Source organism: Pseudomonas sp. 9AZ (assembly GCF_902506525.1).
GTDB classification, from domain to species: domain Bacteria; phylum Pseudomonadota; class Gammaproteobacteria; order Pseudomonadales; family Pseudomonadaceae; genus Aquipseudomonas; species Aquipseudomonas peli.
In genome coordinates this window covers 3,052,749-3,108,837 of the sequence record NZ_LR733840.1, presented here as the reverse complement: position 1 = coordinate 3,108,837, position 56,089 = coordinate 3,052,749, and the positions used below count along the sequence as shown (strand labels likewise).

At 60.7% G+C, this 56,089-nt stretch carries 51 protein-coding genes, 2 tRNA genes and 2 riboswitches (2 of these 55 only partly in view); of the genes, 33 read left to right on the top strand and 20 right to left on the bottom strand.

Annotated elements, in window-relative coordinates; genetic code table 11:
- From phnD to ALTER154_RS14510, 13 genes are all read left to right on the top strand, one after another.
- A protein-coding gene (phnD, locus tag ALTER154_RS14570; protein ID WP_090251828.1) for a phosphonate ABC transporter substrate-binding protein crosses the window boundary here: on the top strand, nt 1-824 show its 3' portion. 181 nt of this gene lie to the left of the window's left edge; 824 of the gene's 1,005 nt are visible here — the last part of the coding sequence; its start codon lies beyond the left edge, outside the window; the stop codon is at nt 822-824.
- A 66-nt stretch (nt 825-890) separates the two neighbouring features.
- Entirely contained in the window at nt 891-1,685 is a 795-nt protein-coding gene (phnE, locus tag ALTER154_RS14565) for a phosphonate ABC transporter, permease protein PhnE (RefSeq protein WP_090251830.1), read from the top strand.
- 36 nt (nt 1,686-1,721) lie between these two features.
- The gene (phnF, locus tag ALTER154_RS14560) at nt 1,722-2,426 is read left to right on the top strand and encodes a phosphonate metabolism transcriptional regulator PhnF (protein WP_090251834.1); all 705 of its coding nucleotides are present in this window, start codon (nt 1,722-1,724) and stop codon (nt 2,424-2,426) included.
- Between the two features lie 13 nt (nt 2,427-2,439).
- On the top strand, nt 2,440-2,916 hold the full coding sequence (gene phnG, locus ALTER154_RS14555; protein ID WP_090251837.1) for a phosphonate C-P lyase system protein PhnG: 477 nt from the start codon (nt 2,440-2,442) through the stop codon (nt 2,914-2,916).
- On the top strand, nt 2,916-3,527 hold the full coding sequence (gene phnH / locus ALTER154_RS14550; protein WP_160088097.1) for a phosphonate C-P lyase system protein PhnH: 612 nt from the start codon (nt 2,916-2,918) through the stop codon (nt 3,525-3,527). Before phnG ends, phnH begins: the two co-directional genes overlap by 1 nt.
- Nucleotides 3,527-4,618, top strand: a complete 1,092-nt coding sequence (locus tag ALTER154_RS14545; RefSeq protein WP_160088095.1) for a carbon-phosphorus lyase complex subunit PhnI — start codon at nt 3,527-3,529, stop codon at nt 4,616-4,618. The genes phnH and ALTER154_RS14545 overlap by 1 nt, the downstream gene beginning before the upstream one ends.
- On the top strand, nt 4,615-5,493 hold the full coding sequence (locus ALTER154_RS14540) for an alpha-D-ribose 1-methylphosphonate 5-phosphate C-P-lyase PhnJ (RefSeq protein WP_160088093.1): 879 nt from the start codon (nt 4,615-4,617) through the stop codon (nt 5,491-5,493). The genes ALTER154_RS14545 and ALTER154_RS14540 overlap by 4 nt, the downstream gene beginning before the upstream one ends.
- Nucleotides 5,490-6,299 carry a phosphonate C-P lyase system protein PhnK gene (gene phnK, locus ALTER154_RS14535; protein WP_160088091.1) on the top strand — a complete coding sequence of 270 codons (810 nt, stop codon included), beginning with the start codon at nt 5,490-5,492 and terminating at the stop codon, nt 6,297-6,299. Before ALTER154_RS14540 ends, phnK begins: the two co-directional genes overlap by 4 nt.
- Nucleotides 6,300-6,351: 52 nt before the next feature.
- Entirely contained in the window at nt 6,352-7,077 is a 726-nt protein-coding gene (gene phnL / locus ALTER154_RS14530) for a phosphonate C-P lyase system protein PhnL (RefSeq protein ID WP_160088089.1), read from the top strand.
- The gene (locus tag ALTER154_RS14525; protein ID WP_160088087.1) at nt 7,067-8,212 is read left to right on the top strand and encodes an alpha-D-ribose 1-methylphosphonate 5-triphosphate diphosphatase; all 1,146 of its coding nucleotides are present in this window, start codon (nt 7,067-7,069) and stop codon (nt 8,210-8,212) included. Before phnL ends, ALTER154_RS14525 begins: the two co-directional genes overlap by 11 nt.
- A complete protein-coding gene (phnN, locus tag ALTER154_RS14520; RefSeq protein WP_160088085.1) occupies nt 8,212-8,775 on the top strand; it encodes a phosphonate metabolism protein/1,5-bisphosphokinase (PRPP-forming) PhnN in 564 nt (187 codons plus the stop codon). Before ALTER154_RS14525 ends, phnN begins: the two co-directional genes overlap by 1 nt.
- Nucleotides 8,766-9,530 (top strand): phosphonate metabolism protein PhnP, encoded by a 765-nt coding sequence (gene phnP / locus ALTER154_RS14515; RefSeq protein ID WP_160088083.1) that lies wholly within the window; start codon nt 8,766-8,768, stop codon nt 9,528-9,530. Before phnN ends, phnP begins: the two co-directional genes overlap by 10 nt.
- Nucleotides 9,527-10,750: a nitrate/nitrite transporter gene (locus tag ALTER154_RS14510; protein WP_160088081.1), complete on the top strand. Its 1,224-nt coding sequence runs from the start codon at nt 9,527-9,529 to the stop codon at nt 10,748-10,750. Before phnP ends, ALTER154_RS14510 begins: the two co-directional genes overlap by 4 nt.
- An 18-nt stretch (nt 10,751-10,768) precedes the next feature.
- Here ALTER154_RS14510 and ALTER154_RS14505 read toward each other — a convergent pair whose 3' ends face one another.
- The gene (locus ALTER154_RS14505; RefSeq protein WP_160088079.1) at nt 10,769-11,236 is read right to left on the bottom strand and encodes an Lrp/AsnC family transcriptional regulator; all 468 of its coding nucleotides are present in this window, start codon (nt 11,234-11,236) and stop codon (nt 10,769-10,771) included.
- Between the two features lie 201 nt (nt 11,237-11,437).
- Between ALTER154_RS14505 and ALTER154_RS14500 the strand changes: the two genes are divergently transcribed.
- Entirely contained in the window at nt 11,438-14,905 is a 3,468-nt protein-coding gene (locus ALTER154_RS14500) for an indolepyruvate ferredoxin oxidoreductase family protein (RefSeq protein ID WP_160088076.1), read from the top strand.
- Nucleotides 14,906-14,986: 81 nt separating this feature from the next.
- Nucleotides 14,987-16,039, top strand: a complete 1,053-nt coding sequence (locus ALTER154_RS14495; RefSeq protein WP_160090150.1) for a Glu/Leu/Phe/Val dehydrogenase dimerization domain-containing protein — start codon at nt 14,987-14,989, stop codon at nt 16,037-16,039.
- Nucleotides 16,040-16,181: 142 nt separating this feature from the next.
- Here the strand turns inward: ALTER154_RS14495 and ALTER154_RS14490 are convergent, their stop codons facing one another.
- Nucleotides 16,182-16,661 carry a GNAT family N-acetyltransferase gene (locus ALTER154_RS14490; RefSeq protein WP_160088074.1) on the bottom strand — a complete coding sequence of 160 codons (480 nt, stop codon included), beginning with the start codon at nt 16,659-16,661 and terminating at the stop codon, nt 16,182-16,184.
- 134 nt (nt 16,662-16,795) lie between these two features.
- On the opposite strand from ALTER154_RS14490, the gene ALTER154_RS14485 reads away from it, so the two are divergent.
- Nucleotides 16,796-16,870 (top strand) — tRNA-Arg (locus ALTER154_RS14485).
- A 135-nt stretch (nt 16,871-17,005) separates the two neighbouring features.
- Here ALTER154_RS14485 and uraH read toward each other — a convergent pair.
- Together uraH and ALTER154_RS14475 are read right to left on the bottom strand one after the other, a co-directional pair.
- The gene (gene uraH / locus ALTER154_RS14480; RefSeq protein ID WP_160088072.1) at nt 17,006-17,416 is read right to left on the bottom strand and encodes a hydroxyisourate hydrolase; all 411 of its coding nucleotides are present in this window, start codon (nt 17,414-17,416) and stop codon (nt 17,006-17,008) included.
- A 14-nt stretch (nt 17,417-17,430) separates the two neighbouring features.
- A complete protein-coding gene (locus ALTER154_RS14475; protein WP_160088070.1) occupies nt 17,431-17,931 on the bottom strand; it encodes a heme-binding protein in 501 nt (166 codons plus the stop codon).
- A gap of 147 nt (nt 17,932-18,078) precedes the next feature.
- Here ALTER154_RS14475 and ALTER154_RS14470 point away from each other — a divergent pair, with 147 nt between their 5' ends.
- Together ALTER154_RS14470 and ALTER154_RS14465 are read left to right on the top strand one after the other, a co-directional pair.
- On the top strand, nt 18,079-18,750 hold the full coding sequence (locus ALTER154_RS14470; RefSeq protein WP_090251882.1) for a heavy metal response regulator transcription factor: 672 nt from the start codon (nt 18,079-18,081) through the stop codon (nt 18,748-18,750).
- Nucleotides 18,747-20,117: a heavy metal sensor histidine kinase gene (locus ALTER154_RS14465; protein ID WP_160088068.1), complete on the top strand. Its 1,371-nt coding sequence runs from the start codon at nt 18,747-18,749 to the stop codon at nt 20,115-20,117. Before ALTER154_RS14470 ends, ALTER154_RS14465 begins: the two co-directional genes overlap by 4 nt.
- Before the next feature lie 84 nt (nt 20,118-20,201).
- On the opposite strand, the gene ALTER154_RS14460 is transcribed toward ALTER154_RS14465, so the two are convergent.
- Complete coding sequence (locus ALTER154_RS14460; protein WP_160088066.1) at nt 20,202-20,405, bottom strand: hypothetical protein; 204 nt, start codon at nt 20,403-20,405, stop codon at nt 20,202-20,204.
- 558 nt (nt 20,406-20,963) lie between these two features.
- On the opposite strand from ALTER154_RS14460, the gene ALTER154_RS14455 reads away from it, so the two are divergent.
- Nucleotides 20,964-21,413, top strand: a complete 450-nt coding sequence (locus tag ALTER154_RS14455; RefSeq protein ID WP_256665639.1) for a tyrosine-type recombinase/integrase — start codon at nt 20,964-20,966, stop codon at nt 21,411-21,413.
- A 58-nt stretch (nt 21,414-21,471) separates the two neighbouring features.
- Here the strand turns inward: ALTER154_RS14455 and ALTER154_RS14450 are convergent.
- The 6 genes from ALTER154_RS14450 to ALTER154_RS14425 all read right to left on the bottom strand — a co-directional run bounded on the left by ALTER154_RS14450 (nt 21,472) and on the right by ALTER154_RS14425 (nt 25,590).
- A tRNA-Gly gene (locus tag ALTER154_RS14450) sits at nt 21,472-21,545 on the bottom strand.
- 95 nt (nt 21,546-21,640) lie between these two features.
- A complete protein-coding gene (locus ALTER154_RS14445) occupies nt 21,641-22,525 on the bottom strand; it encodes an alpha/beta fold hydrolase (protein ID WP_160088064.1) in 885 nt (294 codons plus the stop codon).
- Nucleotides 22,526-22,926: 401 nt separating this feature from the next.
- Entirely contained in the window at nt 22,927-23,619 is a 693-nt protein-coding gene (locus tag ALTER154_RS14440) for a pseudouridine synthase (protein ID WP_160088062.1), read from the bottom strand.
- A gap of 2 nt (nt 23,620-23,621) precedes the next feature.
- On the bottom strand, nt 23,622-23,837 hold the full coding sequence (locus ALTER154_RS14435; protein ID WP_160088060.1) for a cysteine-rich CWC family protein: 216 nt from the start codon (nt 23,835-23,837) through the stop codon (nt 23,622-23,624).
- The gene (locus tag ALTER154_RS14430; RefSeq protein ID WP_160088058.1) at nt 23,834-25,306 is read right to left on the bottom strand and encodes a sensor domain-containing diguanylate cyclase; all 1,473 of its coding nucleotides are present in this window, start codon (nt 25,304-25,306) and stop codon (nt 23,834-23,836) included. Before ALTER154_RS14430 ends, ALTER154_RS14435 begins: the two co-directional genes overlap by 4 nt.
- Nucleotides 25,285-25,590 carry a hypothetical protein gene (locus tag ALTER154_RS14425; protein ID WP_160088056.1) on the bottom strand — a complete coding sequence of 102 codons (306 nt, stop codon included), beginning with the start codon at nt 25,588-25,590 and terminating at the stop codon, nt 25,285-25,287. Before ALTER154_RS14425 ends, ALTER154_RS14430 begins: the two co-directional genes overlap by 22 nt.
- An 86-nt stretch (nt 25,591-25,676) precedes the next feature.
- On the opposite strand from ALTER154_RS14425, the gene ALTER154_RS14420 reads away from it, so the two are divergent.
- On the top strand, nt 25,677-26,339 hold the full coding sequence (locus ALTER154_RS14420) for a methyltransferase (protein WP_160088054.1): 663 nt from the start codon (nt 25,677-25,679) through the stop codon (nt 26,337-26,339).
- A 3-nt stretch (nt 26,340-26,342) separates the two neighbouring features.
- Here the strand turns inward: ALTER154_RS14420 and uca are convergent, their stop codons facing one another.
- The 7 genes from uca to ALTER154_RS14385 all read right to left on the bottom strand — a co-directional run bounded on the left by uca (nt 26,343) and on the right by ALTER154_RS14385 (nt 35,640).
- A complete protein-coding gene (gene uca, locus ALTER154_RS14415; protein WP_160088052.1) occupies nt 26,343-29,966 on the bottom strand; it encodes an urea carboxylase in 3,624 nt (1,207 codons plus the stop codon).
- 110 nt (nt 29,967-30,076) lie between these two features.
- Nucleotides 30,077-30,712 carry an urea amidolyase associated protein UAAP2 gene (locus ALTER154_RS14410; protein WP_160088050.1) on the bottom strand — a complete coding sequence of 212 codons (636 nt, stop codon included), beginning with the start codon at nt 30,710-30,712 and terminating at the stop codon, nt 30,077-30,079.
- Nucleotides 30,713-30,723: 11 nt separating this feature from the next.
- Complete coding sequence (locus ALTER154_RS14405) at nt 30,724-31,452, bottom strand: urea amidolyase associated protein UAAP1 (RefSeq protein WP_160088048.1); 729 nt, start codon at nt 31,450-31,452, stop codon at nt 30,724-30,726.
- A gap of 9 nt (nt 31,453-31,461) precedes the next feature.
- Nucleotides 31,462-32,256 carry an ABC transporter ATP-binding protein gene (locus ALTER154_RS14400; RefSeq protein ID WP_160088046.1) on the bottom strand — a complete coding sequence of 265 codons (795 nt, stop codon included), beginning with the start codon at nt 32,254-32,256 and terminating at the stop codon, nt 31,462-31,464.
- Complete coding sequence (locus ALTER154_RS14395; RefSeq protein WP_160088044.1) at nt 32,253-33,068, bottom strand: ABC transporter permease; 816 nt, start codon at nt 33,066-33,068, stop codon at nt 32,253-32,255. The genes ALTER154_RS14400 and ALTER154_RS14395 overlap by 4 nt, the downstream gene beginning before the upstream one ends.
- A 72-nt stretch (nt 33,069-33,140) precedes the next feature.
- Nucleotides 33,141-34,208, bottom strand: coding sequence for a putative urea ABC transporter substrate-binding protein (locus tag ALTER154_RS14390; RefSeq protein WP_160088042.1), 1,068 nt, complete (start codon nt 34,206-34,208; stop codon nt 33,141-33,143).
- Nucleotides 34,209-34,275: 67 nt separating this feature from the next.
- A riboswitch (guanidine-I (ykkC/yxkD leader) is annotated at nt 34,276-34,384 on the bottom strand.
- Nucleotides 34,385-34,563: 179 nt separating this feature from the next.
- Nucleotides 34,564-35,640: a putative urea ABC transporter substrate-binding protein gene (locus ALTER154_RS14385; RefSeq protein ID WP_160088040.1), complete on the bottom strand. Its 1,077-nt coding sequence runs from the start codon at nt 35,638-35,640 to the stop codon at nt 34,564-34,566.
- Nucleotides 35,641-35,694: 54 nt separating this feature from the next.
- Nucleotides 35,695-35,818, bottom strand: a riboswitch (guanidine-I (ykkC/yxkD leader).
- A gap of 248 nt (nt 35,819-36,066) precedes the next feature.
- Between ALTER154_RS14385 and ALTER154_RS14380 the strand changes: the two genes are divergently transcribed.
- Nucleotides 36,067-36,507, top strand: a complete 441-nt coding sequence (locus tag ALTER154_RS14380) for a hypothetical protein (protein ID WP_160088038.1) — start codon at nt 36,067-36,069, stop codon at nt 36,505-36,507.
- Between the two features lie 18 nt (nt 36,508-36,525).
- On the opposite strand, the gene ALTER154_RS14375 is transcribed toward ALTER154_RS14380, so the two are convergent.
- Complete coding sequence (locus tag ALTER154_RS14375; protein WP_160088036.1) at nt 36,526-37,452, bottom strand: LysR family transcriptional regulator; 927 nt, start codon at nt 37,450-37,452, stop codon at nt 36,526-36,528.
- A 96-nt stretch (nt 37,453-37,548) separates the two neighbouring features.
- Between ALTER154_RS14375 and ALTER154_RS14370 the strand changes: the two genes are divergently transcribed.
- From ALTER154_RS14370 to ALTER154_RS14315, 12 genes are all read left to right on the top strand, one after another.
- A complete protein-coding gene (locus ALTER154_RS14370; RefSeq protein ID WP_160088034.1) occupies nt 37,549-39,336 on the top strand; it encodes an alkyl/aryl-sulfatase in 1,788 nt (595 codons plus the stop codon).
- Between the two features lie 94 nt (nt 39,337-39,430).
- On the top strand, nt 39,431-39,682 hold the full coding sequence (locus ALTER154_RS14365) for a DUF1145 domain-containing protein (RefSeq protein WP_160088032.1): 252 nt from the start codon (nt 39,431-39,433) through the stop codon (nt 39,680-39,682).
- 616 nt (nt 39,683-40,298) lie between these two features.
- Nucleotides 40,299-41,513 (top strand): cellulose biosynthesis protein BcsQ, encoded by a 1,215-nt coding sequence (gene bcsQ, locus ALTER154_RS14360; RefSeq protein WP_218585083.1) that lies wholly within the window; start codon nt 40,299-40,301, stop codon nt 41,511-41,513.
- Between the two features lie 11 nt (nt 41,514-41,524).
- Complete coding sequence (bcsA, locus tag ALTER154_RS14355) at nt 41,525-43,693, top strand: UDP-forming cellulose synthase catalytic subunit (RefSeq protein ID WP_372239957.1); 2,169 nt, start codon at nt 41,525-41,527, stop codon at nt 43,691-43,693.
- Nucleotides 43,690-45,981: a cellulose biosynthesis cyclic di-GMP-binding regulatory protein BcsB gene (gene bcsB, locus ALTER154_RS14350; RefSeq protein ID WP_256665638.1), complete on the top strand. Its 2,292-nt coding sequence runs from the start codon at nt 43,690-43,692 to the stop codon at nt 45,979-45,981. Before bcsA ends, bcsB begins: the two co-directional genes overlap by 4 nt.
- An 8-nt stretch (nt 45,982-45,989) precedes the next feature.
- Nucleotides 45,990-47,162, top strand: a complete 1,173-nt coding sequence (bcsZ, locus tag ALTER154_RS14345) for a cellulose synthase complex periplasmic endoglucanase BcsZ (protein WP_160088028.1) — start codon at nt 45,990-45,992, stop codon at nt 47,160-47,162.
- Nucleotides 47,141-51,115 (top strand): cellulose biosynthesis protein BcsC, encoded by a 3,975-nt coding sequence (locus ALTER154_RS14340; RefSeq protein WP_160088026.1) that lies wholly within the window; start codon nt 47,141-47,143, stop codon nt 51,113-51,115. Before bcsZ ends, ALTER154_RS14340 begins: the two co-directional genes overlap by 22 nt.
- Nucleotides 51,116-51,125: 10 nt before the next feature.
- Nucleotides 51,126-51,782 (top strand): SGNH/GDSL hydrolase family protein, encoded by a 657-nt coding sequence (locus ALTER154_RS14335; RefSeq protein ID WP_160088024.1) that lies wholly within the window; start codon nt 51,126-51,128, stop codon nt 51,780-51,782.
- 46 nt (nt 51,783-51,828) lie between these two features.
- Nucleotides 51,829-52,488 (top strand): SGNH/GDSL hydrolase family protein, encoded by a 660-nt coding sequence (locus ALTER154_RS14330; RefSeq protein WP_160088022.1) that lies wholly within the window; start codon nt 51,829-51,831, stop codon nt 52,486-52,488.
- On the top strand, nt 52,488-53,144 hold the full coding sequence (locus ALTER154_RS14325) for an alginate O-acetyltransferase AlgF (RefSeq protein ID WP_160088020.1): 657 nt from the start codon (nt 52,488-52,490) through the stop codon (nt 53,142-53,144). The genes ALTER154_RS14330 and ALTER154_RS14325 overlap by 1 nt, the downstream gene beginning before the upstream one ends.
- A 10-nt stretch (nt 53,145-53,154) precedes the next feature.
- Nucleotides 53,155-54,570 carry an MBOAT family protein gene (locus ALTER154_RS14320; protein WP_160088018.1) on the top strand — a complete coding sequence of 472 codons (1,416 nt, stop codon included), beginning with the start codon at nt 53,155-53,157 and terminating at the stop codon, nt 54,568-54,570.
- A 74-nt stretch (nt 54,571-54,644) separates the two neighbouring features.
- Nucleotides 54,645-55,733: a cell division protein FtsQ gene (locus ALTER154_RS14315; protein WP_160090144.1), complete on the top strand. Its 1,089-nt coding sequence runs from the start codon at nt 54,645-54,647 to the stop codon at nt 55,731-55,733.
- Nucleotides 55,734-55,806: 73 nt separating this feature from the next.
- Here ALTER154_RS14315 and ALTER154_RS14310 read toward each other — a convergent pair whose 3' ends face one another.
- Nucleotides 55,807-56,089 carry the 3' portion of a tryptophan synthase subunit beta gene (locus ALTER154_RS14310; RefSeq protein ID WP_090251940.1) on the bottom strand. 56 nt of this gene lie beyond the right edge of the window, so the window shows 283 of its 339 coding nt (coding positions 57-339); its start codon lies beyond the right edge, outside the window; it ends in the stop codon at nt 55,807-55,809.

Genomic DNA, 56,089 nt, shown 5'->3' with positions numbered 1-56,089 from the left:
AGATCAAAGCCTTCTTCGCCCCTGACTACGCCGGGATCATCCAGGGCATGCGTTTCGACAAAGTCGACATGGCCTGGTACGGCAACAAGGCCGCGATGGAAGCGGTGGACCGTGCCAACGGACAGATCTTCGCCCAGACCGTCGCGGCCAACGGCACTCAGGGCTATTACAGCCTGATGGTGGCGCACAAGGACAGCCCGATCAATTCGATCGAAGACATGCTGAAAAACGCCAAGACCCTGACCTTCGCCAACGGCGACCCGAACTCCACCTCGGGCTATCTGGTACCGGGCTACTACGTGTTCGCGCAGAACAATGCCGACGCCAACAAAATCTTCAAGCGCGCGCTCAACGGCAGCCATGAAGTCAACGCCCTGTCGGTGGCCAACAAGCAGGTCGATGTCGGCACCTTCAACAGCGAAGGCATGGAACGTCTGCAAGTGACTGCGCCTGACAAGGCCGCTCAGTTGAAAGTGATCTGGACCTCGCCGCTGATCCCGTCCGACCCGATGGTATGGCGCAAGAATCTGGACGACGCCACCAAGAACAAGCTGCGTGACTTCTTTATGACCTATGGCGACGAGCCGGCCGAGCAGAAAGTCCTGGCTGGTCTGCAGTGGGCCAAGTTCAAGGCGTCCGATGACGATCAGCTGCTGCCGATCCGCCAGCTGGAACTGTTCAAGAAGCGCACCGAAGTGGCCAACAGCGACAAGCTCAACGCTGATGACAAGCAGGCGCAGCTCAAGGAGCTGGATGCCGAGCTGGCCAAGCTGGAAAAGCGCATGGCTGAAATCGCCAAGCAAAGCCCTGCCAGCGCTGGTTAATCGCAGTGCTCGACCCGCCGCCCACGGCGGGTCGTTTTCTTCTGCCGCTTGATTCGAGATGTTGTTATGACCACTTTGACCACCGCACCTACGCCCGACCTGATTGCCAAGCGTTCCTGGCTGCAGCTGATCGGCTGGGGGCTGTTCTTCGTTGTGTTGGCCTGGTCCTGGCAGGGCGCGGAAATGAATCCGCTGGCGCTGATCCGTGACTCCAGCAACATGGCGACCTTTGCCGCGGACTTCTTTCCGCCCGATTTCAGCGACTGGGAGCTGTACCTCAAGGAAATGATCGTCACCGTGCAGATCGCCCTGTGGGGCACGGTGCTGGCGATTGTTCTGGCTATTCCGCTGGGCATTCTCTGCTCGGAAAACATCGTGCCGTGGTGGGTCTACCAGCCGATCCGTCGAGTGATGGACGCCTGCCGTTCGATCAATGAAATGGTCTTCGCCATGCTCTTCGTGGTGGCGGTTGGCCTGGGGCCGTTCGCCGGGGTGTTGGCGCTGTTTATCGGCACCACCGGGGTGCTGGCCAAACTCTTTGCCGAGGCGGTTGAGGCCATCGATCCAGGCCCGGTTGAAGGCGTACGCGCCACCGGCGCCAGCGCGCTGCAGGAAGTTATCTACGGGGTGATTCCGCAGGTTTTGCCGCTGTGGATTTCCTACTCGCTGTACCGCTTCGAATCCAACGTGCGCTCGGCAACCGTGGTCGGCATGGTCGGCGCCGGCGGCATTGGGGTGATTCTCTGGGAAGCGATTCGCGGCTTCCAGTTCGCCCAGACCTGCGCCCTGCTGATCGTGATCATCCTGGTGGTCAGTCTGCTGGACATCATTTCGCAGCGCCTGCGTAAACAATTTATCTGACGGAGAGCGGGCATCTGCGGATGCCCTTTATTAGCCATGCACTTGTCTAGACAACCTGAGCCACTGTACCGCGAACTGGCTGCCGTGCTGCGTGATGAGCTGCAGCGCATGAGCCCTGGCGATTACCTGCCGGCCGAGGTGCAGTTGGCCGCGCGTTTTGCCGTCAACCGCCACACCCTGCGCCGCGCGGTGGATGAGCTGGTACTCGAAGGCCGCCTGCTGCGCCAGCAGGGCAAGGGTACGCGGGTGTTGGCCAAGCCGCTGATTTATCCGATGCAGGCTGGCAGTGCCTACAGCGCTTCGCTTTCGGCGCTTGGTCACAAAGTCGAAGCGCAGCTTCTGGAAAGTCGCCTGCGCCCGGCCGGTTGCGAGGAGCGTGAGTACCTGCAACTGCCCAGTGGTGCGCAACTGCTGGAGCTGAGCACCCTGCGCCTGATTGAAGGCCAGCCGGTCAGCCTGATTCGACATGCCTTCAGCACCGAATACGCCGAGCTGCTGGCCGACTACCAGGGCGGCTCGCTGCGCCAGTACCTCAGCCTGCGCGGACTGCCATTGACCCGCACCTTCAGCCTGATCGGCGCGCGCCTGCCCAGCCGTGATGAGGCCGCGCGGCTGTTGATGCCCAAGCATGCACCGCTGCTTAGCGTGCAAACCCTTTCCCGCAATCTGGCCGGACGGCCGGTGGAGCTGTCGTTATCGACCAGCCGCGCCGACCGCTTCCAGTACCAGCTCGCCCTTTGATGGAGGCTCGTTGATGAACCGCGCACGACCGCAAAGCAACCTGCTGCACAGCGATCCGCAGATCGCCATTCGCCAGCGCTGGATGGGCGTACTCGCCCGTGCCGGTGGCCAACTGGCGACCTACGAGTCGGCGTTGAAGGAAGCTGACTATCGCCTTATCCGCGCCCCGGAAATTGGCATGACCCTGGTACGCGGGCGCATGGGCGGCACCGGCAGCCCGTTCAACCTCGGCGAGATGAGCGTGACCCGTTGCGTGGTGCGCCTGGCCGATGGCCGCACCGGTTACAGCTACGTGGCCGGGCGCGACAAGCAGCATGCCGAACTGGCGGCTCTGGCCGACGCGCATTTGCAGGGCAGTGAACAGCCGCACTGGCTGAGCCGACTGATCGAACCCCTGGCAGCTGCACAGCACGCCCAACAGGCGGCCAAGGCTGCCGAAACCGCCACCACTCAGGTGGAATTTTTTACCTTGGTCAGAGGAGAAGACTGATGAACGCGGCGAATAGCTCGCAATGGCTGCAACCGGCCTTCAATGACCCGGTGCTGGATGCGCAGACCAGCTTTCGCAGCGCCCTCAAGGCGCTGGCTGAGCCAGGCCTGATACAACCGCTTAACCGCGCCCTGGCCCTGGAAAACCTGCAACCGGCTACTTACGCCCTGTGCCTGGCGTTTCTCGATGGAGACACGCCGCTGTGGCTGGCGCCGTGTTTCGACACCCCGGCGATCCGCGCCAACCTGGCCTTTCACTGCGGCTGCCCGATTGTCGCTGAGCGCGAACTGGCGCTGTTTGCCCTGCTCGATGAAAGCGAGCTGACGGACCTGTCGGATTTCGACAATGGTAGCGAACGCTACCCGGACCAGTCCTGCACCCTGCTGATCCAGCTCGACGCCCTCAGTAATGGCGCAGCCCTTCGCTGGCGTGGGCCGGGCATCAAGGACGTACGCAGCGTCGAGTTGCCGCTGCCGGCGGTGTTCTGGCAGCAGCGCCAGGCACGCAGTGCGTTTCCCCGTGGCCTGGATGCCTTCTTCGCCGCTGGTGAGCAGGTCATCGGCCTGCCGCGCAGCACCCGTGTGCTGCTCAATGCCGAGGAGGCTGCCTGATGTACGTCGCCGTCAAAGGTGGTGAACGCGCCATCGACAATGCCCATTTACTGCTGGCGAAAAAGCGCCGTGGTGATACGTCCATACCTGAACTCAGTGTCGAACAGGTGCGCGAGCAGATGCCCCTGGCCGTAGCGCGAGTGATGAGCGAAGGCTCGCTGTACGACCCACAACTGGCAGCACTGGCGATCAAGCAGGCGGCCGGCGACCTGATGGAAGCGATCTTCCTGCTGCGCGCCTACCGCACCACGCTGCCGCGCTTCGGTGCCAGCGCCGCGCTGGACACCACGCAGATGCAGCTGAGCCGGCGCATCTCGGCCACCTTCAAGGACCTGCCCGGCGGCCAACTGCTCGGCCCGACCTTCGACTACAGCCACCGCCTGCTGGATTTTGCCCTGCTGGCCGAGGGCGAACAGCCTGGGCCGCAAGTTGATCCGCAGGCTGAACTGTCGCCGTGCCCACGGGTGCTGGATTTTCTCGCCGACGAAGGCTTGATGGCCCGCGAGGCGGATGACGGCGCCGCTGTGCCGGATATCACCCGCGAGCCGCTGGACTTTCCTGCCAGCCGGGCCCAGCGCCTGCAAGCCCTGGCCCGTGGTGATGAAGGCTTTTTGCTGGCGCTGGGTTATTCCACCCAGCGCGGCTACGGCCGTAATCACCCCTTTGCCGGGGAGATCCGCATTGGCGAGGTCGAGGTCTGGCTGGAGCCGGAAGAACTCGGTTTTGCCGTACCGCTGGGCGATATCGAAGTGACCGAGTGCGAGATGGTCAACCAGTTCGTTGGTGAGAGTGCCGAGCAGGCGCAGTTCACCCGTGGTTACGGCCTGGCCTTTGGCTATGCCGAGCGCAAGGCCATGGGCATGGCCCTGGTCGACCGTTCGCTGCGTGCGGGGGAGTACAACGAGGAGGTCGAAGGCCCGGCGCAGCAGGAAGAGTTTGTGCTGATGCACTGCGACAACGTTGAGGCCGCCGGCTTCGTCTCGCACCTGAAATTGCCGCACTACGTCGACTTCCAATCCGAGCTGGAGCTGATCCGCAAACTGCGCAAGCAGGCCAGCGAACAGCCCGCCGCCGAGGAGCAACGCGCATGAATGCCCAGGCCCAAACACAGTACGCAACTGAGGTCGGCTACAACTTTGCCTACCTCGATGAGCAAACCAAACGCATGATCCGCCGTGGCCTGCTCAAGGCCGTGGCGATTCCTGGTTATCAGGTGCCCTTCGGTGGCCGCGAGATGCCGCTGCCCTATGGCTGGGGCACCGGCGGTATGCAGCTGACCGCGGCGATTCTTGGCGCTGACGATGTGCTCAAGGTGATCGACCAAGGCGCGGATGACACCACCAACGCGGTGTCGATCCGGCGGTTCTTCGCCCGCACCGCCGGGGTCAAAACCACCACCCGTACCCCCGAAGCGACGGTGATCCAGACCCGCCACCGCATTCCGGAAACTGCGCTGAGTGGCGATCAGATCATGGTCTATCAGGTGCCGATCCCTGAGCCGCTGCGCTTTATCGAACCCTCGGAAACCGAGACCCGCACCATGCACGCGCTGGAAGACTACGGCGTGATGCACGTGAAGCTGTACGAGGACATCGCCACCTTCGGCCATATCGCCACCAGCTACGCCTACCCGGTGACGGTGGATGAGCGCTACGTGATGGACCCATCGCCGATCCCCAAATTCGACAACCCCAAGCTGCACATGAGTCCGGCGCTGATGCTGTTCGGCGCTGGCCGCGAGAAGCGCCTGTATGCCGTGCCGCCGTTTACTCGGGTGGTGAGTCTGGACTTCGAAGATCACCCATTCGAGATCCAGCGTTGGGACGAATGCTGCGCCTTCTGTGGCAGCCAGGATTCCTACCTCGACGAGCTGATTGTCGACGACGCCGGGACCAAGCGCTTCGTCTGCTCTGACACCGATTACTGCATGCAACGCCGTGACCTTGAAGAGGAGGGCGAGCAATGAGTGCTGCCGAGAAAATGCACCTGCACACCGACACGGCGCAGCCGCTGTTCAGCGTGCGCGATCTGACCCGCTTGTACGGCCTGGAGAAAGGCTGCCAGGGCGTGTCGTTCGATCTGTATCCGGGCGAAGTGCTGGGCATTGTCGGCGAGTCTGGCTCGGGCAAGTCGACCCTGCTTAGCCTGCTTTCCGGGCGCTGCCCGCCGGATCGCGGTTCAGTCAGTTATCGCGATACGGCCGGCAACTGGGTCGATCTATACAGCGCCAGCGAGGCGCAGCGGCGCACGCTGCTGCGTACCGAGTGGGGCTTTGTCGAGCAGAACCCGCGTGACGGGCTGCGCATGGGCGTGTCGGCCGGGTCCAATATCGGCGAGCGGCTGATGGCCCAGGGTGTGCGCCATTACGGCGAACTGCGCGCGGCTGGCATCGACTGGCTGAAACAGGTGGAGATCGACCCGCTGCGCATCGACGACCTGCCGCGCACCTTCTCCGGTGGCATGCAGCAGCGCTTGCAGATCGCCCGAAACCTGGTTTCCAGCCCACGGCTGATCTTTATGGACGAGCCCACCGGCGGCCTCGATGTATCGGTGCAGGCGCGTCTGCTCGACCTGTTGCGCGGCCTGGTGCGCGAGCTGGACCTGGCGGTGGTGATCGTCACCCACGACCTGGCGGTGGCGCGTCTGCTGGCGGACCGGCTGATGGTGATGCGCCGCTCCCATGTGGTCGAGGCCGGTCTCACTGACCAGATTCTCGATGACCCGCAGCATCCCTATTCGCAGCTGCTGGTGTCGTCTGTCCTACAGCCCTGACGTGTGCGTAGCCCGGATTGCATGCGGGCTGCCGGTCAATATGAGGTCAATCATGAATACGCTTATCGAGGTCTCCAGCCTCAGCAAGACCTTCACCCTGCATCAGCAGCACGGCGTGGTGCTGAACGTGTTGAGCGGGCTGCATTTCAGCGTGCGCGCCGGCGAGTGCCTGGTGCTGCATGGCCAATCCGGTGCCGGCAAGTCGACCTTGCTGCGCACCCTATACGGCAACTATCTGGCCGCTGGCGGCAGCATTCGCGTGTTGCACAACGGCGAATGGGTCGAACTGGTCGGTGCCGAGCCGCGCCAGGTGCTGGCGGTACGCCGGCAGACTCTGGGCTATGTCAGCCAGTTTCTGCGGGTGATTCCCCGGGTCGCCACTCTGGATGTGGTGATGGAACCGGCCCTGGCCCGTGGCTGGAGCAAGGCTGACGCCGAAGCGCGGGCGAAAAGCCTGCTCAGCCGCCTGAATATCCCCCAGGCCTTGTGGCAGCTGGCCCCTGGCACCTTCTCGGGCGGCGAGCAGCAGCGGGTGAATATCGCCCGCGGCTTTATGGTCGCCTGGCCGTTGATGCTGCTGGACGAACCCACCGCCTCCCTGGACGACGCCAACCGCCAGGTGGTGCTGGAACTGATCGATGAAGCCAAGGCCGCCGGTAGCGCGCTGATCGGCATCTTCCACGACCGCGCCGCCCGTGAGGCGGTGGCCGATCGTTACCTTGATATGAGCCAGGACATGAGCGCTGCGGCGCAGCAGGAGTACGTATATGCCGGTTGAACAGATTCTTACCAATGCGCGGATCGTCACCGCCGAGCAGGAGTTTGTCGGCACCCTGGTGCTGCGCGACGGGCTGATTGCTCAAGTAGAAGAGGGCGTTAGCGGTTTGCCCCAGGCGCAGAACTTGAACGGTGATTATCTGCTGCCCGGACTGGTCGAGCTGCACACCGACAACCTGGAAAAATACATGAGCCCACGGCCGGGGGTGGATTGGCCATCGGCTTCGGCAGTGCTGACCCACGATGCGCAGATCGCCTCGGCGGGCATCACCACGGTGTTCGATGCCCTGGCAATTGGCGACGTAAACCCACGCGGCAAACGCATGCAGCAGCTGCCGGCGATGCTCGAAGCGATTGCTTCAGCAGCAGCGGCCGGGCATATGCGCGCCGATCACCGCCTGCACCTGCGCTGCGAGGTCTGCCATCCGGAGACCCTCGCGGTGTTTCGCGATCTGGTCGAGCACCCGCTGGTACAACTGGTCTCGGTGATGGACCACGCGCCGGGCCAGCGCCAGTTCGCCAAGGAAGACAAATACCGCGAGTACTACATGGGCAAGTACCACCTCAGCGAAGCGGAGATGGATGCCTTTATCGTCGAGCAGGTGGGTAACTCGCGGCAGTACAGCGACCGTCAGCGCCGCAGTATCGTTACCGACTGCCAGGCCCGTGGTATTTCCGTGGCCAGCCACGATGACGCGACCCTTGCCCATGTGCAGGAGTCGGCTGGTTTCGGCATGTCCATCGCCGAATTTCCCACCACCCTGGAAGCCGCCAAGGCCAGCCACGAGCTGGGTCTGAAGGTGCTGATGGGCGCGCCGAATATCGTGCGCGGCGGTTCACACTCGGGCAATATCGCCGCCGCTGAACTGGCTCAGCAGGGTGTGCTGGATATCCTCTCCAGCGACTACTACCCGGCCAGCCTGCTGCAGGCTGCTTTGCTGCTGGCCGGGCAGGACAACGGCTATGATCTGCCGCGTGCGATTGCCACCGTCAGCCGCGTGCCGGCACAGGCGGCGGGGCTGCATGATCGCGGCGAAATCCGCGTCGGCCTGCGTGCCGACCTGGTGCAGGCGCAGGTGCATGCGGGTCAGGCGGTGATCCAGCAAGTCTGGCGACAAGCGAAAAGGGTGTTCTGATGACAGGCCGGTTGATCTATCTGATGGGGCCTTCGGGCTCGGGCAAGGACAGCCTGCTGAATGCCGCGCGTGAGCGCCTGGCCGAACGGGGTTGTGTGATCGCCCGACGGATCATCACCCGCTCGGCGGAAGCGGTGGGTGAGGACGCCATCGGCGTGTCGCCGGCCGAGTTCGACCAGCAGGAAGCCGCCGGCGCCTTTGCCCTGAGCTGGCACGCCAACGGCCTGGCCTATGGCATTCCCCGGCAGATCGACGACTGGCTGGCGGCGGGGCAGGACGTGCTGGTCAACGGTTCGCGGGCGCACTTGCCATACGCTTTGCAGCGTTACCCCGATCTGATCGGCGTGTTGCTCTCGGTCGAGCCTGAGGTGTTGCGTGAACGCTTGCTCAGGCGCGGCCGCGAGAACATTGAGCAGATTGAGCAGCGACTGGCGCGTAATGCTCAGTTCGATGCCGCCAGCGCCGAGTGTGATGGCCTGCATCTGCTGGATAACTCCGCATCGATTGAGCGCGCCGGGGACAACCTGCTGGCACTCATCGGAGCCAGCCGCGCATGCGCCTGACCCTGCTCGGCACCGGCGATGCCCGTCAGGTGCCGGTGTACAACTGCAGCTGCGCGGCCTGCAACAGCGCACGGGTTTACCCCGCGCGGCGCCGTGGCCCCTGTTGCGCGCTGATCGAATGTGGCGCGCAGCGCTGGCTGATCGACTCGGGGCTGACCGATTTGTGCGAGCGCTTTCCGCCCCATAGCCTGAGCGGCATTCTGCAAACCCATTACCACGCTGATCACGCACAGGGCTTGCTGCACCTGCGCTGGGGGCAGGGGCTGATTATTCCGGTGCATGGCCCGGATGATCCAGAAGGCTTGGCCGACTTGTACAAGCACCCCGGCATTCTCGATTTCAGCCAGCCGTTTGCCGCCTTCGAGCGGCGGCAACTGGGTGAGCTCAGCGTCACGGCGCTGTCGCTTAATCACTCCAAACTGACCTTTGGTTATCTACTGGAAGGCTTAACGGCGAGTGGCGAACAGCGGCGTATCGCCTATCTGACCGACACCCTCGGCGTGCCGGAAGCCAGCGCCGAGGTGCTGCGCCAGCAGCCGCTGGATCTGCTGGTGCTGGATTGCTCCACCGCACCGCAACCCATCGCCCCGCGCAACCACAACGACCTGACCCGCGCGCTGGAGGTGGTCGAGCAGCTGCAACCCAGGCAAACCGTGCTGACCCATATCGGCCATAGCTTCGACGCCTGGTTGCTGGATAACCCCAGCGCCTTGCCAGCTGGCGTAAGCCTGGCTTTTGACGGGCGAGTGTTATGAATAACGCCCGCCGCATCACCCTGCTGCTGTGCGGCGCGGAAACCTTGGGCATGGCGGGCTTTGCCTTGTTCGCCGCCTTGCTGCCCGACTTTCAAGCGTTGTGGGGGCTGAACAACACGCAGGCGGGCTGGATCGGTGGCGGCTTCTTTCTCGGTTACATGGTGGCAGTGCCGATCCTGACTGGGCTGACCGATAAATACGATGCGCGGCTGATCTACCTCGCCGCGATGTTGCTGACTGCCGTGGCCAATGCCGGCTTTGTCTTTGCCGATGGCTTTTGGTCCGCACTGGCCTGGCGTGTGCTGGCGGGCGTTGGCCTGGCCGGCACCTATATGCCGGGGCTCAAGGCGCTGTCCGAACGGATCGAAGGGCCGGCGCAGTCGCGCGCGGTGGCGTTCTATACCGCGAGCTTCGGCTTGGGCACGGCGCTGTCGTTTATCCTCGCCGGCGAGCTGGCCAAATTCGGCGGCTGGCAGCTGCCGACGCTGCTCAGCGGTGTTTGCGCCTTGCTGGCCTGGGCCATGGTCTATTGGGGCTTGCAGCCAAAAGCGCTGGTGCAGCATGCGCCGCGCAAGCTGCTGGATCTGGCCCCGCTGAAAAACCGTGCGGTGGCGGCTTACTGCCTGGCGTATGCGGTGCATAACCTTGAGCTGTTTGCCCTGCGCGCCTGGGTGGTGGCCTTTGTGGTGTTCTCCGGGCACTTGCAGGGCAGCGATCCCTGGCTGTCGGGCACCTGGGTGGCGATGCTGGTGACCCTGATCGGCATGCCCGCGAGCATCTTCGGCAACGAGCTGGCGCTGCGTTTCGGTCGGCAGCGTTGGCTGATCGCGGTGATGCTCAGCTCGACGGTGCTGGCGCTGTTTATCGGCCTGAGTGCGGCCTTGCCGTTCTGGCTGATGCTGGTGCTGGTGTTGCTCTACAGCATCACTGTCACCGCCGACTCGTCATCCTTGACGGCTGGTCTGATCGCCGTAGCCCCAGCCAGCCACCGCGGCACGGCCATGGCACTGTATTCCTGCACCGGCTTTAGTGGTGCCTTTCTCGGGCCGCTGCTGTTTGGCATCAGCCTGGATGTGCTGGGTGACAAGAGTCTGATCGGCTGGTGGGCGGCCTTTGCCCTGATGGGCCTGCTATTGCTGCTCGGCCCGCTGGCATTGTGGTGGGCGGGCAAAGCGCAGTCGGAACGCACCCTGCGCCAGCCGCGTGCGGAGGCGGCATAGGCAAGGCGATCCCGCGCCTTAATCCAGCGGCAACTCGGTGGTGCGTTTGACCTCGCTCATGGCGATATGCGAGTGCGCTTCGTGCACATGGGGGCGTTGCAGCAGGTGGTCGCGCAGAAAGCGTTCGTAGCTGGCGATGTCCTTGGCCACCACCTTGAGCAGGTAATCCGAGCCGCCGGCCATGGTGAAGCACTCCAGCACCTCGGGGTAACCGACCACGGCGCGCTCGAATTCTTCCAGGTTGCTGCGCCCGTGCGCCGACAGCTTGATATCGACAAATACGGTGATGCTGAAGCCCAGCTGCTTGTGGCTGAGCAGGGCCACCTTGCGCTCGATAATGCCGTCTTCCTGCATACGATGAATCCGCCGCCAGCAGGGCGATTGTGACAATTCCACCTTTTCGGCGATCTCGGCGGCGGAGAGGTCGGCGTTGTGTTGCAGCAGACGGAGAATTTTCCGATCAATGGGGCTGAGCAAGTCCTGCATGATTGTTCCTGAATTCTTGTATTTATTGGAAAGGTCATGCGCAGTATTGGCTTTTCATCCCGAAAATAGAAAGAAAATCTCCGTACTGCTCAGTCATATTCTTGGCCATGCGCCTTGTGGGGTGATCCCGCACTAGGCTTAACAAGGGTGGCATTCACCGTTGCCAACCCAGCTCTCGATAAAAATAACAGGAGCACCACCATGTCTCTGGCCGAGATCCGCCTGGATGACAAGTACCGCCTTGCTACCGGTCACCTCTACCTGACCGGCACCCAGGCGCTGACCCGCCTGCCCATGCTGCAGAAGCAACGCGACGCAGCTCATGGCCTGAATACCGCGTGCTTTATTTCCGGCTACCGTGGCTCGCCTTTGGGCAACCTCGACAAGAGCCTGTGGGACGCCAAGCAGTACCTCAAAGACAATCACATCCACTTCCAGCCAGGCGTCAACGAAGAGTTGGCCGCCACCTCGGTGTGGGGCAGCCAGCAGACCAGCCTGTTCCCCGGTGCGCGCTACGACGGCGTATTCGCCATGTGGTACGGCAAGGGCCCGGGCGTGGACCGCTGCGGCGATGTGTTTAAGCACGGCAACTCGGCCGGCGTTTCCGAGCATGGCGGCGTGCTGCTGCTGGCCGGCGACGACCATGGCTGTAAGTCATCCAGCATCGCCAACCAGAGCGAGCATGCGTTTATCGCTGCCTCGATTCCGGTGCTCAACCCGGCCAACGTTCAGGAAATTCTCGATTACGGCATCATCGGCTGGGAGCTTTCGCGCTACAGCGGTTGCTGGGTAGCGCTGAAAACCATCGCCGAAAACGTCGATTCTTCCGCCGTGGTGGATGTCGATCCGCTGCGCATGCAGGTGAAGATTCCGGAGGACTTCCAGCTGCCGGAAGACGGCGTGTATATCCGCTGGCCGGACCCGCCCCTGGCCCAGGAAGCGCGCCTCAACACCTACAAAATCTACGCCGCCCGCGCCTTTGCGCTGGCCAACAACCTTAACCAGATCAAGCTCGATTCACCCAACCCGCGTCTGGGCATTATCACCACCGGCAAGTCCTATCTGGACGTTCGTCAGGCCCTGGATGACCTCGGTCTGGATGAAGCGTTGTGCGCCCAGGTCGGCCTGCGCGTGCTCAAGGTCGGCATGAGCTGGCCGCTGGAGCCGGTGTCGGTGCATGAGTTCGCCGAGGGTCTGGACGAGATTCTGGTGGTCGAGGAAAAACGCAGCATCATCGAAGACCAGCTCACCGGTCAGCTCTACAACTGGCCCGTGGGCAAGCGCCCGGTCGTGGTGGGCGAGTTCGACGAGGCCGGCCATTCGCTGCTGCCGAATCTCTCCGAACTGACCCCGGCGATGATCGCCCGCGCCATCGCCAAGCGCCTCGCGCCGATCTACAGCAGCGCCAGCATCGACGAGCGTCTGGCCTTCCTGGCGGCCAAGGAAGCATCGCTGGCAGCGCCCAAGCACACCACTGTGCGCACCCCGCATTTCTGCTCCGGTTGCCCGCACAACACCTCGACCAAACTGCCGGAAGGCAGCCGCGCCCAGGGCGGCATCGGTTGCCACTACATGACCCAGTGGATGGACCGTAACACCGATACTTTTACCCAGATGGGCGGCGAGGGCGCGACCTGGATCGGTCAGGCGCCGTTTACCGACACCCCGCATATCTTCCAGAACCTCGGTGACGGCACCTACTTCCACTCCGGCCAGTTGGCCCTGCGTGCGTCCGTGGCTGCCGGGGTGAATATCACCTACAAGATTCTCTACAACGACGCCGTGGCCATGACCGGCGGCCAGCCCATCGACGGCGAGCTGCGCGTCGATCAACTGAGCCAGCAGGTGTACGCCGAAGGGGTGAAACGCATCGCCCTGGTTACCGACGAGCCGGAGAAATACCCAACCCGCAACACCTTCGCGCCCATCGTCACCTTCCACCATCGCCGTGACCTGGATGCCGTGCAGCGTGAGCTGCGCGAGTTCCAGGGCTGCTCAGTGATCATCTATGACCAGACCTGCGCCACCGAGAAACGTCGTCGGCGCAAGCGCGGCAAGCTGGTTGATCCGCAGAAGCGCGCCTTTATCAACCCTGCGGTGTGTGAGGGTTGTGGCGATTGCAGCGTCAAGTCCAATTGCCTCTCAGTGCTGCCGCTGGAAACCGAACTGGGGCGCAAGCGCGAGATCGACCAGAACTCCTGCAACAAGGATTTCAGCTGCGTTGAAGGCTTCTGCCCAAGCTTTGTCACCGTGCACGGCGGCAGCCTGCGCAAACCCACGGCCGTCGGCCTGGGCGCGCTATTTATCGCCTTGCCGGAGCCGCGCCAACCCGCGCTGGATCGTCCCTGGAATATCCTCCTGCCGGGTGTTGGCGGCAGCGGTGTCACCACCGTCGGCGCATTGCTCGGCATGGCTGCGCATATCGAAGGCAAGGGCTGCAGCGTGCTCGATCAGGCTGGCCTTGCGCAGAAATTCGGCCCGGTGATCACCCATATTCGCGTTGCCGCCAAACAGGACGATATCTTCGCCGTGCGCATCGCCGCCGGGGAAACCGACCTGCTGCTGGGTTGCGATCTGGTGGTGTCTGCCAGCGAAGAGGCCCTGGCCAAGCTGAACGACAAGATCGCCCACGCGGTGGTCAACAGCCATGAAGCGGCCACCGCCGAATTCACCCGCAACCCCGATGCCCAAGTACCTGGCGCGGCCATGCGCGAGGCGCTGATCGAAGCGGTCGGCGCGAGCAAAACCCACTTTGTCGATGCCAGCCGCCTGGCCACCCGCCTGCTCGGCGACAGCATCGCCACCAACATGTTTATGCTCGGTTTCGCTTACCAGAAGGGCCTGGTGCCGGTTTCCTCCGAGGCCATCAACAAGGCCATCGAGCTTAACGGCGTGGCCGTGCAACTTAATCAGCAGGCATTCCTTTGGGGCCGTCGCGCCGCCCATGATGCGGTCGCCGTGGAACGTCTGGCCAAGCCGGAAGTGATCGAGGCGCCGCATTGCCAGACCCTGGAAGAAATCATCGCTGACCGCGTGGTGCGCCTGACGGCCTACCAGGACGCCGCCTACGCCGAGCGCTACCGCGAGCAGGTGGCGCGGGTGCAGCAGCTCGACAAGAGCGCTGACCAGGCGCTGAGCAAGGCCGTGGCGCGTTACTACTTCAAACTGCTGGCCTACAAGGACGAGTATGAAGTGGCGCGGCTGTACAGCGACGGTAGCTTTATCCGTCAGCTGGAGGCGCAGTTCAGCGGCGACTACCGTCTGGAATTCCACCTGGCACCGTCCTGGCTGAGCAAGCCCGATGCCAGCACCGGCGAGCCGCGCAAGCGTCAGTTCGGCGCCTGGATGCTCAAGGCTTTCGGCGTGCTGGCCAAGTTCAAGTTTCTGCGTGGCACGCCGCTTGACCTGTTCGGCTACAGCGCTGAGCGCAAGCTGGAGTTGGACCTGATCGACGACTACGAGCAGAACCTGGACTACCTGCTCAAGGAACTCAACGTCGACAACTACCGCACCGCGCTGGCCCTGGCCGAGCTACCGGAGCAGATCCGCGGCTATGGCCACGTCAAGGAACGCAGCCTGGCCAAGGTGCGCGAGCAGAGCAGCCAGCTCAAAGCGCGCATGCTGGTTAGCGAGATCCAGGCCGTGCAGTTGTTCGAGCCGGCTGCATAACAAACCCCTGACGCTTATAACCTTCACCCTCTCCCTTAACCGGGAGAGGGCGACCTCTTACAACAAAAAAACGAGGCACCTATTTCCGTGTTTTCCCATATCGATTTCGACCACCACGAGCAGGTGGTCTACGGCCACGACAAGGCCAGCGGCCTGCGGGCGATTATCGCCATTCACAACAGCAACCTCGGCCCGGCCCTCGGCGGTTGCCGCATGTGGCCCTACGCCAATGACGATGAAGCGCTGCGCGATGTGCTGCGCCTGTCGCGTGGCATGACCTATAAATCGGCCCTTGCCAACTTGCCGCTGGGGGGCGGCAAGGCAGTGATCATCGGCGACCCGCATACCGGCAAGAGCGCGGCGCTGTTCCAGGCCATGGGTGATTTTGTCGACAGCCTCGGCGGGCGCTATATCACGGCCGCCGACTCCGGCACCGGCGTTGCGGAAATGCAGATCATGGCCGAGCGCACGCGCCACGTATCCGGCGCCGAGCTGCGCGAAGCGTTCGCTGGCGGCACGCGCAATGGCGATCCGTCACCGTCCACCGCTTACGGGGTGTTTATCGGCATCCAGACCGCAGTCAAACACCGCCTGGGCCGTGATGATCTGCACGGTTTGAAAGTCGCGATCCAGGGGGTAGGGCAGGTGGGCTTCGACCTGGCGCGCCAGCTGAAAGCCGCCGGCGCCGAGCTGTGGGTTACCGATATCGTCGAAGCCAATGTGCGTCGCGCGGTCGAGCAACTGGGCGCAACCGCTGTCAGCCAGCAGGCGATTTTCGGCCTGGATGTCGATGTATTCGCGCCATGCGCCATGGGCGGCATTATCAACCAGCAAACCCTGGAAGCCCTGCGCGCGCCAATTATCGCCGGGGCCGCCAACAACCAGCTGGCCGATGCCAGCCTGGCGGAAACCCTGCGCCGCAACGAATGCCTGTACGCACCGGATTACGCGATCAATGCCGGTGGCATTATTGATGTTTACTACGGTCGCAGTGGTGGCAGCGCCGCACAGCTCAAGGCGCATATCGAAGGCATCGGCGCGACCCTGGAACAGATCTTCCAGCGCGCCGATGCGGCGAGCAAAACCACCGTAGAAATCGCCGATCAGCTGGCCGAAGAGCGCTTCGGCCGTTAAAGCAGCTAAATGTTGATCAGCATTGCTGGCAGGTTCGGCGAAAACCGTAGGAGCGGGCCATGCCCGCGATGCTTTCAGGTCAACAGCGATTCGCCAGCATGGACTAGGCGTCGCCGCCGCGACAAAGGCCTTTGGCAGCTGCTTACTCCAGCATCAGCGCCAAACTAATCCCATGCGGCTTAAAGCCTAGGTTGGCATAAAAAGCATGGGCGGCCTCACGGCTCTGGCTGCTGGACAGCGCGACCTTGTAACACCCCCAGGTGCGGGCGCGCTCGATGGCTTTGCCCATCAGCGCCTGGCCAATCCCCAGGCCGCGCGCCTCAGTATCCACCACCACATCTTCAAGAATCGCCGAGCGGGCAAAGTTGTGCGCCAGGTGCTCAATCAGGTTGACCGTGCAGGTGCCGAGCAACTTGCCGTCACGCTCGGCCACCAGCACCACACGGCTCACTGGCAGCTCGCTCAGGCGCAACGCCAGCAGCTTGGCATCGGCGCGCGGCTCATCGGGCGCTAGCTGCTGCAGCAAGGCAGCCAGGGCAGCGGCATCGTTAACGCTGACCGCACGCAGGTGAAAATCGGCAAAAGGCGAATCCGGCAGATGATGCGAAGCAGCGGGGCGCATGGCGATCTCCTCTCCTTATGACAACCGGTTGGCAGTCAGTTGGCAGTATGGCGCCGAGATGATGGCAGCGGCATGACAAACGCCTGCGGTCTCGCTAAGATGCCGCCCGCTGGTGGCCCGTCTATCCAGCCTCAGTTCCCATAGTTCAATGGATAGAATAAGCCCCTCCTAAGGGCTAGATACTGGTTCGAATCCAGTTGGGAACGCCATCTTTCCTGTGCTTGCACAGTCACTGTGTGAACCTCAGTTTAATCAGGTGTTCTGCTCATCGCTTTGATCACGCTGCAACTGGCTTACAGAAAAATGCCCGCATAAAGCGGGCATTTTTGTTTAAAGCCTGTGCTTTAGTTACCGCGGTAGGTCGAAAAGCCGTAAGGGCTGAGCAGCAACGGTATGTGATAGTGCGGCACGGTGCCGTCGACTTCGAAGATCACCGGCACTTCAGGGAAGAAGCTCGCCGTGGCGTGTTTCTTGAACCACTCTCCTGTCTTGAACGTCACGCGGTAGGTGCCTTTCTCCAGGGCTTTATCTTCCGGGTACAGGGCGGTAATGCGGCCTTGTTCGTTGGTTGCGCCGCTGTTGAGCATGTTCCAGTTTTTACCGTCCTTTTTTTCCAGGGTCACGTTGACTTCAGGCGAAGGCAGACCGTCTTGCAGGTTCAGCACGTGCACGCTCAGCGGGTTACCAGCTGCCAGGGCCAGGGATGAAAGGCCGCTGAGGACAGCGCCGGCAAACAGGGTTTTCAGCAGTTTCATGGTGTGACTCCTAATCAGTGAGTGGTAGGTAAAACTTGGGCAATGGCTTTCAGGGCGCAGCCTTCATCAATTTCGGCACCGCCAGCACCGGCTACGCCGATTGCCCCGATGACCTGATCGCCCACCTTCAATGGCACGCCGCCACCGAGCAGCAGCAGCTCATCGAGGGTGTTGAGGTTCTCGGCATCCGGGTTGTTGCGGGCACGCTCAGACAGCAGGCGTGTCGCGGTTTTAGTTGACAGGGCGGTAAAGGCTTTGCGCTGCGCCGCCACGGTGTTGTGCGGGCCGACATTGTCATCACGCTGCACCGCAACCAGGTTGCCGCCGCGGTCGACTACGGCGGCAACGCCGGTACGTCCCTCGGCATGGCACGCGGTCAGCGTCGCGCTGAGCAGGTCGTTGGCCAGGGCCAGGGTTACGTCTTGGCGCTGAGCAACCTTCTCGTTGGCGGCCCATGCGGCAGAAGAACCCATGGCCAGTGCGAGTAATGACAAGGTGGCGGTGCGAAGTAACATATCGGTCTCCAGGGTTGGGCTCAGCTGAGCGATGGGTGACCATGCTGCCCAAGCGTCACCGTCAAACGGATTGCGCTTGGATTACTAATTTGTAATGGGAGCGCCGCGCAGAACGGCCTAGGCTATGCGCCTGTGCTGGAGGAAAAGATGCGCATTCTGGTGGTCGAAGACGAAGTAAAAACCGCGGATTACTTGAGCAAAGGCTTAGGTGAGTCGGGGTATCGCGTGGACGTTGCCCTGAATGGTCTGGATGGCCAGCACCTGGTGCAGGAACATGAGTTCGACCTGATCATTCTTGATGTCATGTTGCCCGGTTTGGATGGCTGGCAGCTGCTGCAGATCATTCGGCGCAAGCTGCAAACACCGGTACTTTTTCTCACTGCGCGTGATGCGGTGGAGGACCGTGTCAAAGGGCTGGAGCTGGGCGCTGATGATTACTTGGTCAAACCCTTCTCTTACGCCGAGTTACTGGCTCGGGTTCGTACCTTGCTGCGTCGTGGGCCGCCGCGTGAGGTTGAGCAGTTTCAAGTGGCTGATCTGCATCTAGACCTGTTACGGCGCAAAGTCACCCGCAATGGTGAACGCGTGACCCTGACCAACAAGGAGTTCTCTCTGCTGCACTTGCTGCTCAGCCGTGAGGGGGAGGTGTTGTCGCGTACCTTGATTGCTTCGCATGTCTGGCAGATGAATTTCGACAGTGACACCAATGTGGTCGATGTGGCCATCCGCCGCCTGCGCGCCAAGGTCGACGACCCATACCAGCTTAAGCTGATCCACACTGTGCGCGGCATGGGGTACATGCTTGAGGCGCAGTCATGAGACTGTGGCCGCGCGCGTTGAGCGTGCGCCTCGCCGTGATGTTCGCCTTGGTCAGCACGTTGTTATTGGGCCTAATTGGTTTTTCCCTGTACCAATCGCTGCAGCGTGAAATTGCCTGGCGCGATGATCAGGCATTGCTTGGCCGGCTGGAGCGCATGCAGGCCTTGCTTGACGACAGCCAGAGCATTGAGGCCCTGCGCAGCAGACCGCAGCTCTATGAAAACATGCTGGGTAATCGCGATAGTTTGCTGTGGATTATCGATGACGCCGGGCAGCGGCTGATCGAGATCAACCCAACCTTGATGCCGCTGCCCGTGTTGCCAGCTGCCGAGCGAGCCACCCTAGGCGATAGCCCAAGCACTGAACCTTTGCGCCTGGCCTGGTTGGATGTCACCCGAGGCGATCGTCGCCTAACCCTGATTGCCGGAAAGTTGCTCAGCGAGCGTGAGCAGATGCTAGCGGCGTATCGCCTCAAACTCTGGTTGGCCTTATCGGTTGGCGCATTCTTAGCGTTTGGGTTCGGCTGGCTGGTCAGCCTGCGTGGTTTGCAGCCGGTGCGACAGCTGGCAATGCGCGCCGCTGCCATTGACGTGCAGCACCTACACCTGCGCCTGGATGAGTTTAAAGATGTCAGCGAATTGCAGGCGCTCAGCAAGGCGTTAAACCTGATGCTCGCGCGTCTTGAAGATGGCTTTGCCCAGCTCTCGCGCTTTTCAGAAGACCTCGCCCATGAGATGCGCACTCCGCTGAGTAACCTAATGGGGCACGCGCAGCAAACCCTTGCACGTCCACGTTCAGTGGATGAATACCAGAACTTGCTGGTTTCCAATCTTGAGGAGTACGACCGATTGGCGCGAATGATCGACAGTATGTTGTTTCTCGCGCGTACCGAGCAGGCTGATGCTTCGATCAACCGGCAACTGGTTGACCTGCACGAATTGGTCGAACAGCTCTGCGAGTACTTCGATGGCACAGCACAGGAGTGCAACATCGAGTTGATTAACAAGGGCAGTGGCACTTTAGTCGCCGACCCGCAGTTAGTCCGTCGCGCCTTGGCTAACCTGTTGGCGAATGCGCTGCGTTACGGCATACCTGACAGTGCTGTCACCATCAGCAGCAGTTTGTGCGATGGAGTCGTTGAGATCAGCGTGCACAACTTCGGTGAACCCATTGCCGCCGAACACCTGTCGCGTCTGTTTGAACGCTTTTATCGCTGCGACCCCTCGCGTAACCAGCCCGATGATTCGGGTGGCCTGGGCTTGGCCATTGTGCGTTCGATCATGCATGCCCATGGCGGTCAGGTTCGTGTTACCAGCGCCCAGGCGGGCACGCGCTTCAGTCTGCTATTTCCGCTGGATAGTGCTTAAGCCACCCAGTAAAAAGCCCCGAAATCTGGTTAGAAGTCGGGGCTTTATGTTTTGAGTTCTTGTGGGGACTTTGATTTTTAGGGCTTAAACGTTCTCTACAGCAAACGCTGAAGTGATTGGCTCTAGCGCACTACTCGGCAGCTTGTGCGGCGCTTCGATACGTTCTTTTAGCTTTTCGGTGAACTCGACAGCTGAAGCCTGATCCTTGAAGTTAAGCTTTATAGCCCCGGTGTTTACTAACCATTTCTCGCCGTCTTCTATCACCATCTTTGAAATCGAGATTTCCATGCCAGTTCCTCTCGCGAATTGAATCGAACCGTGAGTTTTAGGCAAAAAAGACCAACAAACGTCGGTCAAATCTTAATTTAGGAGGAGCACCTGATGAGCATCAGATGACTCCATATTCTCTGCAGATTGTTGCACGCGTGTGACGAGTTCAGGTCCATTCGTCTGCGGCTCGTTCTCTGCAACCAATCCGTAATAATTGTCTACTACCTTGCCGTCTTCACTCGAGGGCAAGATTTTGAACCGCAACGCACGCAAAACGTTAACTATCATTGCTGAACACAACGAAGACGCAGCCATTGCACTCATGCGCGCTGCAGAACGTACAGGCGATCAAGTCCTTCGGCAGCAGATGCTCAGGGTTATTCATCAGCTGAACGAGGATGCACTTGACCTCAGATCCATCCGTGACGATTCCATGTCGTCATCTCGTAAGCTTGCTTGATCAGCCAGCCTTTAAGGCTCGTGCCCTGCGCCTGCAGGAACGCCCGCTATCGTTCCTTTCTCATGCCCAGGTAACCGAGCTGCTGCAGACTTTGACACTTACCTGAACTGCGAAATTTGGCGCTGATCGCTCGCGTCTGTCTGGCTACTGGTGCACGTTGGGGGGAGGCTCAAGGGCTTGCACCTGAAAGGGTGAAAAACGGTGCTGTGACCTTCGCCAACAGCAAGTCGCGCCGGACTCGTAGCATCCCTATTTATCCAGACCTTGAAAGTACGTTTCTGGACTACTTCAAGGCCCAAGGTCCGTTCCCGAACTGTATCCGGCATTTCAGCCGTGTTCTGGACTCCACCTCGATCAAGCTTCCTGATGGCCAGGCTGAGCATGTGCTTCGCCATACCTTCGCTTATCACTTCGTCATCACTGGCGGGAACATCCTGGCCCTGCAGAAGGTGTTTGGTCATGCGTCCGTCACCATGACCATGCGCTATGCACATCTGGCACAGGATCACCTGCAGGAAGCTTTGCGCTGCAATCCAATCTTCGATACTTTCTCGACGCCGACCTAGGCCAGAAAGCAAAAAGCCCCGAAATCTTTTTAGAAATCAGGGCTTTATAACTGCGATTTGGAGCGGGCGATGGGAATCGAACCCACAGCTCTAGCTTGGGAAGCTAGGGTATTACCACTATACGACGCCCGCAGCGGGTGCCTTTATACCGGAAGTCTTGGCCGAAATGAAGCCTGCAGCGCGGCTATCTGTGGCTGGGCGTTGCAGGCTTGGGGCATAGCGGTGGTTCATACGGCTATCGCGTGGTGCAGGTCGTGCTGTGGACGGTTGCTGGAACTGATGCGTGCCGGGGCCTGCAGGAACTTGAGCATGACGGACTGACTCTGCAGCCAGGCTTTCTTGTGCTCCATGTCGAGAAAGTGCCCGGTGTTGTCGATAGTGGCGAACTGGCAGTCACTCAGGTACTCAGCAAACAGGCGCACGTCATCCGGAGAGGTGTATTCATCGTGCTCACCGTTGATAAACAGGAGCGGGATGTCGATGGCCGCCAGGCATTCCATCTGGCAGTGGTTGTCCATATGCACCACCTGGTTGATGTGCGCGTGCAACTGCAGGTACTCGTGGCTGTCGAGGCTGCTGATATGGCGATGGTTGTAGCGCTTGAACAGGGAGGGTAGGTATTTGCCGATGGTGCTGTTGACCAGCTGGCCGACCTTTTCGCCGTCGATGGCATTCAGGTAGGTCATGCCTTTTTCCAGGTAGTCGAGCATCGGTGCGTTAAGCAACGGCGAGAAGGAGGTGATCACCGCCTTTTCGATACGCGCCGGGCGTTGCGCCAGAGCGAGCATGGCGGCGACGCCACCCCAGGAGAACGACAGCAGGTAGTCGACCTGAAACTGTTCGATCAGCTCCAACAGGATGGTGGCTTCATCTTCCTTGCTGATCGGCCGGCTATGGCTGTTGTGCGGCTTGGACTGGCCGGCGTAGGGCTGATCGTAAAGCACCACATTGAACTGTGGTTGCAGGTACTTGATGGTTTGCGCAAAGGCGGCGGTGGTGGCCAGCGAGCCGTTGATCAGGATGATGGTCTTGCGCGCGCTGGGGTTGGCATAGAACTCCGTGTGTACCTTGAACGTCCTGTGTATATCGACGACAGCGGTGGCTGGCTTCATGTCGTTTCCTCCTGGCGCAAAAATGGGCATGACAAAACGGCGGTGCCGTTAAGCCGGGCTAAGCAGGACAGTCAGGAAAGCGCCTGGACGTGACAGCAAGATGTCAGGCTGGAGGATTTTATAAGTTATTTATTTTCAATCAGTTAGGGCTGAAATAGAGCATCCGTCCACGACCTTTTGGCAGGTGTGGAGTGGCGTCTTTGACCAGGCAGGAACCCATTTCGCGCAGTGCGCAAGTAACCGATGGAATGCTTAGATGGCTTGCGTGACCGTTCAGTCACGATAAGACCTTATGGTTTGATTTAAGCAGCCGCGTTCCTGCTGGCGCAAGTGAATATTGGGATATCGAACAACCGTTTGTCGGTTAGCTAGCTAAGTATGTGACTTGAGCGCGGGCTGGCTTAGAAACAGGCGATTTCCGCTGTCGTCAGGGCGCGGTACTGACCGGGGGCTAAGTGCGGGTCGAGTTGGATGGCGCCCATGCTCAGACGGTGCAGGCCGATGACCTTGTTCTGGAAGTGGCCAAACATGCGCTTGACCTGATGGTAGCGGCCTTCGTGCAGGGTCAGCAGGGCGCTGTGGCTATCGAGAATGACCAGTTCGGCGGGCAGGGTGGTGAGGTCTTCATAGGCGAAGTACAGGCCGCGGGTGAACACCTCGATGTATTCGGGCATTATCGGCTGTTCGGTCTCGACGCGGTAGACCTTGCCCAGCCGGCTGAGCGGCTCGGTGAGGCGGCGTGACCATTGGCCATCGTTGGTGATAATCAGCAGGCCGCTGGTATTCAGGTCCAGGCGGCCGGCCAGGTGCAGATCGACTTTATCCGGTTCATCAAGCAAATCCAGCACGGTGCGGTGTTGCTCATGCGCGGTGGCGCTGACCACGCCGATGGGTTTGTGCAGCATGAAATAACGTGCGGCTTTGCCGGCTTGCAGCGGCTCGTTATCGACTTCGACACGACTGAACTGGCTGACTTCGCACAGGCCATCGCAAACCACAGCGCCGTCCACTTGCACGCGGCCGCTGGCCAGCAGTTGGCGGGCGGCTTGGCGATTGAGCTGGGGCAGGTTGCTGAGAAAGCGATCGAGGCGCATGGCTAGTTGTTTGCTGGCGGGGTTTCAGGTGGCAAGCCCTGAGCGCAGCGTGGGCACAGGCAGCTGCGGTTGCGCTGCTCGGGCGGCAGCTTGGCCAACTGCGCGGCATCGACCGGCACGCTAAAACACCAGCACGCGGTCACCGGTGCATCGGCGCCAGCCTGGGCGCATTGGTTAAGCTGCCCACAGCAGGGGCAGCGGTTGGTGTCATCACTCACGCGATTTCTTCACACAGGCGGTTGCGGCCGCCCTGTTTGGCCCGGTACAGGGCGCGGTCGGCGCGGGTGATCAGCTGCTCCAGGGATTCATCGGCATGCAATTGCGCCAGGCCGATGCTGGTGGTGATGCGCAGCTGCGCGCCGTTGAAGCTGATGCTGCTTTGCTCGGTTTGCTGGCGGATCTTCTCGCCCAGCTCGCGGGCCTGCTCGGGCGTGGTGTCCTTGAGCAGCAGAATAAATTCCTCGCCACCCCAGCGGCAGATGATGTCGGACTGACGCAGGGTGCTGCGTAGGTCGCTGGCAAAGCGACGCAGCACTTCATCACCGGCCATATGGCCATGGCTGTCGTTAAGTTGTTTGAAGTTGTCCAGGTCGAGCATCAGGGCGCACAGCGCGCTTGGGCTGCGCCGGGCTTCCTGTACGGCTTGATTGGCTAGCAGGTCGAAGCCACGGCGGTTGGGCAGCTCGGTCAGCAGGTCGGTGGTGGCCAGGGCGCTGATGCGTCGTTGATAGCGGCGTAGCACCAGGCTGACCAGGCTGATGACGATCACGGTGACCACCAGGCAGATCAGCAGGTTGAGGTACAGCGATTTGCGGATGCCCGCGACCGCGCCGTCCTCATGCTTGTCGACAAACAGGTACCAGTTCAGCTCAGGGATAAAGCGCACATTGAGGAAGTGGTCGCGGCCGTGTTCTTGATACTCGAAGTCGCCGCTTTGCGGGTGTGGCAGCTTGGCCTGCAGTTCTTCCAGGCCGGGGATTTCACTGAGCGACTGGCCAACTCGCGCGCCCATCGGCCCGCCGTTGGCGCCGGTGAGCACCAGCCGACCATTGGTGTCGACGAAGAACACACTGCGTTCATAGCGCTGCTGGTAGGTGTCGATCAGTTTGACCACCGCATCCACGGTCAGGCCGACGCCGGTGGCGCCGATAAAGCGCTGCTGGTAATCGAACACCTTGTAATTGATAAACACGGTCATGCGGTCGTCGTTGGCCATGTCGACGTCGACATTGATCTCGTATGGGGTCTGCATGTCACGCACGCGGAAATACCAGTCATCGCGTGGCTCGTCTTCCTGCACCTTCTTGAGCACGCCTTTGGCCTGGTAGTAGGTGTGGGTTTTCTCGGATACGAAGAAGCTGGTGACCGTGGCGTAATGCTCCTGCACTTCACGCAGGTAGCGGGTGATCTGCTCAGGATCCTTCTCGCCGCTCAACACCCAGTCACGCACGTAGGTGTCGCGGGACATCATCGAGGAAATCAGGATGGGCCGAACCAGGTCCTTCTGGATTTCCGAGTAGACGTTGTCCGAGGTCAGCGGCAGTTCGGTGTTGATGATGCCGGCGCGGATCGAATCCAGAGCGGTGTAGTAACTGGCCAGGGAGGTGGCGAGAAAGCCACAACCGAGCAGAACCAGCAGCAGCGCAATCAAGGACCATTGGCGGGTCAGCGGGGACGGATGAGGCATGCAAGGCTCTGCTGGTTAAATAATCGCCGCATTGTAGCGTTCGGCAACCGCCCGCGCTGCTGAAACATTGGCTCCTGGCTGATTTGCCAGCAGCCATGGTGCTTGCTGCGCCAGGCCTTGAGGACTAAGGTGGCGGCGACCAGACCGTTGAAAAAACGTTGGCGAGGCAGCCAGCGCAAGGCAAAAACAGGCGAGAAGCGGAGTTTACGAGCTGTAAATGAGCATTTGAGCCTGTTTTTAACGCCGCGATGGCAACGTAGGTAGTTTTTCAACATCTGGTACACGAAGAGTCTCCTTGGTGACCCGTACGCTGCTCGTACGCCTTGCTGATCTGCCCCTGACCGCAGTCCTTTCAGCACACCGAGTCCCCATGCCCAGCGCGCCTGCCAGCTATCGCATCAAATATTCCACCCTGAGCATCGGGCTGGAGGATTTTCACTTGTGTTCCCTGCGCGACAAACAGCAGTTCGCTGACCTCGACGGCCTGGCGGAAAAAGCTGGAATCTCCTCGGCCACCTGGTCGCTGTTCGGTCAACTCTGGCCGGCCGGTGAAGTGCTTGCGCAAACCCTGAGCGGTATGGCAGTTGAAGGGCTGCGCATTCTTGAGCTGGGCTGCGGCCTGGGGCTGACCAGCCTGGTGTTGCAGCGCCTGGGTGCGGATATCACCGCCAGCGACTATCACCCGCTGGCGGGCGAGTTTCTGCTGCGCAATGCCGCGCTTAATCAACTGGAACCGGTGCCTTATCAGAGCTGCGACTGGGCTGAGGACTATCAGCAGCTGGGCCTGTTTGATCTGGTGATCGGCAGCGATCTGCTTTACGAGCGCGACCATCCCAGCCTGCTGGCCGGGTTTATCGACCGCCATTGCAACAGCCACGCGGCGGTGCTGATTGTCGACCCTGGCCGCGGCAACAGTGCGCGGTTTTCCCGGCATATGCTGGGGCACGGATACCTGCAGCTGGCCGATAGCCTGAACCTGCTGGATAACCCGGATGCGCCGTTTAAAGGGCGCATCCTCAGTTACCGGCGTTAGCCCTTACACTTCCTCTAGAACCACCACGCGCTGGCCCGCACGCACGGGTGAGCCGGGTTGCACGCGCACTTCGCGCACCACGCCATCGCGCGGGGCGAGCAGGGGGATTTCCATCTTCATCGACTCCAGTATCACCAGCACATCGCCAGCTTTAACCAGGTCGCCTTCACTCACCTGAACTTGCCATAGGTTGCCGGCGATATGGCTGTCGATGCTGTGCAGGCCGGCGCCGAGCGGGGCGTCTTCGCCGAGATCGGCGGCCACTTCCTCGCTCTCGTAGTGCGCCTGGCCCGATTCGATCCAGCGCTGGCGTTCGGCGTCGAAGGCGGCGCGCTGCTGGGTGCGGAAGGCGTCGATGCCTTCAGCCTCGCGGTCGAGAAAGGTCTGGTAATCAGCCAGGGCCAATTCACTGTGCTCGATACGCAAGTCATAGCGGCCCAGGGGGAAGTCACGACGGATACGCAGCAGCTCGTCTGCTGAGACCGGGTAGAAGCGGATCTGGTCGAAGAAGCGCAGCAGCCAGGGCTTGCCGTCGAACGCGGCCACTTCGCGGTAGCGGTTCCACATCTGCAGGGTACGGCCGACGAACTGGTAGCCACCGGGGCCTTCCATGCCGTACACGCACATATAGGCGCCGCCGATGCCTACCGAGTTTTCTGCGGTCCAGGTGCGCGCCGGGTTGTACTTGGTGGTGACCAGGCGATGGCGTGGGTCCAGCGGGGTGGCCACCGGCGCACCGAGGTAGACGTCGCCCAGGCCCATCACCAGATAGCTGGCTTCAAAGACCGTTCTGTACACCTCATCGAGATTCGGCAGGTCGTTAATGCGGCGAATAAACTCCAGGTTGCTCGGGCACCAGGGCGCATCCTTGCGCACCGTAGTCATGTATTTGTCGATGGCCAGCTGGCAGGCCGGGTCATCCCAGGACAGTGGCAGATGGACGATCCGCGAGGGCACACGCAGGTCCTGCGCGGCGCACACGGCGTCCCATTCGCCGGCGACGATGCCGAGCAGATCGGCAAGTGCCAGGGTTTCCGGCTGGTAATGCACCTGCAATGAGCGAATGCCCGGAGTGAGGTCGATCACCCCCACCAGCTGCTTGGCCTCCAGCGCCTGCATCAGCGCATGGCCACGGAAACGCAGCACCAGATCCAGCTCCGCCGCGCCGATCTCCAGCAGCAGGTGGGTATCGCCAGACAGGCGCGCGACCAGGCGTTTATCGGCTTGGCCTATATCGAGCACGATGGGGCTTTGTAGCTCGGATGCACTCGGGGAACTCGGCGGCATATCGGCCCCGGATTGCAGCCGGGCTACCAGGTCACTTGTTTCTGCATTGCTGGCCTTGGCCAATTTTCGCGCGGTGGCGATATCCACCGGCGCAAAGCGCACCTTGTCGCCTGCTTTCAGCTGCCCCAGCTGCCAAAGGTCCGCCTCAATAATCGTCACCGGGCAAACAAAGCCGCCCAAGCTCGGGCCGTCCGGGCCGAGGATCACCGGCATATCGCCGGTAAAGTCTACCGCGCCGATGGCGTAGGGGTTGTCGTGGATATTCGAGGGGTGCAGGCCGGCTTCGCCGCCGCTGTCGCGCACCCACTCAGGCTTAGGCCCGATCAGGCGCACGCCGGTGCGGCTGGAGTTGAAGTGTACTTCCCAGTCGGTGGCGAAGAAGGTCTGGATGTAGCCTTCGGTGAAGTATTCCGGCGCGCCGTGCGGGCCGTAGATCACCCGGATTTCGCGCACTGCGGGCAGGGCGCTGCACAGATCGGCGGGCAGCTGTGCACCGGCTTGGCGGTCGGTCAGTGCCGGGATATGCAGCACATCACCGGCTCTCAGGGCGCGGCCGCCGTGGCCGCCGAACTGGCCGAGGGTAAAGGTGCTTTTGCTGCCGAGGTAATCCGGCACCTGCACACCGCCGCGCAGGCTTAGATAGCTACGTGCTCCCGCGCCGGCAATGGTGCCAAGGCTCAAGGTGCTGCCAGCTTTGATCAGCAGCGCGGTATTCAGTGGCTGCTCAATACCATCGACGCTTAGCGGGATTAGTGCGCCAGTGACCGCCACCACTGCGTCGGTGTTAAAGCGCAGGGTCGGGCCGCTCATGGTGATTTCCAGGCCGGCGGCATCCGTCGTGTTGCCCAGCAGACGGTTGCCCAGGCGCAGGGCACGACTGTCCATCGGCCCGGATGGCGGTACGCCGACGGCCCAGTAGCCGAGGCGGCCGGGGAAGTCCTGCACGGTGGTCTGGGTGCCGGCGCTTAACACTTCAAAGGTCGTGGCTTGGTAATTCAAATTTTCCAGGCAGCGGGTCCAGGGGTTGCCGCTGGCGAACGGTGCGTCAGTGAGGATTTGCCGCAGGTACTGGCTATTGGTTTCCACGCCGTACAGCAGGGTATCGGCCAGAGCCTGACCGAGGGCGGCGCTGGCCGCATCGCGACTATCGGCCCAGGTGATGACCTTGGCGATCATCGGGTCGAAGTAGGGCGGGATCTCGCAGCCGGCTTCGACCCAGGTGTCGATGCGCAGGCTCTTACCGTCGGCCGCAGGGAATTGCACGGCGGTAAGCAGGCCGGGGCTTGGCTGGAAGTCGCGGCCCGGGTCTTCGGCGTACAGGCGCGCTTGAATGGCATGGCCGCTGGGCTTCAAACCTTTCGCAAGTTCGCTTAATGGCGCCAGATCGCCAGCCGCCAGTTCGATCATCCAGCGCACCAGGTCGACGCCCCATACCTGTTCGGTAACGCCATGCTCGACTTGCAGGCGGGTGTTCACCTCAAGGAAATAGAAACGCGCTGCCTCGCTGTCGTAGACAAATTCCACTGTGCCTGCGCTGCGATAGCTGACCGCCTTGGCCAGCTTGATCGCTGCGGCGCACAGCTCATCAGTCATGCCGACCGGCAGGTTGGGTGCCGGGGTTTCTTCCAGCACCTTCTGGTTGCGCCGCTGCACCGAGCAGTCGCGCACGCCGAGGGCCAGCACTTCGCCGCTGCCGTCGCCAAACACCTGCACTTCCAGATGGCGGGCGCGCTGGATGTATTTTTCGATAAACACGCCGCTGTCGCTGAAGTTGTTCTGCCCCAGGCGTTTGACCGCCTCGAAGGCGTCACTCAGCTCGGCGGCGCTGTTGCATACGCGCATACCGATGCCGCCGCCGCCAGCGGTGCTTTTCAGCATCACCGGGTAGCCGACCTGCTCGCCTGCGACCAACGCGGCGTCGAGGTTTTCCAGTAATTCGGTGCCTTCAAGCATCGGTACGCCGTGCTGTTTGGCCAGGGCGCGGGCGGTGTGTTTAAGGCCGAATACTCGCAGCTGCTCCGGCGTTGGGCCGACAAAGGCGATCCCGGCGGCTTCGCAGGCTTCGGCGAAGGCGGCGTTTTCCGAGAGAAAACCGTAACCGGGGTGGATGGCGGTGGCACCGCTCTGCTTGGCCACGGCGAGAATCTTCTCGACCACCAGGTAGGTGTTGGCTGCCGGGCCTCCGCCCAGGCTGTGGGCTTCGTCGGCCTGTTGGATATGCAGGCTGGCGGCGTCTGCTTCGGAGTAGACGGCCACGCCCTGTACATCAAGGGCGCGTAGCGTACGCAGGATGCGGCAGGCGATGGCGCCACGGTTGGCGATCAGCAGTTTGTTGAACATTCGAGGTGTCCTCGAAGGGGCGGGCCGTCCCGCGGTATTCGGTCTGCACCACGGTCGTCCGTGGTTGAAAGGCGTTTACTCGCTCTTCGCTCAGGGGCGAAGGGCGGCCATCAATCCCACACCAGCACCTCAGCCGGAGTAGGGTTGTAGCCATTGCATGGGTTGTTCAGTTGCGGGCAGTTGGAGATCAGTACGATCACGTCCATATGCGCCTTGAGTTCGACGTATTTGCCGGCGGCGGAGATGCCGTCTTCAAAGGTCAGGCCGCCTTCGGGGGTGACCGGCACGTTCATAAAGAAGTTGATGTTGGCGCTGATGTCGGCCTTGTTCAGACGGCCGTCGTGCAGGCTCGCGCGCAGAAAGTTGTCGCGGCAGCTGTGCATATAGCGCTTGTCCAGGGCGTAGCGAACGGTGTTGCTTTCCTGGGCGCAGGCACCGCCGAGGGTGTCGTGACGGCCGCAGGTGTCGGCGCTGATGGTCAGCATCGGTTGGCCCAGGTTGGAATACAGCACGCTGCCGGTGGTCAGGTACACGCGGTTCTGTTTACGCAGGGTGCGTTGCACGTCATAGCGCTCGCGCGGGTTGGCGGCGCTGTAGAACAGCGTATCGACCGCCTGGTTGCCTTCCAGGTCGAGCAGGCGCAGGGTCTGGCCGGCTTTTACTTCGAAGAGAAAGGGTTCGCCAGCGGCGATGGTGGCGCGGTACACCGCAGCTTCCGGGTGCTTGTCGCTTGAGATAAGAGTCATGCTGGCCGGCCTCAGATATACAGACGTTCGGTGTTATGGAAACCACGCTGGTTTTCCGGGCGCGAGGTGCGGCACAGCACGCTGATGCCGTCGCTTTCGACCTTGTGCCAGCTCAGTTGCAGCGGCTTGGGCGCATACACAGGGTTGGGGTCCATGGGGTGTTGCAGGGCGGTGAGCACCACCAGGGTGTCCATCGGCGCGTACAGCTCGATGTAGTCGCCGGCCTTGGAGTTGCCCGGCTGGAAGTGGAAGCAGCCGTCGCTGTCGACCGTCACCTTGCTGAACAGGTTGAGGCACATCAGCAGGTCTTGCAGATTGAGGTTCCACTTGCCCATTTCCACCAGCAGGTTGTCCACGCCGTTGCGGAAGAAGCCGTTGCGTAGTTGCTGATAGTTGCCGCTGCCGTACTTCTCCTGAACTTCCTCGGCGTTGAGTACGCCGCCGAAGCTGTCATGCCAGCCGCAGGTATCGGCGGTGATGGCAGCGAGCACGCGACCCATATCCGAATACAGGCAGTGGCCGGCGGTGAGCTTGGCGGTGTGCTGGCATTTGAGGCTGTCGGGCAGGTTTAGCCGTTCGCTTTTCTCCGCAGCATTGAGTAGTAGCAGGCTTGCATTGGCGCCGCCTTGCAGGTCGGTAATGCGCAGCAATTGGCCGCGCTTGAGCACAAAGGAGGTATGCCCGCCGCCGGGAACGAGTTCCTCGTAGAGCGTGGGGCGCAGGCTTAATGAGGCAGTCATTGGGTGCTCCTACAGGGCCGGTTGCAGATTGCCGGCGATATGCGCGGGCAACGCTTCGACGGCGGCGCGGGTGGCGCGGCGGTCACTGTTGAGGGGGATGTCGTAGGTGATGCGCGCGCCAAAGGCGTTCGGCGCATGCGGGTCGACACGCACCTTGTCGAACACCAGCAGGCGGGTGCCGAGGCTGAAGCCCTCGCTCAGGTCATGGGTGACCATAAATACGGTGAGCTTGGTTTCGTGCCACAGCTCCAGCAGCAGGCCGTGCATGTCCTTGCGGATGCCGGGGTCGAGGGCGCCGAAGGGCTCGTCGAGCAGCAGCACGCGCGGCTTCATGATCAGCGCCTGGGCGATGGCCAGGCGTTGCTGCATGCCGCCGGAGAGCTGGCTGGGGTATTTGTCCAGGGCGTGGCCGAGGCCGACCTTGTGCAGAATCACCGCTGCCTGTTCGCGGGCTTCGCGCTTGGCGGCGCCAAACAGTCGGCCGAGCAATTTCGAGCGCGGCAACTCCAGACCGATGGCGACGTTGTCCAGCACACTCAGGTGCGGGAACACCGAGTAGCGCTGAAATACCACGCCACGGCTGCTATCGGGCTCGGCAGCCAGCGGCTCACCACCGAGCAGAATCTCGCCCCGGCTGGCGCGCTCCTGGCCGAGCAGCAGGCGCAGAAAGGTCGATTTACCGCAGCCGGAAGCGCCGACCAGGGTGCAGAACTCGCCTTCGCTGATGCTCAGATTCAAGCGCTCCAGCACCACCTGATCGCCGTATTCCTGCCAGACGTTTTTCACTTCGATAAAGGCGCTCATGCTTTCGCTCCCTCGTACCAGGGGAAGCACAGGCGGGTGGTCTGGCGCAGGCCCAGGTCCATCAGCCAGGCGAGCAGGGTGATCCACACCACGTAAGGCAGAATCACGTCCATCGCCATATAGCGACGCACGAGGAAGATGCGGTAACCCAGGCCGTCGGTGGCGGCGATAGCTTCGGCGGCAATCAGAAATAGCCAGGCTGAGCCAAGTACCAGACGCAGGGCGATTAGTAGGCGCGGTAGCAGTTGCGGCAACACCACGCGCAGGATCAGGGTCCAGGTGCTGGCACCGAGGGTTTGCGCCTTGATCAGGATTTCTTGAGGAATTTCGCGGGCGCGCTGTTCCAAATCACGGGCAAGGATCGGGGTGATGCCGATGACGATCAACATCACCTTGGACAACTCGCCGAGGCCGAAGACGATAAACAGGATGGGCAGGATCGCCAGTGGCGGCACCATCGACAGCACCGTCAGCAGCGGCGACAACGGCGCGCCGAACAGCGGAATGATGCCCGCCGCGATACCCAGGCACAGCCCAGCGAGGGCGGCAATGCCGATGCCCATGGCCAGGCGTGTCAGGCTGGCGGCGCTGTCCTGCCAGAACAGGTAGTTGCCGCTGCGCTTGTCCTCGCTAAAGGCCAGGCGATCAACCGCCGCGGCCATCTGACTGGCACTGGGCAGCAGTTTGTCGTTGGGGTTATCAGCCAGCCGCTGCGCCGAGCCTGCGAAATAGGCGAACAGCAGCAGGGCGAAGGGCAGCAGGATCAGCAGCAAGCGACCGCTGCGATCCGGGTGGCGGTTGATCAGGCGCATAGAGTGTTCTCGTGTGGCTTGGGCCCACTCCCCCGAACCCTCTCCCGCAAGCGGGAGAGGGTAGGGAAGGCGTTACAGCGTGCCGTCAGCCGCCATCTGCATATAGCTCGGATCAAAGCGCAGTTTGAGGTTGCCCTTGTCACCGGTGACGACGCCTTTGGCGAAGCTCATGCCAATGGCGTTGGCACTTTGTGCACCTTCGCCGAGCAGGCCGTGGCCAAAGGAGAACTCCGCGACCTTAGTCATGGTGGCCGGTAGTTTCGGGCTGGTGGCGAAGGCCACGGCGTCTTTGGCCGAATAGAACATTTTGGTCGCTGCCAGCTGCGCTTCGTAGCCCGCCAGGTCAGTACCGGAGGCTTTGGCCATATGCTCGCGGGCAGCCCTGCCGGCCGGGGTGTCGGCACTCATGGTGGCCATGATTTCGTACCAGGCACCGGTCAGCGCTTTGCCGAAGGCCGGGTTGTCCTTGAGGGTGTCGCTGTTTACCACCATCAGGTCGATGATTTCGCCAGGAATCTGGCTGGAATCGAACACCTTGGTCACGCTCGGTGTGGCTTCGATTTCGGCCAGCAGCGGGTTCCAGGTGGTCACGGCGGTGACGTCGCTGGTGGAGAAGGCCGCGACCATGTCGGCGTCGGAGGTGTTGACCACTTTCAGGTCTTTCTCGCTGAGGCCGGCTTTTTCCAGGCCGCGCGCCAGCAAGTAGTGGGACACAGACAGCTCGACCAGGTTGACGTTCTGGCCCTTGAGGTCACCCAGGGTTTTCTTCTCGCCCTTGAGCACGACGCCGTCGTTGCCATTGGAGAAGTCGCCGATGATCAGCGCGGTGCTGTCCACGCCGCCAGCGGCCGGAATGGTCAGGGCATCCATATTGGTCATGGTGCAGCCATCAAACTGGCCGGCGCTGTACTGGTTGATCGACTCGACGTAATCGTTGATCTGCACCACATCAATATTGATGTCGTACTTTTTCGCCCACTTGTCGACGATGCCTTCGGCAGCGCCATATTCCCACGGCATCCAGCCGGCGTAGATGGTCCAGCAGACGCTGAAGTCGGATTTCGGCGCCGCATGGCTGTTGACGCTGATGGCAGCGGCCAGGCCGGCGGCGAGTACTGAACACAGACGGGACTTACGCATGGTGGAACCTCCAGTTCGAAAATGGGCGGGCAGGAGTGCGCGGCGGTTTCCCCACGAGTGGGGCGCGTTCTCCCGGGCTTTTATCCCGCCGTGTAACCTCGAAGGAGGTCGCCAACTCTCGGACCAGTCACCCGCAGATCTGTTGATCGCGGATCGGAACCCTAGTCAGCTATTGCAAATTGTGGTGCCGCGATCCCGCCGCAGCGGGTTGTTCCTGCACAGCTTGGTTATTGCGAACATCGTGCCAGCTCAATCAGGCCCCATGGGCTCGCGGGTTTTGCCCGCGCCACTCCAGGGCTGTGCGCCCTGGCGGTGCGTGTGAGCATCGGCGTGCTGCATTGCAGGGCGCTGCGTGTTACAGGTTTTTCTCGGCAGCCATCTGCATATAGCTGCCATCAAAACGCAGCAGGATGTTGTCGGCATTGCCCAGGCTGCGCTCCCCGCTGAAGGCGATGCCGAGCTTATCCAGACCCTTGCCGTCGTGGCCGAGCAGCTTCTGCTGATCGGCGAACTGGGCGACCCGCTGCATCAGCTCGGGCATCTTGTTGGCGCGGGCAAAAGCCAGCGCATAACGCGGCGAATAGAACGAACGCAGGGTGTCGAGTTGCTGGCTGAAATCCTCCGGCGTGGTGCCGGCGGCGCTGGCCATCTTCGCCCGTGCGGCGCGCCCAGCATCGGTGGGCATGCCCATCAGGCGCTGGGTTTCGAACCAGGCGCCGGTCAGCGCCTTACCCAGCTCCGGGTGTGCGGCGAGGACCTTGCTGTTGACCACGGTGAGGTCGACGATCTCGCCGGGAATCAGGTTGGAGCTGAACACCTGGCTGACCTGGGTCTGCTGCTTGATTTTGGCCAGAATCGGGTTCCAGGTGATCACGGCGTCGCCCTGGCCACTGAGGAAGGCCTCGGCAATCTGTGTGTCGGACACGTGCTGGATGGTCACATCCTCAGGCGTGAGCAGGGCCCATTCCAGGGCGCGGCTGAGCAGGTAGTGCGATACCGAGTTCTCCACCAGCAGCACGGTCTTGCCCTTGAGGTCCTTCAGGGTCAGGCCCGGACCGCGTAGCAGAATGGCATCCGCACCGTTGGAGAAGTCGCCGATGATCAGCGCGGTAGAGTCGACGCCTGCGGCAGCTGGGATGGTCAGCGCATCCATATTGGTCATCGAGCAGGCATCGAATTCGCCGGCGCTGTAGCGTTCAATCGAGCCGACATAATCCGGCACTTCGCTGACTTCGATACGGATGCCGTACTGATCCGCCCATTTCTTCACGATGCCTTCGCTGGCGGCATAACCCCAGGGCATCCAGCCGGCAAAGATCGACCAGCACAGCTTGAATGTTTTCGGCTCACTCGCAGCAGTGGCCGGTTGCAGTGGCAGGGCGGCGAGCAGACAGGTGGTAGTCAGGCGGGCGAGCAGGGTGCGTAGGGGCATGGGTAACCTCGGGTCAGTCAGCGGGAACAGGAAAGCGAACAGCAGTGCTGTGCGTTCTCCCGGGCTTTTATCCCGCCGTGTAACCCCTGGCCGTGGCCACTGCGTGAGGTCGTCGACTCTCGGACCAGCCATTCGCTGCAGGCTTACTCAGCGAACCGGAACCCTAGTCGACCATTGCAGATTGTCTGGCTGCAAGTTGCTTGCCGCCGTACGCATTTCCTTTATGCGTAGAACGCTAAGCGAGGACTGTGCCAGGTTGGTGTGTCTCAGCTGGCACGACGGACAATAGGGCACCGAAATAATTTGTCATGAAATCTGCTGAACCGGTGCGACGCACTGGATGGCATGGCCTGTTGTCTATTCATTGGGAGCAATCCCTGGCAGCGACAACGGTCGCTGCCGCACCCGCGGTCGAAGGAGGCCGCTATGTCATACAAATCCATGCTGCTGGCGTTGTTGGTTTTGTCTTTAGGCGGTTGTGCGGTCTATGGCGGCGGCAGTGGCTATGGTCACCGTGGTTATGATCGCGGCCATTCGCATACCTATTACCAGGTGCAGCGCTACCCGGTTTATGTGGTGCCGCAGCCAAAGCGCTACGGGGCCTATCACCATGATGGGCGACGCTATGATGATCACCGCCACGCACCGCGTTATTACGTGCCTGCACCGCAGCCGCGCCATTACCAAACGCACCAATATCATAAGCGCCACGATTACCGCATTGTGCAACCGCACGCTGGCTGGGATGGCCGCCGTGACCATTACCGCAACCAGCAACAGCAGCGTCATGATGCCCAATGGGGTGGAGAGCGCCGTGGTGGTGATCGGCGCGATGAGCGTAAGGGTTGGGAGCGGCAGCGCAACTGACCACCCTCTTTAGGTGCGCTACGAATCCGGCTCGCCTTCAAGTTGACGGCCGAAGAGTCGATCTTCGGCCAGTATCTCTTCCCGCATGGCCTGCGCCGCTGGTGACAGGCTATGCCCTGCGCGGCTGATGAGGGCGTAGGCGGATTGCTCGGTCAATGCACCTGCTTCCAGCGGCAGCCGGGCCAGGCGACCTGTCTGGATATCCTCGGCCACCACATCCCACGGCGCCATGCTCAGTACGTCGCTTTCAGCTACTAGTGTTTTGAGCACCATAAAGTTGTCGCATTGAATGCTCAGCGGCTGCTCGCGCCCGCTGAGTGCACTAAGGCTGCGCGCCACCGCCAGTGGCAGTTGGGTGCCTGCCAAGGGGTAATCGAGTAGATCGTGCATGCGCAGTGTTGTGTGGGCCAGCAGCGGATGGCCGGGACGGCAGAACAGCACCCCGTTGTGGCGCTGCAGTGGTTCGATGCACAGCAGTGGGTCACCGATTAGCTCGCGGCTGTCGGCGACAAACAGCTCCAGAGCGTCATCCAGCAGGCTGCTGCGCAGGTCCAGCCAGTTGCTGATCTGCAGGTTGACCCGCACCCGTGGATAGCGCAGCGCCATGCGGCCCACTGCGCGCGGTATCAGGCGCGCGGCCGGGTAGGGGCCGGCGCCCAGGCGCAGTTCTCCGGTTTGCAGATTACCCAACTGGCTGACGGCGTTCTTCAGCGCCTGGCTGCCAGCCAGCAGACGCTGGGCGTGCTCCAGCACCAGTTGGCCGTGGGTGGTCAGGCTGATGCCGCGGCTGTGGCGGTCGACCAGGTTACAACCTAGGCTGCTTTCCAGCGCTTGGATGCTGCGACTCAGGGCGGGCTGGCTGAGGTGCACGGCCTCGGCGGCACGGGCGAAATGGCCGTGTTCGGCGAGGGCGACAAAATGGCGAAGCTGACGAAGGTCATTCATGCGCTGATTGCATCATTTGTTGATTTGGAATGCATTGGAATTATTGCTGTTGCTTGGCCACTCTTCCCACACAGCCAATAACAATGAGCGACTCGCATGTTTTTACTGAATCGAACTGCCGCCGTGCTGCTGAGCCTGGCATTACCCCTGGTCAGCCAGGCCGCCCTGCCTGAGGAAGAAATCCGTCCGTCGATCAACCCGGAGCTGGCCGAGCACACCAAACACTTCGCGCAGAAGGTCTATCAGGTGGCCGGCAACGTCTATTCCGCTGTCGGCTGGCAGCTGGGTAACGTGGCGATGATCGAGGCCCCGGAAGGATTGATTATCATCGACACCGGTGAGTCGGTCAGCGAGTCGCGCAAGATCATGGCCGAGTTCCGCAAGATCAGCGACAAACCGGTCAAGGCGGTGGTCTATACCCACTTCCACCCGGACCACATCAACGGTGTGAAGGCTTTCGTCACGGAAGAGCAGGTGCGCAGTGGCGAGGTGCAAATCATCGCCCACGACACCCTGCTGGCCAATGTGGTGGCGCAGGGCGCGCTGGTTGGGCCGATTCTCTCGGTGCGTTCCGGCTACAGCTTTGGTGCCGGCCTGCCGGACAGTGACCACGAGCAGATGAACGCCGGGATCGGCCCGCTGGCCAAGGTTGAGGCCTCGACCTTTATCGCCCCGACCCTGACCTTCAAGGACAAACTCGACACGCGCATTGCCGGCCTGGACCTGCAGTTCTTGCATGTGCCCAGCGAAGCGCCGGATGAGATCATCGTCTACCTGCCGGATAACCGTGTGCTGATCAGCGCCGAGGTGGAGCAGGGGCCGACCCTGCCAAATATCCACACCCTGCGCGGCACCAAGTTCCGCGACCCGGTGGTGTGGGTCGACAGCCTGGACAAGCTGCGCGCCTATAAGGCCGAACATATGGTGCCGCTGCATGGTCGTCCGGTCAGCGGCCAGCAGCAGGTCGAGGAAGTGCTGCGCATGACACGCGACGGCATCGCCTATATCCATGATCAGACTGTGCGCTGGATGAACAAGGGCCTGACCCCGGATGAGCTGGTCGAGAAGGTCAAGCTGCCGCCACACCTGGCTGGCTACACGCCTTACCTGCGCGAGTATTACGGCACGGTGAAACACAGCGTGCGTCAGATCTACAACGGCTACCTGGGCTGGTTCCAGGGTGACCCGGTGGCCCTCGATCCGCTACCGCCAAAAGATAAAGCCGAGCGCCTGATTGCCTTGATGGGCGGGCGGGAAAAACTGCTGCTGGCCGCCGGCGAGGCCTACCTCAAGGGTGATTATCAATGGGCTGCCGAGCTGTCCAGCTACGCCATTCAGGTGGACAACGAGGATACGCTGGCCCGCGACATCAAGGCCCGCAGCTTCCGTAAGCTCGGCTACGCCAGCATGAACATTAACTGGCGCAACTGGTACCTGATGAGCGCCATGGAGTTGGAAGGCAAGCTGGCCGGTGAGGATATCCAGCAAATGGCCGTGAGCATGCGCAGTGCCTTTCTCTCGGCGGACATGCTGAAAACCTTTCCTGCGCGAATCTTCCTGCAGAACTGGATTACCCGTGTCGACCCGGAAAAGGCCAATGATGTCGAGTTGACCCTAGGTTTCAGCTTTCCGGATATCGGCGAGCAGTGGGCGCTGGAAGTGCGGCGCGGTGTAGTGCAGCTGCACCAGGGCATTCCCGAGGGCACCACGCTCAAACTGACCCTCGACAAGACGTATCTGGACACCGTAATGAGCGGCGAGAATGGTTTGCTCAAGGGCGCCTTGCTGGGCGATGTGCAGGTCGATGGCAGCCTGCTGGAGATCAAGACCTTCCTTGACTGTTTTGACTTTAGCGATACGCCGATTGCCCTGACCCTGCGTTGAGTGAGTAGGTGTGTGACCCGACCAAAGTGCGGACTCACTTGAGGCGTTATCAGGGCAGACTACTCAGGTTTTTCACCTGATTAAGGAGTGCTTTATGCCTGTTCTGATATTCGCCAAAGGCGCGCTGGCCGCGTTCTGGCTGATGGCGCTGCTCAACGTGATCTACCCCATGGGCGAGGGCTGGTACCTGGCCGTCAACCTGATTGCCGGTGGCATGCTGCTGGCGCATCTTGGCGAGCTGCTGCTGTTCAAGGCCCGCCTGGTCGGTCAGCCGCAGCCTTGGTTGCAGCGGGTGCAGGTGCTGTTGTTCGGCTTTATTCACCTGCGTGGTTTGGCGCGCGTGTAGATTTCTGGTGTGTGCTGCTCCGTTCAGCGCGGCGTTTGATGACGGCGTGCTGAGCAGAGGAGCCGTGATTGCTTACTTCTTGAATATGCCCGCGCAAAGCCTGTTCTGGCCGCGCATGCAGGTACGTCCTCAGGTCGCCTGCTTTTCGCTCTGGTGGTCATCCTGTCATAGGCATAGCCGCTTACTTCGTGTGTAACGGCTGTCGCGCTTATGCGTCTATTGCTTGCCTGATGCTGGTTGTGTCACTGCGCGGGGTGTCCGTCCATCGGCAAACCGCCTAAGAATGCTCCCTGTTAGTGCGATTCTTGCTTGGTCAATAAAAGGTGTGGCGCTGCAGTTACAACTTAAAACAGGTAGGTAACGCCACTTAATAGGCGTTTTGTAATTATATGAGCGGATTCTTTATTGCTATTTCATCTATCTCTGTTGTGAAGTTTGTCTCGGTCTGTATGGGAGAATTCTGAAATGAATTTGGTGGCATATTGCTATTAAATTCAGCGATTGGTATAAATTTGACGGCATTCGAATAACTATAACTCAGATGACTTTTTATTGACGGCGTAAAATTGGCGCCTCACTAAATGACTGCTACAACATATTCGGAAATTATCTGTTCATGAGTACTTCCAGCGATATTTCAAGTTTGTTCAAGCTGTTCGGTGGACGTTCAGCCCACTACCAGGAAATCTCTCAGGAAGACGAGAAACAATCCTCCATGGAGCGGTGGCCGGGTGTGGCCAAGGTCGAGCTGTCCGGCGTTGCCGCTGAGCCTGCGGTGCTGGCTCCGTCGGGTGCGGCGGTCCGTCCGGCGCTGTTTGCTGCTGTTGCTCCGGTGAGTCCGGCAATGGCGCCTGAGCCTGAGCCTGCGCCAAGCCCTGAGGCTGAGTCTCAGGCTAAAGCTGTTGCTGTACCTTATGCCGCTCCGGATTGGGCATCAGAAAGCTTGCACAGCCTGCTCGGTAAACTGGCTCAGGAAGATCGCCGGGAGGTCGTCAGCGCGCCTGTTCGTGTGGTCCGCCCACGTCCGAATCTTGCCAACATCAAGATCATCGCTGTGATTTCTGCCAAGGGCGGGGTCGGTAAAAGCACACTCGCTGCAGGCTTGTCTGCTGTGATGCAGCGTCAGGGACGCGCAGTGCTGGCACTTGACCTTGATCCGCAGAGTGCGCTGATCAATCATTTGGGTGTCGCCATCGATCCGATGCAGGTTGCTGCCGAAGGTCTTGCTCACTGCGTCGCCGATGCGCAGATGCGCGATTTTTGTCAGCCAACGCCCAGCGGAGTTTTTGTCCTGCCGTACGGCATGGTTGATGAAGGTCAGCGCCGTACGTTTGAACGGCAGTTGGAGGACGAACCTGATTGGCTAGCACAGCAGCTTTCTGAGCTGCAACTGGCTGACGGTTCAGTGGTCGTGCTGGATACCCCGCCGGGTCCTTCGGCGTACTTGCAGCAAGCCCTTTCGGTTGCCAATGTGGCCGTGGTGGTGAGCTTGGCTGATGCAGCTTCTTACGCCACGCTGCCGATGATTGATCGCCTGCTTAGCACCTATACAGCTGATCGAGCGGATTTTTACGGTGCGACGTATGTCATCAATCAGGTCGACCAATCGCGCAAGCTGAGTAAGGACATCACGCAAATCATGCGCGGTATTCTGGGCAGTCGGGTGGCAGGCATTATTCACCGTGACCAGTCTATTGCCGAAGCCCTTGCCTACAACCAGAGTGTGCTGGATTACGACCCGAGTGGGCAGGGCTGCCACGATCTGCAAGCCATCGCCCTGAACGTTCTTGCCAAGCTCTTTGCGACTCAGCGGAGTGAGCAGTTGGCATGAATTTAACCGGCATGTTTCGTGCCCGACGTGCTACTCAGGGATCTACTTCACCCTATGTGCTAGACCGGCCGACCTGCGCTGTTCTGGTGCTTGTGGTCGTGGCTCTGCTGGCGTTGATGATCATCGTACCCATGGATGTAGAACAGCAAATGCTGTTCTCCGCTGGGTGCATGATCGCAGCCCTGGTGTTGCGTCGTGCGGCGAATCGCGTCGCCATTCTGGCCATGGTGGTGCTCTCCGTTGTGGCCTCGCTGCGCTACATGTATTGGCGTCTGACCTCATCCCTCGGCTTCGACAACTGGCTCAATATGCTGTTTGGTTATGGCTTGGTACTGGCCGAGCTCTACGCCTTGCTGGTATTGCTGTTTGGCTATTTGCAGACGGCCTGGCCGCTGCAGCGCAAGCCATATCCGCTTCCGGCAGACAGCAGTGTCTGGCCAACTGTCGATGTATTCATTCCGACGTATAACGAGCCGCTGGATATCATCAAGCTGACTGCTTTTGCAGCGCAGGCGATTGACTGGCCCAAAGACAAGTTGCGTGTGTATGTGCTTGATGACGGTCGCCGGGACGAGTTCCGCGAGTTTTGTGAGTCGGTGGGGATCGGCTACATCATTCGGCCGGATAACAACCATGCCAAAGCCGGCAACCTCAACTTTGCCCTGACCCAGACATCAGGCGAGTACATTGCCATTTTCGATGCGGATCACGTGCCGACGCGCTCCTTTTTACAGGTGGGCATGGGGTGGTTCCTTAAAGATCCGAAGCTGGCGATGCTGCAAACGCCGCACTTCTTTTTCTCTCCCGATCCGTTTGAAAAGAACCTCGACACGTTCCGCTCCGTACCGAACGAAGGCGAGTTGTTCTATGGGCTGGTACAGGACGGTAATGACCTGTGGAACGCCACATTCTTCTGCGGTTCGTGCGCCATCATCAAACGCGCTCCGCTGGAAGAAGTGGGTGGAATCGCCGTTGAAACGGTGACCGAAGATGCGCACACCGCCCTGAAACTCAATCGCCTGGGTTACAACACTGCGTACTTGGCGATACCTCAGGCAGCCGGTTTGGCCACGGAGAGTCTGTCCGGTCATATCGGGCAGCGCATTCGCTGGGCGCGGGGGATGGCACAGATCTTCCGCACCGATAACCCGCTGCTTGGCAAAGGCCTCAGCCTTGGGCAGCGGTTCTGCTACCTGAATGCCATGTTGCACTTCTTCTATGGCTTGCCGCGCCTAGTGTTTCTCACGGCACCGCTGGCCTACCTGATTTTCGAGGCGCAGATTTTTCAGGCACCGGCCCTGCTGATTGTGGCCTATGCGTTGCCGCATATCCTGCTGGCCAGCGTCACCAACTCAACCATCCAGGGGCGCTTTCGTCACTCGTTCTGGAACGAGGTTTATGAGTCGGTACTGGCCTGGTACATCATGCGCCCTGTGTTGTTGGCCATGGTCAACCCCAAGCTTGGCAAGTTCAACGTGACGGCCAAGGGTGGGATGATCGATGAAAGTTATTTCGACTGGAAAATGGCACGGCCGTACATCGTTGTCCTGGCGCTGAATCTTATCGGCATGTTGGTGGGCGTGGCCAAACTCGGGTTCGATCCAGATGCCAGCGCCGTGACCTTGCTGATCAACCTGGTCTGGACGCTGTACAACATCATCATCAGCGCAGCCGCCGTTGCCGTAGCCAGTGAGGCGCGGCAGATCCGCGCCGAACCACGTGTGTTTGCCACCTTGCCAGCCATGCTGGGCCTGGCCAATGGCAAGACAATTGCCTGCCAAACCAACGATTTTTCACAACGCGGGGTTGGTATTCATTTGCCTGAAGGTGTTCAGGTTGCCTGTGGTGAAGAGGTGCATGTCTCCCTGTTTCGCGATGGTGAAGAGGGCGTTTTTCCGGCCAGTGTGGTGTTCAGCCATGGGCAGACCCTGGGCCTGAACTTCGCCAACCTGACCTTGCAACAACAAAGTGAACTGGCACGCCTGACGTTTTCGCGGGCTGATACCTGGGCCAAGAGCTGGGGCACAGGCGTGGTGGATACCCCGCTCGGTGCCCTTGCTGAAGTGACCGGTATTGGATGGCGCGGGATATGCCTGTTGTCGCGTGCCACGTTCGATGAATCCGTGCGTCATGTTCGCGCCCTGTCTTTTACCTTTAAATCCACTCCGAGGAATCCATGAGTCAGAAACGCAAAGGCATGCTATCCCTCTGGTTCATCTTGTCGATTCCATTGCTTACTTCAGCCTTGTCGACTGCCTGGGCTGAAGAGGTTGTCGAAACGCAGGAGCCTGTCACTGAAGACGGTGCGTTAGTCGAAGAAGTGGTTGTTCCCGAGTTTGTTCCGACCTACAGCGCCACGCTCAAGCAATTGGGGGCCAATTACCCCATGCACTTGCGCGGTATTGAAGGCAGTGACAGCGTCAGCTTCGATGTGCGAGCCGATCAAGTGGTGACCAAAGCCCGGGTCAACTTGGAATACAGCTACTCGCCTTCTCTTCTCAGCGATCTCTCGCAGATCAACGTGATGGTCAACGATCAGGTGGCAGCCAGTCTGCCAGTTCCCAAAGAGACCGCGGGTACATTGCAGCAGCAGGTGGTGGATATCCCGGCGCATCTGGTGACCGAGTTCAACCGCCTGACGCTACAGCTGATTGGCCACTACACCATGATGTGTGAAGACCCACTGCATTCCAGTTTGTGGGCCAAGGTCAGCAACACCAGCCAACTTGAGCTGGAGACCACGCAGATTGCCTTGCCCGACGATTTGGCTCGGCTGCCTTTGCCGTTCTTTGATGGCCGTGATTCGCGTGCGCTGGAATTGCCTTTCGTGTTCGCCAGCAGCCCTGATAATCGCAGCCTGGAAGCGGCGGGTGCGGTCGCGTCCTGGTTTGGTGCATTGGCCAGTTATCGTGGTGCGCGGTTCCCGGTTAGCCTGGCGCAATTGCCTGAGAAGGGGCATGCGGTTGTTGTCATCGTGGGCAGTGCTTCCGTGGCCGGAATTGAACTGCCACAGAGTGCGACACCAACGCTGAGCATGATCACCAACCCCAATGATCCGTTCGGCAAGCTGCTGGTGATTGCCGCCCGTGATGGCGATCAGCTCAAACAGGCCGCCCTGACTCTGGTCACGGGCAGCAAGGTGCTGGCAGGCGCCAGTGCGCAGATTGAGCGGTTTGACAGTCTGCAGCCCCGTAAACCCTATGATGCGCCGAATTGGTTGCCCAGCGACCGTCCGGTACAGCTGGGGGAACTCAGCGACGCTAAACGTTTGAGCGTTTCTGGCTACGACCCAGGCACCATCAATCTCCCCATGCGCCTGCCGCCTGATTTGTTCAACTGGCGGGAAAAAGGGGTGCCACTGCATCTTAAGTACCGTTACACCCCGCAGCCGGTATCAACCAACTCGTCGCTGCTGATCAGCGTCAGCGGCAAGTTCATCAAATCGCTGCCATTGCCGTCGCAAGAGAGCTTGAAGGATGACGAGTCGTTGCTGGCCAAGCTGCAGGATGATGAGAGCCTGCTGCAAGAGAGCAAGCTGCTTCTACCGCTGGACAGCCTGCCACTGCAGTCTGCGCTGCAACTGCGGTTTATGTACGACTACATCAAGCAGGGTGAATGCCGCGACATCATCATCGACAACATGCGCGGCACCATCGAGGCGGACTCCACCCTCGACCTCAGTGGTTATGAGCATTTTATTGCCATGCCCAACCTGGGCGTGTTTCAGAGTAGTGGTTTCCCCTTCACGCGTATGGCTGACCTTTCAGAAACGGCTGTCGTGATGCCAGCGAATGCCGGTGTCGAAGAAATCTCCCTGTACCTGGATGTCATGGGTCGCTTCGGTGATTCGACTGGTCTGCCGGCCAGCGCGGTCAGCGTCACCCAGGGTGATCAGGATGAGCCGCTGGAAGGTAAGGATTTACTGGTGCTGGCAGCTGGGAGCAATCAGCCCCTGCTGCAACGCTGGGCGGATCATTTACCGGCCAGTCTGACGGGGCAGTCGAGCTTTGAAATGTCTGATCTGGTGCACCGTATGCGCACCTGGGTGGGTTCCGATACCCGTGCCAATCAACGTCAGGCGCGCAGCAGTCTGGCACTCGCAACAGGGGGCGCCGGTGCCTTCCTGACTGGCTTTGAGTCGCCGCTCGACAGCGGACGCAGTGTGGTGGTGATTGCTGCTGCCAGCCCGGACAAGCTGGTCGACATCAGCTCAGCCCTGCGGGGTGGTGAGGATTACGAAGAGTCAATCCAGGGCAGTTTGGCCGTGATCAATGGCAAACGCATCAGTTCGCTGGTCGCCGACGAGCAGTATTACGTGGGTGAGCTGGGCTGGCTGCGTTATCTGCAATGGCTGCTGGCACACAATCTCTTCTGGATGCTGCTGCTGACCGCTGTGGCGGTAAGCCTGGCTAGCCTGTTGCTGTTCTTTACCCTGCGTGCCCGTGCAAATGCACGTTTGAAAGATTGAGGCAGATCATGAAACTGCCTGTATTGGGACTGTGCGCAGGTCTGCTATTTATGGCCGGCGGCACGGCGGCCAATGCCGCCTGTACCGCTGAGTGGCCGTATTGGCAGCGATTTGCGGAGCACTGGGTGCAACCGGACGGCCGTGTGCTGGAATCAAGCCTGGAAAAGAACCACAGCACCTCTGAAGGGCAGTCCTATGCACTGTTCTTTGCGCTGGTCGCCAATGATCAGGCGCGGTTCGAGACCATCTGGCGCTGGAGCCGCGAAAACCTGATGGGCAATGCCCCACAAACGACTTTGCCGGCCTGGCTTTGGGGGCAAGGTAAGGATGGGGTGTGGAAGGTTCAAGATGCCAACTCGGCCTCTGATGCTGACCTGTGGTTTGTCTACGCGCTGCTAGAAGGTGCACGTTTGTGGCAAAAGCCGCAGTACCGAGACGATGCCCTGAGCCTGTTGGCGCAGATCAAGAAGCAGGAAATCACTGAGCTGCCAGGTCTTGGGGCCGTGTTATTGCCTGGGCCGATTGGTTTCTCGCACATTGGTCACCTGTGGCGCATCAACCCCAGTTATCAGCCTCTACCGCTGATGCGGCGGCTGGCTGCAGTTGATCCCAAGGGGCCGTGGAATGCCATCGCCGCGCACACCGCCACCCTGCAGAACGAAGCGGGTGCCCATGGTTTTGCGGCCGACTGGATTGGCTACCGCGCCGTGTCGGACAGCGCTGGACTGTTCGCCAGTGACCCAATGAAAGGCGACAGCGGCAGTTATGACGCCATTCGCGTCTATCTCTGGGCCGGAATGACGCACCCCAAAGACCCGCTGGCTAAACCGCTGCTGGCCAGTCTGCATGGCATGGCACGCGCCACCGCCTCCACTGGTTTGCCACCAGAAAAGGTCAATGTGCGCAATGGCAGCACAGAGGGGCAGAGCCCAAGTGGTTTTTCCGGCGCTTTGGTGCCTTATTTCCGCGCCAAGGGTCAGCCCTGGCTGGAAGAATTACAGGATCAGCGTGCTCGCGCCGCGATTGATCACTGGATTGCGGGCACTGGCCCGGCGCCTTTCTATTACGACTACATGCTTAGCCTGTTCGGTCTTGGCTGGGCTGATCAGTATTACCAGTTTGCGGCTGATGGCCGTCTGCAACCGCGTTGGGAGAGTTCATGTTCCGCTACCGCCCCTTAACTCTGGCGCTGTTGGCTGCGATGGCCCACGGCAGTCTCCAGGCCGAGACTGAGGGCACGCACACCCTGCTGATTGAACAAGGGCAATTCTGGCAAAACCAGGAGAAACCCAAGCGTGCTACGGAAGTGTGGAACAAGCTCTTGTTGCTCGACGCAAACCAGCCTGATGCACTTTATGGCCTGGGTTTGATTGCGGTTCAAGCGGCCAAACCGGCTGAGGCCAAGCAATATTTACAACGTTTACAGGCGTTGCAGCCGCTGCCACGTCAAGCATTGTTGCTGGCGCAGGATATCCGCCTGCTGGACCCCGCCAACCAGCAGTTGCTGGATGAAGCGCGCTTGCTGGTGGAGTCCGACGAGCGTGCCAAGGCGGTGGATGTGTACCGCCGGGCACTGGGCGGCAAACCGGGGCAGGGTCAGGTTGGCCTGGAGTTCTACAACAACCTGGGTTATGTCGACCAGCATTGGACCGAGGCGCGACGGGGCATGGAGCGGCTGCAGCGCGAATACCCCAATGATCCCTATATCGCCTTGTTTTTGGCCAAACACCTGGCTCGTAATCAGGGCGCGCGTGAGGAGGGCATTCGTGCCCTGGCCAAGTTGGCTGAGCGCGAGGACATTGGCGGGGATGCGGATGAAAGCTGGCGCCTGGCACTGACCTGGATGGGCCCACCCAAGCCCGCGCAGCAACCACTCTTCGAGCAGTTTCTGCGCACCCACCCGGACGATGAAGAAATCCGTGCCCTGCTGATCAAAGGGCGCACCCAGCCCAGTGCGGGTAGTGGTGCAGTTGCCTGGCGCCGTGATCCGCTGCTGGACAGTGGTTTGAAAGCCCTGGAGCAGGACAACCTGGCCGTGGCTGAACGTGACCTGACGGCCTACCTGAAATCTCATCCAAATGATGCCGATGTCCTGGGTGGCTTGGGTATTTTGCGTCAGCGTCAGGAACGCTTCGAAGATGCCGAGGTGCTGCTGACCAAGGCAGTCAAGCAAGGCGGTGGCCGCTCCTGGCAGCGTGCGTTGGATGACGTGCGCTACTGGTCCTTGTTACAGCGTGCGCGGGACAACTTGGCCCGTGACAAGGTGGCGGATGCCCGTCAGCAGTTGGAGCAGGCGCGCCGGCTCAAACCTAATGACAGTGAAGCACTCCTGGCCCTTGCTGAGTTGCAGGCCCAGCAGGGTGAGTTAGCTGCCGCTGAAGCCGGATACCGGCAGGCACTGGCAGCGCGCAGCCAGGAAGCCCGTGCATTGCGTGGGCTGGCTCAGGTTCTGGGTGAGCAGGGCAAGCCCGATGAAGCATTGCGTTTGCTGGAACGCCTGCCCAAGGCTGAGCGCGAGAAGCTCGGTGGGCTTGGGCAGTTGCGTGCTGAGCAGGCCTTGCAGCGCGCTCGTGCTGCCGAAAAACGGGGTGACACCTCAGCGATGCGTCAGGAGCTCGAGACCGCCCTGCGCGATGACCCAAACAATGCCTGGGCACGGTTTGCTCTGGCTCGTTTGTATGTGGACCTGGGTGCCGTCACGGAAGCACGCAGCCTGATGGATGGGCTATTGGCCAACAAACCGGATGACCGCGACGCGCTCTACACCAGCGCTCTGTTGTCTATTCAGTTGAATGAATGGCAGCAAGCGCAAACCACCCTTGCCCGTATTCCGCGTGATGCACGCAATGCCGACATCAATCGGCTGGTGGAGGAAGTGGAGTTCAACCTACAGTTGCAGCGTATCAATGAACTCAGCCGCAGTGGCCGCAAGGCCGAAGCGCGCGCGTTCTTGCAGCGTATCGAGCCGCAGGCGGATGCCAAGCCAGCGCGTCTGGCCGCTTTTGCTGCGGCCTATGCCGATGCCAATGATCCGCAGCGGGCGATTGCCATCATGCGTGACTTGCTGGCCCGCAGCCCTCGCGCAGATCTGTCCCTGACGTTGAGTTATGCCAGTGTGCTGCTGGAAGCCGAGCAGGATACTGAGGTCGCCGGCATTCTGCGTGATTTGCAGGGGCGCAGCATGACCGTCGAGCAGCGTCAGCAGTATGACGATCTACTGTTTTATTACCGGGTTCGCCAGGCTGAGCAATTGCGTCAGCGTGGCGAACTGGCGGCAGCTTATGACACCTTGGCGCCAGCCTTGGCGCAGCGCCCTCAGGATCGTCTGGCAGTGTCGGCACTGGCGCGCATGTATGGCGCCAACGGTGATACCAGCAAGGCGCTTGAGTTGTTCAAGCCGCTGGTCAAACGTCATCCGAATGATGCCAATCTGCTGGTAGGTGCCGCTGATATGGCGGCTCAGGAAGCTGAAAACGCTTACGCCGAAGATGCCCTGGAGCGCGCATTGAAGCTGGCGCCCAATGAGGTTGATATCCTCACCACAGCTGCCCGGGTATACCGTTTCCTGGGCCGCACCGGAACGGCTGCCGAGTTGCTCGGTAAAGTGGTCGCCCAGGAAAAACTGGAGCAGACCCCGACCTTTGCGGCCAACACTCGGCCGGCCGCAGCGCCCGCCAATCCGTTTGCCGGCATTGGCTCCGCAACCGTTGCACAGGATGCGATTCCAATGCCTGTTGAGAGCTTGGCCGTGGCGCCGCACACAAGCGCGCAACGTCCTCTGGAGTTGATCCCCGCTCCGGTTGAGCAGCAGGCCACGCGCACAGCCCCCGCTTTGCTTGCGGAACCGCTGACGACTCAGCAAACGCCATTAAGGGCCAGGGCGGACGTGCAACCGGCCAGCAACCCTTTTGTCCTGAGCGACGATACGGCTGAGGTGGACCCGCGTGCGGGCATGAGCGAGGCCGCGCGGGCGCTGGACGACATCATGCAGCAGCGCAGCCCCTATCTGGTTCAAGGTCTGACGGTACGTACCAATGACAGTGAATCGGGGCTGAGCAAGATCACGGATATTCAGGCTCCATTTGAAGCCAGTATGCCGCTAGGTGATAACCGTCTGGCTGTGCGCGTCACCCCGGTTGCGCTGAATGCCGGCAGTGTGGGTGAGGGTGCCCGCGATCGCTTTGGCGGTGGCCCCGTGGCAACGCTGGCCAATCCTGGCGTTGCTCCTGGTTCGCAGAAAGATTCTGGGGTTGGCCTGGCCGTGGCGTTCGATAACCCAGGGGAGGGCTTCAAGGCTGACCTGGGTACCACGCCACAGGGCTTCCTCTACAGCACGGCAGTCGGTGGCGTGAGCCTGGAACGCAGTGTTGCCGGTAGCCCGAACCTGCATTGGAGCACCAAGCTGTCGCGCCGCGCCGTGACGGACAGTCTGTTGTCTTTTGCCGGTGCCGAAGATCAGCGTACCGGGCAACAGTGGGGTGGAGTAACCGCCAACGGTGGGCGCGCTCAGCTGAGCTTTGATGACCGTGAAGTTGGTGCCTATGCCTACGTCGGTATGCACCGCTTGATGGGTAACAATGTTGAGGACAATGACCGGTTTGAACTGGGCTCCGGTGTGTACTGGTACCTGCAGAATGACGAACAGAGTCAGTCGACCATTGGCCTCAACCTGTTGGGCATTGGCTACCAGGAGAACCAGGGGCACTTCACCTTCGGCCATGGTGGTTATTTCAGCCCGCAGACGTTCTTTGCCATCGGTGTGCCGGTTACCTGGGCACGGCGGTTTGACCGCCTGACCTTCCAGTTGAAAGGTTCGGTCGGCGTACAAACCATCCAGCAGGATGATGCCGACTACCACCCTGGCGATGCCGCGCTGCAAGCCGCGGCCAGTCGTGCCCTGGGACGTGAAGCGGTGTACGAGGGCTCAAGTGATAGCGGCATCGGCTACAACCTGAGCGGCGCTGCTGAATACCGTCTGGGCAGTAATTTCTTCGTCGGTGGTCAGGTGGGTGTCGACAATGCCCAGGACTATCGCCAATTGAATGGCGGTCTCTACCTGCGTTACATGTTTGAAGACATGACCGGGCCGATGGCGCTGCCGGTTTCTCCCTATCAATCCCCTTACGCTAACTAAAGGTTTTTCGATGGCATCTTCATTGCTCGCCGGCCTGTCCATTCTGATCATTGGCGACAGCCACATGGCGACCCCCAACTACCTGATCGGCGGCTTGCACGACGACCTCACCCGTAAGGGCGCCAATGTGCACTCCATTGGCATTTGCGGTGCCAATGCCGGTGACTGGCTTAAAGCCACCCCTGGTGGGGCATGTGGTGCGGCCGAGCGTCGTGGTAAAGAGCCAGCCGTGGTGCTACGTGGCAAGGCCACTACCACGCCGATCCAGCAATTGATCGCCAAGGACAAGCCTGACCTGGTGTTGATCGTGATCGGTGACACCATGGCCGGTTATGACAAGCCTTCGTTCCCCAAAGCCTGGATCTGGCAGCAGACCTCCGGTTTGACCAAGGCCATTGCCACGACCGGTACGCAGTGCGCCTGGATTGGGCCTAACTGGGGTACAGAGGGCGGCAAGTACGGTAAGACCTACGCCAAGGTCAAACAGATGTCGGCGTTTCTCTCTACCAACGTCGCGCCGTGCAGCTATGTCGACTCGCTGAAGTTCTCCAAGCCTGGGCAATGGGCCACCACGGATGGTCAGCATTTGAATGCCCAGGGCTACCAGAAATGGGGTACTGCCATCAGTGCCGCGCTGGAAGATGTGCGCAAGAACGCCGCCAAATAACTCACGCCTTAACCCTTTTGCCATGATCTGATCGAGGAACCCTTCGATGTCTTCTTCCGTACTTGCTGGCCTGACCCTTATGGTTCTGGGCGAGAGCCACATGAGCCTGCAGAATCACCTGACCGAGCCACTCAATGCGGCCTTGGTGGCAAAAGGTGCCAAGGTGCACTCCATCGGCGCCTGCGGTGCCAGTGCGGCGGATTGGCTGATCACCAAGAAGGTTGACTGCGGCGCCGTACAGGACAACACCGGCAAGCTGGTCCTCAAGGGCAGCGGTGCGACCACCACCCCAATCAAGCAGCTGATTGCGCAGAAAAAGCCGGATGTGGTGGTGCTGGTCATCGGTGACACAATGGCTTCTTATGACAAACCAGCGTTTCCCAAGGCCTGGGCCTGGCAGAGTGTGACCAACCTGACCAAGGCGATTGCTGAAACCGGCACCAAATGCGTGTGGGTAGGGCCGGCCTGGGGCAAAGTGGGCGGCATGTACAAGAAAAACGATCAGCGTACCCAGCTGATGTCGAAGTTCCTCGCCGCCAACGTGGCGCCGTGCACCTACGTCGATTCGCTGGCGATGTCCAAACCAGGGCAGTGGATCACTACGGATGGCCAGCATTTCACCGTGGCCGGTTACAAGGCCTGGGGCAATGCGATTGCCGACGCGATGGCCAAGCTGCCAGCCGCCAGCCTTAAGGGAGGCAAGTGATGCGCGCTCTGCTTAGCCTGTTCGCCCTGCTGCCGGTAAGCCTGTTGCAGGCCGCCGAGATTCCCCTGTACCCCACTGGCCCCAGTGAGGACTCCGCATTCCTGCGCTTCTTCAATGCCGGTGACACCGCGCTGGAGCTGAGTGCGGAAAATGGTGCCAGCCTGCGCCTTGAAGGCGATGTGCGCGCCTCCGACTTCCTCACCGTGCCTGCTGGCAAGCCGATCAAGGGCAACCTCAAGCAGGGCGAGGCGCAGCAAACGCTGGACATCAGCGTGGCGCCGGGTGAGTTCGCCAGCGTGGTCGGCATTGCCACGGAGCAGGGCCTGAACCTGGTCACCGTGCGCGAAGTGCCGGACGACTTCAACGCACTCAAGGCCTCGCTGGCCTTCTACAGCCTCGATGCTTCCTGTGCCAACGCCGGCCTGCAAGCGGCCGGGCGCAATGTCGATATCTTCAAGGATGTCGCCAATGGTGCCCTGCAGCGTCGTTCGATCAACCCGTTGAATCTCTCGGTGCAACTGCGCTGTGGCGGTGCTTCGGTGGGCGAGCCGCTGGCGCTCGGTGAGCTGGCTGCCGGTCAGCGCTACACCCTGTTCCTGGTGCCGTCGGCTGATGGTCCGCGCCTGTTCCAGGCCCTCGATAACCTGGCGAACTGACGTATAAAACATGGTCTTCACCTCGCTCGAGTTCCTGACGCTTTTTCTGCCACTCGTTTTGCTGATCTATGTGCTCGCGCGCCCGCAGTGGCGCAACGGCGTGTTGCTGGTCGGTAGTTGGGTGTTCTTCGGCTGGCTCAGCCCGATGTTCATGCTGCTGCACACGGTACTGACCGTGATTACCTGGATCGGTGGGCTGCTGATCGACCGAGCGCCGTTCGGTTCGAAGAGCCGGGTGCGCTGGTTGGCCGGGATGATCGTGCTCAACGTCCTGGTTCTGTGCTGGTACAAGTACGCCAACATCCTGGCAGCGACCCTCAATGAGGTGTTGATGTCCCAGGGGGCAATGCCGCTGGAGTGGCAGAAGGTGGCTTTGCCAGCGGGGCTGTCGTTTATCGTGCTGCAAGCCATTTCTTACCTGGTCGACGTGCATCGACGCACCGTCAAGGTCGAGCGCAGCTTTATTGACTATGCCACCTACCTGCTGATGTTTGGCCAGTCCATCGCCGGACCGATCATTCGTTACAGCTGGGTCAGTGAAGAGCTGTCCAACCGGGGACTCAGCTGGCGCAACTTTAGCCTGGGTGCTCGGCGTTTTATGATCGGCATGAGCATGAAAGTGTTGGTGGCCGATAGCCTGGCGCCGGTGGTCGATGTGGCGTTTGCGTTGCCGGAACCGAGCTTTGTCGATGCCTGGATGGGGTGCCTGGCGTATTCGCTGCAGTTGTTCTTTGACTTCGCCGGTTACAGCGCAATGGCCATTGGTATCGGCTTGATGCTGGGGTTCCATTTTCCGGAGAACTTCAATCGCCCTTATCTTGCCCGCAGCATTCAAGATTTCTGGCGGCGTTGGCATTTGTCGTTGTCCAGCTGGATACGTGATTACCTGTACATCCCCTTTGGTGGTAACCGTGGCAGTCAGTGGCTGATCTACCGGAACCTGTTTCTGACCATGGCCATTGCCGGCTTGTGGCATGGCGGCGATAGCTGGAATTTCCTGCTGTGGGGCGCCGCCCACGGCGTGGCCCTTTGCGTGGCGCGCATCTGGAGTGGCGCTGGTTGGTTCAGTATGCCCAGAGCGCTTTCACATGTGCTGACACTGTTGTTTGTCGCCCTAGCCTGGACGTTGTTCCGCGCCCCTGATTTCGCCACAGCATTGACTATGTATGCGGGCCAGTTTGGGCTGCATGCATTTGCCATGGGCGATGCCTTGGCAGCCACTGTGCGCCCGACTCATGCTATTGCGGCGGCGCTGGGTGTGCTCTGCGTGATTGCGCCGGTTTATCAGCAACGCTTCGAAGCGCGTTTCAGCCAGAACACCCTGTTCTGTCTGTTGGGTTCTCTCTGGCCGGTATTGGGCTTTTTGTTGTCGTTTGCCTTGATTGCCAGCCGTGAAACGGTGCCCTTCCTGTACTTCCAGTTTTAAGGCCTGATGTCATGACGGATAACCAATATGCAGCGGCCGAAGGTTTAACCGCGAGGCTGAGTCCCCTGGCGGGCATGGTGATGTTTGCGTTCCTGGTTGCAGGCTTGGTTTCTGTGCTGTGGGCCATGTTTATCAGTGACAAAGTGGCGTTGCAGCCCACGCAGCCACTCAGTTGGGAACAGATTTTCGATGGCGCGGTGACCCACCGTATTGCCGAAGAGCTGGCGAATGTGCCGTTTGCCAAGCGGGCAGCGGACCTAGAGCGTGCCGCCAGTTGGTTGGCGATTGGTGATGCCGGCACCCGGGTGCGTCAAGGCTGCGCGAACTGGCTGTTTCTGACCGATGAGCTAAAAATTCACCCACATGCCGCTGCAGATGCTGATGCGCGTGCGCAGAAAGTCGCTGCGTTGCATGAACAGCTCAGCAGGCGTGGCATTCGCTTGCTGGTAGTGCTGGTACCGGACAAGAGCCGCATTGCTTCGCAGCAGTTGTGTGCCATCGAACGCTCACCACTGTTGGCCAGCCGTGCGCAGGATTGGCAGTGGGTACTGCAGGCCAAGGGCGTCGAGGTGTTGGATTTGGCTCCGACGCTGCAACCACTCGGCAGCGATGCTTTCCTGCGTACCGACACGCACTGGAGCGAAGTCGGTGCCGAGCGCTCGGCTGCAGCGGTGGCCGAGCGGATAGCCGCACTGGGCGTTAGCCCAACCCCGGCCAAACAGTTTGTGGCCAGTGTTACGGCGCCGCAGCCACGTCCCGGCGATCTGGTGCGTTTGGCTGGGCTCGATTGGTTGCCTGAGAGCCTGCAGCCAGCCATGGAGCAGGTGGCAGTCACCCAGATCAAGGAAGTGCTGGGCGCCGTCGATGAAGCCGCATTGGGCGAGGATGATCTGTTCGGCGACAGCCAACTGCCGAACCTTGCCGTGATTGGCACTTCGTTCTCGCGTAACTCCAACTTCATCCCTTTCCTTGAACGCGCGGTGGGTGCGCGAGTGGGCAACTTTGCCAAGGATGGCGGTGAGTTTTCTGGGGCGGCTAAGGACTATTTCACCAGCCCTGCGTTCAAACAGACGCCGCCTGAGGTGCTGATCTGGGAAATTCCTGAGCGTGATTTGCAGTCACCTTACCGCGACGACATCATGTTGGACGGCCAACCCGGTTGAGAGTATGAGCACTCAAACAAAAGGCCATGCTGCACCGCATGGCCTTTTGCTTTACGGGTTTACTGAAGCGCTGCTAGATGATGCCGCGCTCATCAGCATTGATCAGGCTGTGTAAGCCCCCGAGTGATTCCCTGGCTTGAGAGCGGGTCAGAAGCTTGGTCTGAACCGCTGCCGGAAGATCTGTGATGCGGATGACGCCTTTACTGATCAGCAAATGCACTAAATCGTCCACGACGCGGATCATGTCCAGGTCGCTTTGCTTCAGTTGCATAAGATTCGATTCAAGGTTCTGGCTGGCAAACCATGCTTGAATCTCGTCTGAGTCGGCCGTCAGGGTGTTGGTCATGCTCTCGAAC

Excerpts from the sequence above, each read along its gene's own strand:
- uca (WP_160088052.1), bottom strand. The coding sequence starts at position 29,966 with ATGTTCAACAAACTGCTGATCGCCAACCGTGGCGCCATCGCCTGCCGC.
- ALTER154_RS14465 (WP_160088068.1), top strand. The coding sequence starts at position 18,747 with ATGAGACTGTGGCCGCGCGCGTTGAGCGTGCGCCTCGCCGTGATGTTC.
- phnE (WP_090251830.1), top strand. The coding sequence starts at position 891 with ATGACCACTTTGACCACCGCACCTACGCCCGACCTGATTGCCAAGCGT.
- ALTER154_RS14470 (WP_090251882.1), top strand. The coding sequence starts at position 18,079 with ATGCGCATTCTGGTGGTCGAAGACGAAGTAAAAACCGCGGATTACTTG.
- ALTER154_RS14335 (WP_160088024.1), top strand. The coding sequence starts at position 51,126 with ATGGCATCTTCATTGCTCGCCGGCCTGTCCATTCTGATCATTGGCGAC.
- ALTER154_RS14325 (WP_160088020.1), top strand. The coding sequence starts at position 52,488 with ATGCGCGCTCTGCTTAGCCTGTTCGCCCTGCTGCCGGTAAGCCTGTTG.
- ALTER154_RS14380 (WP_160088038.1), top strand. The coding sequence starts at position 36,067 with ATGTCATACAAATCCATGCTGCTGGCGTTGTTGGTTTTGTCTTTAGGC.
- ALTER154_RS14545 (WP_160088095.1), top strand. The coding sequence starts at position 3,527 with ATGTACGTCGCCGTCAAAGGTGGTGAACGCGCCATCGACAATGCCCAT.
- bcsZ (WP_160088028.1), top strand. The coding sequence starts at position 45,990 with ATGAAACTGCCTGTATTGGGACTGTGCGCAGGTCTGCTATTTATGGCC.
- phnF (WP_090251834.1), top strand. The coding sequence starts at position 1,722 with ATGCACTTGTCTAGACAACCTGAGCCACTGTACCGCGAACTGGCTGCC.
- ALTER154_RS14390 (WP_160088042.1), bottom strand. The coding sequence starts at position 34,208 with ATGCGTAAGTCCCGTCTGTGTTCAGTACTCGCCGCCGGCCTGGCCGCT.
- ALTER154_RS14400 (WP_160088046.1), bottom strand. The coding sequence starts at position 32,256 with ATGAGCGCCTTTATCGAAGTGAAAAACGTCTGGCAGGAATACGGCGAT.
- ALTER154_RS14505 (WP_160088079.1), bottom strand. The coding sequence starts at position 11,236 with ATGCAGGACTTGCTCAGCCCCATTGATCGGAAAATTCTCCGTCTGCTG.
- ALTER154_RS14410 (WP_160088050.1), bottom strand. The coding sequence starts at position 30,712 with ATGACTCTTATCTCAAGCGACAAGCACCCGGAAGCTGCGGTGTACCGC.
- bcsB (WP_256665638.1), top strand. The coding sequence starts at position 43,690 with ATGAGTCAGAAACGCAAAGGCATGCTATCCCTCTGGTTCATCTTGTCG.
- ALTER154_RS14475 (WP_160088070.1), bottom strand. The coding sequence starts at position 17,931 with ATGTTACTTCGCACCGCCACCTTGTCATTACTCGCACTGGCCATGGGT.
- phnP (WP_160088083.1), top strand. The coding sequence starts at position 8,766 with ATGCGCCTGACCCTGCTCGGCACCGGCGATGCCCGTCAGGTGCCGGTG.
- ALTER154_RS14490 (WP_160088074.1), bottom strand. The coding sequence starts at position 16,661 with ATGCGCCCCGCTGCTTCGCATCATCTGCCGGATTCGCCTTTTGCCGAT.
- ALTER154_RS14370 (WP_160088034.1), top strand. The coding sequence starts at position 37,549 with ATGTTTTTACTGAATCGAACTGCCGCCGTGCTGCTGAGCCTGGCATTA.
- ALTER154_RS14430 (WP_160088058.1), bottom strand. The coding sequence starts at position 25,306 with ATGCCTCATCCGTCCCCGCTGACCCGCCAATGGTCCTTGATTGCGCTG.
- ALTER154_RS14510 (WP_160088081.1), top strand. The coding sequence starts at position 9,527 with ATGAATAACGCCCGCCGCATCACCCTGCTGCTGTGCGGCGCGGAAACC.
- ALTER154_RS14525 (WP_160088087.1), top strand. The coding sequence starts at position 7,067 with ATGCCGGTTGAACAGATTCTTACCAATGCGCGGATCGTCACCGCCGAG.
- phnG (WP_090251837.1), top strand. The coding sequence starts at position 2,440 with ATGAACCGCGCACGACCGCAAAGCAACCTGCTGCACAGCGATCCGCAG.
- bcsQ (WP_218585083.1), top strand. The coding sequence starts at position 40,299 with ATGAGTACTTCCAGCGATATTTCAAGTTTGTTCAAGCTGTTCGGTGGA.
- phnH (WP_160088097.1), top strand. The coding sequence starts at position 2,916 with ATGAACGCGGCGAATAGCTCGCAATGGCTGCAACCGGCCTTCAATGAC.
- ALTER154_RS14320 (WP_160088018.1), top strand. The coding sequence starts at position 53,155 with ATGGTCTTCACCTCGCTCGAGTTCCTGACGCTTTTTCTGCCACTCGTT.
- phnK (WP_160088091.1), top strand. The coding sequence starts at position 5,490 with ATGAGTGCTGCCGAGAAAATGCACCTGCACACCGACACGGCGCAGCCG.
- ALTER154_RS14540 (WP_160088093.1), top strand. The coding sequence starts at position 4,615 with ATGAATGCCCAGGCCCAAACACAGTACGCAACTGAGGTCGGCTACAAC.
- ALTER154_RS14420 (WP_160088054.1), top strand. The coding sequence starts at position 25,677 with ATGCCCAGCGCGCCTGCCAGCTATCGCATCAAATATTCCACCCTGAGC.
- bcsA (WP_372239957.1), top strand. The coding sequence starts at position 41,525 with ATGTTTCGTGCCCGACGTGCTACTCAGGGATCTACTTCACCCTATGTG.
- ALTER154_RS14500 (WP_160088076.1), top strand. The coding sequence starts at position 11,438 with ATGTCTCTGGCCGAGATCCGCCTGGATGACAAGTACCGCCTTGCTACC.
- ALTER154_RS14365 (WP_160088032.1), top strand. The coding sequence starts at position 39,431 with ATGCCTGTTCTGATATTCGCCAAAGGCGCGCTGGCCGCGTTCTGGCTG.
- ALTER154_RS14395 (WP_160088044.1), bottom strand. The coding sequence starts at position 33,068 with ATGCGCCTGATCAACCGCCACCCGGATCGCAGCGGTCGCTTGCTGCTG.
- ALTER154_RS14375 (WP_160088036.1), bottom strand. The coding sequence starts at position 37,452 with ATGAATGACCTTCGTCAGCTTCGCCATTTTGTCGCCCTCGCCGAACAC.
- uraH (WP_160088072.1), bottom strand. The coding sequence starts at position 17,416 with ATGAAACTGCTGAAAACCCTGTTTGCCGGCGCTGTCCTCAGCGGCCTT.
- ALTER154_RS14330 (WP_160088022.1), top strand. The coding sequence starts at position 51,829 with ATGTCTTCTTCCGTACTTGCTGGCCTGACCCTTATGGTTCTGGGCGAG.
- phnL (WP_160088089.1), top strand. The coding sequence starts at position 6,352 with ATGAATACGCTTATCGAGGTCTCCAGCCTCAGCAAGACCTTCACCCTG.
- ALTER154_RS14445 (WP_160088064.1), bottom strand. The coding sequence starts at position 22,525 with ATGAAGCCAGCCACCGCTGTCGTCGATATACACAGGACGTTCAAGGTA.
- ALTER154_RS14315 (WP_160090144.1), top strand. The coding sequence starts at position 54,645 with ATGGTGATGTTTGCGTTCCTGGTTGCAGGCTTGGTTTCTGTGCTGTGG.
- ALTER154_RS14340 (WP_160088026.1), top strand. The coding sequence starts at position 47,141 with ATGTTCCGCTACCGCCCCTTAACTCTGGCGCTGTTGGCTGCGATGGCC.
- ALTER154_RS14385 (WP_160088040.1), bottom strand. The coding sequence starts at position 35,640 with ATGCCCCTACGCACCCTGCTCGCCCGCCTGACTACCACCTGTCTGCTC.
- ALTER154_RS14460 (WP_160088066.1), bottom strand. The coding sequence starts at position 20,405 with ATGGAAATCTCGATTTCAAAGATGGTGATAGAAGACGGCGAGAAATGG.
- ALTER154_RS14440 (WP_160088062.1), bottom strand. The coding sequence starts at position 23,619 with ATGCGCCTCGATCGCTTTCTCAGCAACCTGCCCCAGCTCAATCGCCAA.
- ALTER154_RS14405 (WP_160088048.1), bottom strand. The coding sequence starts at position 31,452 with ATGACTGCCTCATTAAGCCTGCGCCCCACGCTCTACGAGGAACTCGTT.
- phnN (WP_160088085.1), top strand. The coding sequence starts at position 8,212 with ATGACAGGCCGGTTGATCTATCTGATGGGGCCTTCGGGCTCGGGCAAG.